The organism is Marinobacterium nitratireducens, assembly GCF_014645375.1.
Taxonomy (GTDB): domain Bacteria; phylum Pseudomonadota; class Gammaproteobacteria; order Pseudomonadales; family Balneatricaceae; genus Marinobacterium_A; species Marinobacterium_A nitratireducens.
Map to the genome: position 1 here is coordinate 1 of NZ_BMLT01000003.1, position 57,671 is coordinate 57,671.

The 57,671-nt window shown below is 62.4% G+C and carries 40 protein-coding genes (1 of these 40 running past the window's edge); 33 read left to right on the plus strand and 7 right to left on the minus strand.

Annotated elements, in window-relative coordinates; translation table 11 throughout:
* The 5 genes from IEX85_RS05920 to IEX85_RS05940 all read left to right on the plus strand — a co-directional run.
* Window positions 1-601: TIM barrel protein (locus tag IEX85_RS05920; RefSeq protein WP_188859441.1), on the plus strand; the 601-nt coding region annotated here is incomplete at its 5' end.
* 94 nt (window positions 602-695) lie between these two features.
* Window positions 696-1,580 carry a 2-hydroxy-3-oxopropionate reductase gene (glxR, locus tag IEX85_RS05925; RefSeq protein ID WP_188859443.1) on the plus strand — a complete coding sequence of 295 codons (885 nt, stop codon included), beginning with the start codon at window positions 696-698 and terminating at the stop codon, window positions 1,578-1,580.
* Window positions 1,581-2,021: 441 nt separating this feature from the next.
* Window positions 2,022-3,248 (plus strand): malic enzyme-like NAD(P)-binding protein, encoded by a 1,227-nt coding sequence (locus IEX85_RS05930; RefSeq protein ID WP_188859445.1) that lies wholly within the window; start codon window positions 2,022-2,024, stop codon window positions 3,246-3,248.
* A 298-nt stretch (window positions 3,249-3,546) separates the two neighbouring features.
* A complete protein-coding gene (locus IEX85_RS05935; RefSeq protein ID WP_188859447.1) occupies window positions 3,547-5,154 on the plus strand; it encodes an alkaline phosphatase family protein in 1,608 nt (535 codons plus the stop codon).
* 78 nt (window positions 5,155-5,232) lie between these two features.
* The gene (locus tag IEX85_RS05940; RefSeq protein ID WP_188859449.1) at window positions 5,233-5,952 is read left to right on the plus strand and encodes a hypothetical protein; all 720 of its coding nucleotides are present in this window, start codon (window positions 5,233-5,235) and stop codon (window positions 5,950-5,952) included.
* Window positions 5,953-6,012: 60 nt separating this feature from the next.
* Here IEX85_RS05940 and IEX85_RS05945 read toward each other — a convergent pair whose 3' ends face one another.
* Window positions 6,013-6,633 carry a TetR/AcrR family transcriptional regulator gene (locus IEX85_RS05945; protein WP_188859451.1) on the minus strand — a complete coding sequence of 207 codons (621 nt, stop codon included), beginning with the start codon at window positions 6,631-6,633 and terminating at the stop codon, window positions 6,013-6,015.
* A 120-nt stretch (window positions 6,634-6,753) separates the two neighbouring features.
* Here IEX85_RS05945 and IEX85_RS05950 point away from each other — a divergent pair, with 120 nt between their 5' ends.
* From IEX85_RS05950 to IEX85_RS06060, 23 genes are all read left to right on the plus strand, one after another.
* Window positions 6,754-8,769: an NADPH-dependent 2,4-dienoyl-CoA reductase gene (locus tag IEX85_RS05950; protein ID WP_188859453.1), complete on the plus strand. Its 2,016-nt coding sequence runs from the start codon at window positions 6,754-6,756 to the stop codon at window positions 8,767-8,769.
* A gap of 638 nt (window positions 8,770-9,407) precedes the next feature.
* Window positions 9,408-11,036 carry a DUF1302 domain-containing protein gene (locus IEX85_RS05955; protein WP_188859455.1) on the plus strand — a complete coding sequence of 543 codons (1,629 nt, stop codon included), beginning with the start codon at window positions 9,408-9,410 and terminating at the stop codon, window positions 11,034-11,036.
* Window positions 11,037-11,085: 49 nt separating this feature from the next.
* Window positions 11,086-12,447, plus strand: coding sequence for a DUF1329 domain-containing protein (locus tag IEX85_RS05960; protein ID WP_188859457.1), 1,362 nt, complete (start codon window positions 11,086-11,088; stop codon window positions 12,445-12,447).
* Between the two features lie 251 nt (window positions 12,448-12,698).
* Window positions 12,699-13,784: a WD40/YVTN/BNR-like repeat-containing protein gene (locus IEX85_RS05965; RefSeq protein WP_229721807.1), complete on the plus strand. Its 1,086-nt coding sequence runs from the start codon at window positions 12,699-12,701 to the stop codon at window positions 13,782-13,784.
* Window positions 13,784-16,207, plus strand: coding sequence for an efflux RND transporter permease subunit (locus IEX85_RS05970; protein ID WP_188859461.1), 2,424 nt, complete (start codon window positions 13,784-13,786; stop codon window positions 16,205-16,207). The genes IEX85_RS05965 and IEX85_RS05970 overlap by 1 nt, the downstream gene beginning before the upstream one ends.
* Window positions 16,200-17,033, plus strand: coding sequence for a universal stress protein (locus tag IEX85_RS05975; protein ID WP_188859463.1), 834 nt, complete (start codon window positions 16,200-16,202; stop codon window positions 17,031-17,033). Before IEX85_RS05970 ends, IEX85_RS05975 begins: the two co-directional genes overlap by 8 nt.
* Before the next feature lie 367 nt (window positions 17,034-17,400).
* Window positions 17,401-20,910, plus strand: coding sequence for an indolepyruvate ferredoxin oxidoreductase family protein (locus tag IEX85_RS05980; RefSeq protein WP_188859465.1), 3,510 nt, complete (start codon window positions 17,401-17,403; stop codon window positions 20,908-20,910).
* A 232-nt stretch (window positions 20,911-21,142) separates the two neighbouring features.
* Window positions 21,143-22,681, plus strand: a complete 1,539-nt coding sequence (locus tag IEX85_RS05985; RefSeq protein WP_229721808.1) for an arylsulfatase — start codon at window positions 21,143-21,145, stop codon at window positions 22,679-22,681.
* Window positions 22,682-23,193: 512 nt separating this feature from the next.
* Window positions 23,194-24,186: an AAA family ATPase gene (locus tag IEX85_RS05990; protein ID WP_188859468.1), complete on the plus strand. Its 993-nt coding sequence runs from the start codon at window positions 23,194-23,196 to the stop codon at window positions 24,184-24,186.
* Window positions 24,187-24,194: 8 nt separating this feature from the next.
* The gene (locus tag IEX85_RS05995) at window positions 24,195-25,118 is read left to right on the plus strand and encodes a DUF58 domain-containing protein (protein ID WP_188859470.1); all 924 of its coding nucleotides are present in this window, start codon (window positions 24,195-24,197) and stop codon (window positions 25,116-25,118) included.
* A gap of 2 nt (window positions 25,119-25,120) precedes the next feature.
* On the plus strand, window positions 25,121-25,636 hold the full coding sequence (locus IEX85_RS06000) for a DUF4381 domain-containing protein (protein ID WP_188859473.1): 516 nt from the start codon (window positions 25,121-25,123) through the stop codon (window positions 25,634-25,636).
* Window positions 25,633-26,646 carry a vWA domain-containing protein gene (locus tag IEX85_RS06005; RefSeq protein WP_188859474.1) on the plus strand — a complete coding sequence of 338 codons (1,014 nt, stop codon included), beginning with the start codon at window positions 25,633-25,635 and terminating at the stop codon, window positions 26,644-26,646. Before IEX85_RS06000 ends, IEX85_RS06005 begins: the two co-directional genes overlap by 4 nt.
* Window positions 26,639-28,303 carry a vWA domain-containing protein gene (locus IEX85_RS06010; protein WP_188859476.1) on the plus strand — a complete coding sequence of 555 codons (1,665 nt, stop codon included), beginning with the start codon at window positions 26,639-26,641 and terminating at the stop codon, window positions 28,301-28,303. Before IEX85_RS06005 ends, IEX85_RS06010 begins: the two co-directional genes overlap by 8 nt.
* Window positions 28,304-28,307: 4 nt before the next feature.
* Entirely contained in the window at window positions 28,308-29,564 is a 1,257-nt protein-coding gene (locus tag IEX85_RS06015) for a BatD family protein (RefSeq protein ID WP_188859478.1), read from the plus strand.
* Between the two features lie 1,044 nt (window positions 29,565-30,608).
* Window positions 30,609-32,411: a DUF3604 domain-containing protein gene (locus IEX85_RS06020; protein ID WP_188859480.1), complete on the plus strand. Its 1,803-nt coding sequence runs from the start codon at window positions 30,609-30,611 to the stop codon at window positions 32,409-32,411.
* Window positions 32,412-32,497: 86 nt separating this feature from the next.
* Complete coding sequence (locus IEX85_RS06025) at window positions 32,498-34,384, plus strand: DUF3604 domain-containing protein (RefSeq protein ID WP_188859482.1); 1,887 nt, start codon at window positions 32,498-32,500, stop codon at window positions 34,382-34,384.
* Entirely contained in the window at window positions 34,381-35,241 is an 861-nt protein-coding gene (locus tag IEX85_RS06030; RefSeq protein ID WP_188859484.1) for a peptidylprolyl isomerase, read from the plus strand. The genes IEX85_RS06025 and IEX85_RS06030 overlap by 4 nt, the downstream gene beginning before the upstream one ends.
* Window positions 35,222-36,226 (plus strand): HupE/UreJ family protein, encoded by a 1,005-nt coding sequence (locus tag IEX85_RS06035; protein WP_188859486.1) that lies wholly within the window; start codon window positions 35,222-35,224, stop codon window positions 36,224-36,226. The genes IEX85_RS06030 and IEX85_RS06035 overlap by 20 nt, the downstream gene beginning before the upstream one ends.
* 122 nt (window positions 36,227-36,348) lie before the next feature.
* Window positions 36,349-37,356 carry an AraC family transcriptional regulator gene (locus tag IEX85_RS06040; protein WP_188859489.1) on the plus strand — a complete coding sequence of 336 codons (1,008 nt, stop codon included), beginning with the start codon at window positions 36,349-36,351 and terminating at the stop codon, window positions 37,354-37,356.
* Between the two features lie 188 nt (window positions 37,357-37,544).
* Window positions 37,545-38,918: an FAD-binding oxidoreductase gene (locus tag IEX85_RS06045; RefSeq protein ID WP_188859491.1), complete on the plus strand. Its 1,374-nt coding sequence runs from the start codon at window positions 37,545-37,547 to the stop codon at window positions 38,916-38,918.
* A 576-nt stretch (window positions 38,919-39,494) separates the two neighbouring features.
* Window positions 39,495-40,064, plus strand: coding sequence for a gluconate 2-dehydrogenase subunit 3 family protein (locus IEX85_RS06050; protein WP_188859493.1), 570 nt, complete (start codon window positions 39,495-39,497; stop codon window positions 40,062-40,064).
* Between the two features lies 1 nt (window position 40,065).
* Window positions 40,066-41,601: an FAD-dependent oxidoreductase gene (locus IEX85_RS06055; protein WP_188859494.1), complete on the plus strand. Its 1,536-nt coding sequence runs from the start codon at window positions 40,066-40,068 to the stop codon at window positions 41,599-41,601.
* Between the two features lie 64 nt (window positions 41,602-41,665).
* Window positions 41,666-42,457: a 2-keto-4-pentenoate hydratase gene (locus IEX85_RS06060; protein WP_188859496.1), complete on the plus strand. Its 792-nt coding sequence runs from the start codon at window positions 41,666-41,668 to the stop codon at window positions 42,455-42,457.
* A gap of 884 nt (window positions 42,458-43,341) precedes the next feature.
* Here the strand turns inward: IEX85_RS06060 and IEX85_RS06065 are convergent.
* Window positions 43,342-44,517: a glycerol dehydrogenase gene (locus IEX85_RS06065; RefSeq protein WP_188859498.1), complete on the minus strand. Its 1,176-nt coding sequence runs from the start codon at window positions 44,515-44,517 to the stop codon at window positions 43,342-43,344.
* A gap of 173 nt (window positions 44,518-44,690) precedes the next feature.
* The gene (locus IEX85_RS06070; protein ID WP_188859500.1) at window positions 44,691-46,121 is read right to left on the minus strand and encodes a coniferyl aldehyde dehydrogenase; all 1,431 of its coding nucleotides are present in this window, start codon (window positions 46,119-46,121) and stop codon (window positions 44,691-44,693) included.
* A gap of 709 nt (window positions 46,122-46,830) precedes the next feature.
* On the opposite strand from IEX85_RS06070, the gene IEX85_RS06075 reads away from it, so the two are divergent.
* From IEX85_RS06075 to IEX85_RS06090, 4 genes are all read left to right on the plus strand, one after another.
* Window positions 46,831-48,483: a fatty acid--CoA ligase gene (locus IEX85_RS06075; RefSeq protein ID WP_188859502.1), complete on the plus strand. Its 1,653-nt coding sequence runs from the start codon at window positions 46,831-46,833 to the stop codon at window positions 48,481-48,483.
* Window positions 48,484-48,601: 118 nt separating this feature from the next.
* A complete protein-coding gene (locus IEX85_RS06080; protein ID WP_188859504.1) occupies window positions 48,602-49,975 on the plus strand; it encodes a GntP family permease in 1,374 nt (457 codons plus the stop codon).
* Between the two features lie 54 nt (window positions 49,976-50,029).
* Window positions 50,030-50,959 (plus strand): 2-hydroxyacid dehydrogenase, encoded by a 930-nt coding sequence (locus IEX85_RS06085; protein ID WP_188859506.1) that lies wholly within the window; start codon window positions 50,030-50,032, stop codon window positions 50,957-50,959.
* 17 nt (window positions 50,960-50,976) lie between these two features.
* Window positions 50,977-52,131, plus strand: coding sequence for an L-lactate dehydrogenase (locus tag IEX85_RS06090; protein ID WP_188859508.1), 1,155 nt, complete (start codon window positions 50,977-50,979; stop codon window positions 52,129-52,131).
* A gap of 242 nt (window positions 52,132-52,373) precedes the next feature.
* Here IEX85_RS06090 and IEX85_RS06095 read toward each other — a convergent pair whose 3' ends face one another.
* Together IEX85_RS06095 and cls are read right to left on the minus strand one after the other, a co-directional pair.
* On the minus strand, window positions 52,374-53,078 hold the full coding sequence (locus IEX85_RS06095) for a transglutaminase-like cysteine peptidase (RefSeq protein WP_188859510.1): 705 nt from the start codon (window positions 53,076-53,078) through the stop codon (window positions 52,374-52,376).
* Window positions 53,079-53,168: 90 nt separating this feature from the next.
* Window positions 53,169-54,626, minus strand: coding sequence for a cardiolipin synthase (gene cls, locus IEX85_RS06100; protein WP_229721809.1), 1,458 nt, complete (start codon window positions 54,624-54,626; stop codon window positions 53,169-53,171).
* A 172-nt stretch (window positions 54,627-54,798) separates the two neighbouring features.
* On the opposite strand from cls, the gene IEX85_RS06105 reads away from it, so the two are divergent.
* Window positions 54,799-54,942, plus strand: coding sequence for a hypothetical protein (locus tag IEX85_RS06105; RefSeq protein WP_188859512.1), 144 nt, complete (start codon window positions 54,799-54,801; stop codon window positions 54,940-54,942).
* 19 nt (window positions 54,943-54,961) lie between these two features.
* Here IEX85_RS06105 and IEX85_RS06110 read toward each other — a convergent pair whose 3' ends face one another.
* Together IEX85_RS06110 and betC are read right to left on the minus strand one after the other, a co-directional pair.
* The gene (locus IEX85_RS06110) at window positions 54,962-56,779 is read right to left on the minus strand and encodes a SulP family inorganic anion transporter (protein WP_188859514.1); all 1,818 of its coding nucleotides are present in this window, start codon (window positions 56,777-56,779) and stop codon (window positions 54,962-54,964) included.
* Window positions 56,780-56,968: 189 nt separating this feature from the next.
* Window positions 56,969-57,671, minus strand: the 3' end of a protein-coding gene (gene betC, locus IEX85_RS06115; RefSeq protein WP_188859516.1) for a choline-sulfatase. It continues 833 nt past the right edge of the window; 703 of the gene's 1,536 nt are visible here — the last part of the coding sequence; the start codon falls outside the window, past its right edge; its stop codon occupies window positions 56,969-56,971.

Below are 57,671 nucleotides of genomic sequence, written 5' to 3' on the forward strand. Positions count from 1 at the left end.
GCCGGCCGGCGACTGGGCCGCGGGCGAGCGCGGTATCGCCTGCCACCCGGACCGTATCGAGGAGTTCCGCGCCGGCGTCGACCGCGCGATCCGCTACGCCCGCGCCCTCGGCAACGAACAGGTCAACTGCCTGGCCGGCATACAGCCTGAAGGCGTGTCCGACGAGGTGGCCGAAGACACTCTCGTCGAAAACCTCAAGTACGCGGCGAAGAAGCTCGAGCAGGCCGGTATCCGGCTGGTGATGGAAGCCATCAACACCCGCGATATCCCGGGCTTCTTCCTCAACAACACCCAGCAGGCACTGCGCATTCGCGACCGGGTCTGCAGCGACAACCTGACGCTGCAGTACGACATCTATCACATGCAGATCATGGAAGGCGATATCTGCCCGACGCTGGAAGCCAATATCGGCGCCATCCGCCACATCCAGCTGGCGGACAACCCGGGCCGGCACGAACCGGGGACCGGCGAGCTCAACTACCGCTTCATCTTCGGTTTCATCGACCGACTCGGCTACGACGGCTGGATCGGCTGCGAGTACAAGCCGGCCACGACCACCGAGGCAGGCCTTGGCTGGATGAAAGACCACAACGTTATCTAACCCAAAATCGTGGGAGCGGCGCCCCGCCGCGAATGGCATCCGACACCTCATTAATTCGCGGCGAGGGCGCCGCTCCTACAAACGGAGGCAAACAATGGCCAACATCGGATTTATCGGCACCGGCATCATGGGTCTGCCCATGGCGCAGAATCTCGCGAACGCCGGCCACCAGCTGTTCGTTTCAACCCAGCGTAGCCCGGTTCCGGCGGAGCTGGCCGACGCCGAGGGCTGCGCCACCCCAAAGGCCGTCGCAGAAGCGGCCGAATTCATCATCCTGATGGTGCCGGATACCCCCCAGGTCGAAGCGGTGCTGTTCGGTGAGAACGGCGTCGCTTCAGGCCTCTCGGAAGGCAAGGTCGTGATCGACATGAGCTCGATCTCGCCGCTGGCCACCAAGGATTTCGCCCGGCGTGTCAACGAACTGGGCGCCGAGTACCTGGACGCGCCGGTCTCCGGCGGCGAGGTCGGCGCCAAGGCCGGCACCCTGTCGATCATGGTCGGCGGCAGCGAGGAGACCTTCGCCCGCGCCAAACCGCTGTTCGACATCATGGGCCAGAACATCACCCTGGTCGGCGGCAACGGCGACGGTCAGACCGCCAAGGTGGCCAACCAGATCATCGTGGCGCTGAACATCGAGGCGGTCTCCGAGGCGCTGCTGTTCGCCTCGAAAGCCGGCGCGGATCCTGCCCGCGTACGCGAGGCGCTGATGGGCGGCTTTGCTTCGTCGAAAATCCTCGAAGTGCACGGCGAGCGCATGGTCAAGGGCACCTTCAACCCGGGCTTTCGCATCGAGCTGCACCAGAAGGACCTCAACCTGGCGCTGACCGGCGCGAAGGAGCTGGCGCTTAACCTGCCCAACACCGCTACCGCTCAGCAGATCTTCAGCACCTGCGTGGCCATCGGCGGCGCCGGCTGGGATCACTCGGGCATGATCAAGGGCCTGGAGCATATGTCCAACCACTCGATTCGCGACGAGTAAGGCGGCCGGTTGGGCAGGCAGAAAGCGGTCCCCGTTCAACATGTTCGAGGGCCTCAGGCACCTGCCCAGCCATCCGATCCGCGACAGCGAACCGCGATTTTCAAGTTTGGGCGCGTCCAGGTAGCTGATGCTCCGGCCATGCCGGGTGTCTTTTGTGCGACTGACGAGGGGCGAAGCGTCGGGGCATTCCGCACCCCGCGCCCAATTATACTGCCGGCAGGCAATCAGGCCCCGTCCTGCTCGCCTGCTTCCCCGCGAAAGCAGGCTCGGGCACCCAAGCCCCGCCGCCGTTAACGGGGTTTCACCGGTGATTCGAAGGTCGGCACCGCCACGACGGTGCCGCCGTTGCGGACCCAAAACCGCAACACAACCGCTCTATCATCGAGACTTCATCAACATTTTGGCCGCCCTTCGGGGCGGTTCTTTACTCAGGATCCGCTGATGAACGACGCCTTCAAGCAACAGGCTCTGGATTACCACGAATTCCCGCAACCCGGAAAGATCGGTGTCTGTCTGACCAAACCCGCCGAGTCCGCCCGTGACCTGGCGCTGGCCTACAGCCCCGGCGTCGCTGAACCGGTGCGCGAGATAGCCCGCGACCCGGCCAATGCCTACCGCTACACCGCCAAGGGCAACCTGGTCGCGGTCATCTCCAACGGCACCGCCATCCTTGGTCTCGGTGACCTCGGCGCGCTGGCCAGCAAGCCGGTCATGGAAGGCAAATCCCTGCTGTTCAAGCGATTTGCCAATATCGACTCCATCGACCTGGAAGTCGATCTGACCGACCCCAAGGCCTTCGTCGACAGCTTCGGCGGCATCAACCTCGAGGACATCAAGGCGCCGGAGTGCTTCGAGATCGAGCGCGCACTGATCGAGCGATGCAGGATTCCGGTGTTCCATGACGATCAGCACGGCACCGCCATCGTCACCGCCGCGGGCCTCCTCAATGCCCTCGAGATCGCCGGCAAGTCGCTGGCACAGGCACGTATCGTCTGTCTGGGCGCCGGCGCCGCCGCCACCGCCTGCATGAACCTGCTGAAGAGCTTCGGCGCCGATGCCGCGAATATCTTCGTGCTCGACCGCAAGGGCGTGATCCACAGCGGCCGTGACGACCTGACGCCCGAGAAAGCCGGCTTCGCCATCGACACCGACGCCCGCACCCTGGACGACGCCATCGACGGCGCGGACGTCTTCGTCGGCCTTTCCGGCGCCAACATGCTGTCGCCGTTGCAGCTGGAAAAAATGGCCGCCAACCCGGTGGTCTTCGCCTGCGCCAACCCGGATCCTGAGATCCGCCCGGAAATCGCGCAGGAAACCCGCCCGGACGTCATCGTCGCCACCGGCCGTTCCGACTATCCGAACCAGGTCAACAACGTGCTGGGCTTCCCCTACATCTTCCGTGGCGCCCTGGATGTCCGCGCCCGCGAGATCAACGAGGAAATGAAGATGGCCGCCGCCCGCGCGATCGCGGATCTGGCGAAAGAGCCGGTCACCGCCGAGGTACTCGGTGCCTATGAACTCGAAAGCCTCGAATTCGGTCGCGACTACATCCTGCCGAAGGCCACCGACGCTCGCCTGCTGACCGTGGTCGCCGAGGCCGTTGCCCGCGCCGCCATCGACTCGGGCGCTGCCAGCCTGCCCTACCCCGAGCATTACCCGCTTAGCTGATCCCGGCGCCGGGCTACCCGACCCAGGGCAGCCCGGCAACCGCCTTTCTGGCCAGCCGGGGCATCGTTTTTCAATGCCACGTCAAAGCCGCTTCGCAGTCCGCCACCGTTGCCAAAACCGGCGGAGCAGCGAACGGACGCCAAATCTCGCCCCCCCTCACCAGCGGTACTGTCAGAGCAGTTAACCACCGCGACAAAAAACCGTAACAGCACCGTAATGGATCCAATTCACAATTAGCGCTCTTAGGGGCGAGCCAGGCTCGCTACCGGATAAACACCTTCGCTTTAGGATTCGCGCAATGAACATCAAGAAGCTCAGCCTTGCAGCTGCAATTTCACTGGCCTGCGCCGCAACCGCCAACGCCGGTCAGAACAATGCTTCCGTTCCCGATTACCAGGCTCAGAACCAGTGGTACCAGGACGCCGTGCAAACGCTGAAACTGAAGCAGGCCAGCGGCTCTCTCGGCGCCAAGAACGTCATTCTGTTCGTGGGTGACGGCATGGGCATTTCCACCGTGACGGCCGCGCGTATCCTCGAAGGTCAGCTTAACGAACTCGATGGCGAGGAAAACAACCTCAGCTTCGACCTCTTCCCCTATACCGGCCTTGCGAAGACCTACAATGTCGACGCCCAGACCCCGGACTCGGCCGGCACCGCGACCGCCATGATGACCGGCGTCAAGACCGATATGGGCGTCCTCGGCGTCGACGAGGACATTGAACGTGGCAACTGCTCCACCGTCGCCGGCAACGAACTGACCACAGCGCTGGAGCTTGCGGAACTTGCCGGCAAGTCGACCGGTCTCGTTTCCACCGCCCGCATCACCCACGCCACCCCGGCGGCGGCCTACGCCAAGTCCGCCGACCGCAACTGGGAAGATATCTCCGATATGCCGGCCGACGCGGTCGCGGAAGGCTGCACCGATATCGCCCTTCAGCTGGTGGAGTTCGAAGATAATCTGGAACAGCGCTACCCGGGCGCCGATGTCGACGGCATCGAAGTCGTGATGGGCGGCGGGCGTCGCCACTTCCTGCCCAAGGACGCAGCCTACAACAGCAGTGATGCCGTCAGCCCCGTCGAGGGCGATCGTACCGACGAGCGCGACCTCACCGCTGAGTGGCAGGCGAACTACCCGAACGGTCAGTACGTTGTCGACCAGGACGGTTTCAACGCCATCGATGCCAACGGCACAGAGCGTGTCTTCGGCCTGTTCAACGAGTCCCACATGCAGTACGAAGCCGACCGTGCCAACGACATTGCCGGCGAGCCCTCGCTGAGCGAGATGACCGAGAAAGCCATCGACGTGCTCGACAACAACGACAAGGGCTTTTTCCTGATGGTGGAATCGGGCCGCATCGACCACGCGCATCACGCCGGCAATGCCTATGGCGCCCTGACCGAAGCGATCGAGCTGTCCAACGCCGTCGAGGCGGCGATGGAAGCCACCGATCCGAAGGACACCCTGATCCTCGTGACCGCCGACCACAGCCACGTCTTCACCATCGCAGGCTACCCCAAGCGCGGCAACCCGATTCTGGGCAAGGTGGTCACTGTTGGTTCCGACGAGCCCTCACTGGCCAGCGACGGTCTGCCCTACACCACCCTGGGCTACACCAATGGTATGGGCTTCCATGACCTGGGCGACGAAACCGACTCCGACGCGGTTTACAGCGAGAGCATCAATGCCGGTCGCCAGGACCTGACCGAAGTCGATACCACCGCTCCGGGCTTCCACCAGGAAGCACTGGTTCCGCTGGGCTCGGAAACCCACGCCGGTGAAGATGTGGCCATCTATGGCTACGGCCCGGGCGCGCAGCTGATCAGCGGCGTCAACGAGCAGAACATTATCTTCCACGCCATGGACGCCACCGCCAAACTGAACGAAAAAGCCAGGTCCGGTCACTGATCCCGACCAACACCCCAGTATCCACCTGCACCGACGGGGAGCCCTGCTCCCCGTCGTCTTGTCAAGAAAGGACAGACTATGAAGTATCTGGCCCCGGCGGTATTGCTAAGCTGCTGCTGCACGCTGGCAACAGCCGCCGACTGCACCGAACAGGCCGACAACCTGACCGCAAACTACCAGGTGACCCGTCAGAGCGCCGATGGCAGCCAGCAGAGTTACAGCATGACGCTCTGGCGCCAGGGCGAACAGGTGGCGCACCAGTACCCGGAGCGGGGTATCACCCAGGTATGGGGCCAGGCCGCCAATGGCAGCCTGCACCTTGGACAGCACTTCGACGAATACCAGAAGGGAATCGAATACCAGCCGCTGGATATCAACCGCGGTCGTGGTGAGAAGGACTGGTCGCTCAGATACCAGCTGGTGTCGGATCAGCTCAAAGCCCGCATGGAACGGGTGGACGAAAAAGGCAACGGCTGCGAAGCAACCCGGCAGTACCGGCTCGACGACGAACGACAGCTGACGCTGAGCTGGCGCGAAGGCCCGCGACTGCTCGAGTCGTTCGAGATCCGCTCGCAGGCCGGCACCACCACCTGGACCCTCACCTCCGTCGACACCGACCAAACCAGGGTGGCACAGTTCTTCGATCGGCATGCGAACTACCAGCTGACCGACTACGCGGATATCGGCGACAACGAATCCGATCCTTTCATTCGCCAGATGATCCATCTCGGATTCATCGACCATGGCGCATCGGGATTCTACGACGCTCAGGGCAACGCCGCGGAACACCATCACTGAAAACCGCTGAATCAGGGATGTTTCGTCACTGCCCCGCCGGGATGCCGCCAGCGGCAGCACTCAGTCCGGCTCGCCGGCGGCCTCGATCGACTGGCGGAACATGGACTCGGCCAGACGCAGCAAGGGGCCCAAGTTGCGCCGGTCGACATAGATACCATCGAGAATCAGACGCGACAGGCCGTGCAGCGTGGCCCAGCTAATCTGCGCCAGCCGCAGGGTATCGACGTTGCTCGGCATCACATCCGCCGCCTGCCAGGACTCGACCGTCCGTACATGCTGCCGGAAGACCCGGTACGCCTCCGTCTTCAGGCTTTCGCTCGGCTCCCCCGACTTCCAGACGCTCTGACCGAACATCAGGTTGTAGGCCTGTGGCTGTTCCAGGGCGAAGTTGACGTAATGCTCGATAAAACCGCTCACCTGGCGCCCGGGGTCACTCTGCTCCGCCAGCAGCCGGTTCACGCCCGCTTCGTAGTGATGAAAGCCGGTTTCGGCGATTGCCGAGAGCAGTTCCTGTTTGTCGGCGAAATGATGGTAGGGCGCGGTACGTGAAACACCGACCCGGTCGGCCAGCTTGCGCATACTCAGCGCCTCGATGCCGCCTTCGGTGATCATGGCGGTGGCCGCCGCAAGCAGCGAGCTGCGCAGATCGCCATGATGATATGAGGATTTCGACTGATTCATTGCTCTATTCTATATGCTGTGGCGCCCGGCTCCAATCTTGACGACGTCAAAATAAATCGCTAACTTGACGCTGTCCAGATAGCAATATCGATTCCGAACCGTGCCTGACGAGGAGACCCCATGTCGACGACTCGCTACCCCAACCTGCTTGCTCCGCTTGATCTTGGCTTCACCACCCTGAAGAACCGCGTGCTGATGGGATCCATGCACACCGGCCTGGAGGAGATGCCCAACGGTTACGAGCGCATGGCCGCTTTCTACGCCGAACGCGCCCGCGGCGGCGTCGGGCTCATCGTGACCGGCGGCATCTCGCCCAACGAGGAAGGCGTCACCATGAAAGGCGCCTCGGTGATGGCATCGGCGGAGGATGCACAGCACCACAGGATCGTCACCGATGCGGTCCACGCTGAAGGCGGCAAGATCTGCATGCAGATCCTGCATACCGGCCGCTACTCGTACAACAAGAAGCTGATCGCGCCCTCCGCCATCCAGGCACCGATCAATGCATTTGTGCCCCACGAGGTGACGGAAGCGGAAATCGAACAGCAGATCGGGGACTTCGTCCGCTGCGCCGCGCTGGCCCGGGAAGCCGGCTACGATGGCGTCGAGATCATGGGCTCCGAAGGGTACTTCATCAACCAGTTCATCGTGACCCGCACCAACAAGCGTGAAGACAGCTGGGGCGGCGATTACGAGAACCGCATCCGCTTCGCCATCGAGGTGGTCAGGCGCGTGCGCGAGGAAGTCGGCGAGAATTTCATTATCATCTATCGTCTGTCGATGCTCGACCTGGTCGAGGAAGGCAGCAGCCTTGAAGAAATCGTCACCCTGGGCCGCGAGATCGAAAAGGCCGGCGCGACCCTGATCAATACCGGCATCGGCTGGCACGAGGCCCGGGTTCCGACCATCGTGACCAAGGTACCGCGCGCCGCCTTCACCTGGGTGACTGCCCGCATCCGCAAGGAGCTGAGCGTACCGGTTATCACCTCGAACCGCATCAACAGCCCCGAGGTGGCGGAAGAAGTGCTTAGCCGCGGCGACGCCGACATGGTCTCCATGGCCCGCCCCTTCCTCGCTGATCCGGAATTCGTGCGCAAGGCCGCCGAGGGCCGCGCCGACGAGATCAACACCTGCATCGGCTGCAACCAGGCCTGTCTCGACCACATCTTTGTCGGCAAGCTCACCAGTTGCCTGGTGAACCCGCGCGCCTGCCACGAAACCGAACTGCTGATCGAACCCGCTGCCGAGCCGAAAAAACTCGCCGTCGTCGGCGCCGGCCCCGCAGGGCTTGCCTTCGCCACCACCGCGGCGCAGCGCGGCCACCAGGTCACGCTGTTCGACAGCCGCGACGAAATCGGCGGCCAGTTCAACATCGCCAAACGCATTCCCGGCAAGGGCGAGTTCTACGAAACGCTGCGCTACTTCAACCGCCAGATCGAACTGACCGGCGTCAAACTGGAGCTTGGCAAACGCGTTACCGCCGAGCAACTCAATGCCGGCGACTTCGACGAGGTGATCATCGCCACCGGCATCGCGCCGCGCACGCCCGGGATCGAGGGCATCGACCACCCCAGCGTACTCAGCTACCTGGATGTAATGCAGGGTGCCGAAGTCGGCTCCAGGGTCGCCGTGATCGGAGCCGGCGGCATTGGCTTCGATATCAGCGAGAAACTGACCCACGGCGACAGCGACCCCAGTGTCGACATCGCCGCTTTCATGGCCTCCTGGGGCGTCGATATGACGCTGCAGCATCGGGGCGGCCTGACCCGGCCGCAGCCGGAACCCTCCCCGCGCGAGGTCTGGCTGCTGCAGCGCAAGACCAGCAAGGTCGGTGCAGGCCTTGGCAAGACATCGGGCTGGGTGCACCGCGCCGGCCTTCTGGCCAAGGGCGTACATATGGTCGCCGGTTGCGAATACGTGCGAATCGACGACCAGGGACTGCACCTGAAAGTCAACGGCGAGTCGCAGGTCCTACCCGTCGACAATGTCATTATCTGTGCCGGCCAGGATCCGCTGCGTGAGCTTCAGACGGGCCTTGAAAAGCCCAGCCGTCTGATCGGCGGCGCCGACGTCGCCGCCGAGCTCGACGCCAAACGCGCCATCGATCAGGGTACGCGACTGGCCGCTGCCATCTAGAACCGCACGCACGTCGGCAGGTACGCCCTCCCCGGGCCGGCCTGCCGGCAATTAAAAAGAGCCGCTTAGCCACAACGTTCTAACGCGCTCGCCGCCCTTCTTTCTCTCCGGACAGCAGAATAAATCGAAAAACCCTTTAACCGTTGGGCACGCGGATGATGCCGCGTCTAGACTTTGCAGAATCCGCAAGATTACGGAAGGAGGTCAAATCCGCGGCGCAATATGTCAATCAAAAGGCGCGTTATGTCAATTGATTTGCGTCTTGTGTCAAGCCGGACGAATACGGAAAAAGTTAAAGTTTCACTCAACGTGACGGAAGCGAATTCGCGGTTAATCAAATAGGCCCGAAAACGCGAATACCGGATAGACGAAGAACGCAAGCCGCCATGGCACTTTGTTTATCGGCGTCCGTTTGCAACGAGAGCACATAAAATAATAAATCGAGTGGCAATACGATGAATAACCGTTTTAACCACAACTCTGACGCAACCTTCACTCAGATCCGTTTCCGCGCAGGAAAGGTTCCCCCTTCACAGTTGTCTGGCCGATCTGGCCCAGAGAGCCGTTGGTGCTCGTCCCGACCTCTCGGAAACTGATTCTAAGCAGTGATAAAAAAAACAAACGAGGATATCAAGGCAATGAACCAAGCCCTCGCAAAACCAGGAAAACTCTGCTCCAAGCGCAAGCCGCTCAGCCTCGGCATTCGCCAGGCCACCATGGCTGCCGTCATGGTTGCAGCCGCCGCGCCCCAGGCCTACGCGCTGAACTTCCAGCTCGACAACGGCATGACCATCGACCTGGACACCACCCTGACCTACGACGCCCAGTGGCGTATGCAGGACCAGTCCAAGGAGATTCTCGAATTCGGCGGCCTCGGCGAACTGACCGATGATGGCAACCGCAACTTCGATGAAGGCGACATGACGCAGAACCGCGTCAGCTTCGGTACCGACTTCGACGCCAACTACGGCGACGGCGGTGTCTTCGTCCGTGCCCGCGGCTGGTACGACGAAATCTACGACGACGGTGACCTGGCCCGCGAATCCTTCCAGCAGGATGGTATCGACGAGCACAAATCCAAGATCGAGTTCCTGGATGCCTTCTGGTACCACAACTTTGCGCTGGGCGACCGCAACCTGAGCCTGCGCGTCGGCGAGCAGGTGGTCAACTGGGGCGAGAGCCTGTTCCTGCAGGGCGGCATCTCCACCGCCATGGGCCCGCTGGACGCCACCAAGGCCAACGCACCGGGCACCGAGCTGAAGGATATCTTCATGCCGATCGGCCAGGTCTATGCTGAAATGACCCTGACCGACAACCTGTCGCTGGGCGCCTACTACCAGTACGACTGGGAAGCCACCCGTATCGACGCCCCGGGCACCTACTTCAACATCCTCGACGGTTTCGGCCAGAAGTCCGTTGGTGACCAGTTCGGCGGGCCCGTTCTTGGCGTAGATCTGCCGGTCACCGAAGACGAGCCGGATGAAGGCCAGTACGGTATCGCGCTGCGCTACCTGGCGGAAAACCTCAACAGCACCGAGTTCGGCTTCTACTACCTGAACTACAACGACTTTACCCCGTCGCTGCAGGTCTTCAGCAACCCGGCGCTGGGCGGCTCCATCGGCATGAACCACGAGTACTTCGAAGATATCGACCTGTATGGTCTGAGCTTCGGCACCGTATTCGGCGACGTCAACGTCAGCGGCGAAATTTCCTACCGCGACGGTTCACCGGTCCAGATTGTCGACACCTTTGGAGGCTTCTTGTTCGCACCGGCCGAAACCGTGCAAACCCAGGTCTCTGCTATTTATATCCTGCCGCAGAACCCGCTGGCCGATAACATGAGCTTCACCGGCGAAATCGGCTACAACCGCGTACTGGATATCGATATGCCGAACGGCCATCCGCGCAATAGCTCGAAGCTCAAAGACCAGATCGCCCGCAAGAACGATATCGGCGCGGCATCTGCCGTGGTCAGCCTGAAAGCCGACTACTTCAACATCATCGGCGGCCTGGACATGTCCGTAACCGGCACCTACCGCAACGACTTCAGCGGCCGTTCGTCGACGTCCTACACCTTCACCGAGGACAACGAACAGTTCGCGCTGAAGACCGACTTCACCTACCTGGGCAAGCACAAGTTCGGCGCCAGCTACGTCTGGTTCCTGGCTAACCCGAAAGACATCATCAAGGACGACGACACACTTGCGTTCGGTAACCTCAACGCCGACCGCGACTACCTGGCCGCGTACTACAAGTACAGCTTCTAACTTCGAGTTTCATAACAACAATCAGGTCAATACCTGAGGAGTCAACAAGATGAGCTTCAAGAGATCGATTCTCGCAGCTACCGTTACCGCGCTGGCGCTGAACGCCGGCATGGCCATTGCCAAGGTTTCCCCGGAAGAAGCCGCCAAGCTGGGTAACGAATTGACCCCGTTCGGCGCCGAGCGCGCAGGCAACGCCGACGGCTCCATCCCCGAGTGGACCGGTGGCCTGACCACCGCCCCGGCCGGCTACACCAAGGGCGGCCAGCTGGTCGACCCGTTCGCCGACGAAAAGCCGCTGTACACCGTGACCTCGCAGAACCTCGCCGAGTACGGTGATATGCTGTCCGACGGTCAGAAGGCGCTGTTCGCCAAGTACCCGGACTTCAAAATGAACGTCTACCCGACCCACCGTACCGCTCCGATTCCGGACTGGGTCGCCGAGAACACCAAAACCAACGCGCTCAACGCCGAGCTGACCCCGAACGGCAACGGTGTGACCAACGCCTACGGTGGTATCCCGTTCCCGATTCCGCAGAACGGTAACGAAGCGATCTGGAACCACACCCTGCGCTGGTACGGCGAAGGCAAGGACGCGACCTACGAGAGCGCCACGATCTACGCCAACGGCTCCCGCGCCGTGACCGCAGGCCACCTGATCGAGACCTACCCGTACTACTACAAGGACGGTGACATCACCAGTTTCAACGGCAACATCATTCAGCTGCTGCTGGAATACTCGCTGCCGACCCGCCGCAAGGGTGAAGTGACTCTGGTCCGTGACCCGGTCAACGCCGCCAAGGAACCGCGTCAGGCATGGCAGTACATCCCGGGCCAGCGTCGCGTGCGTCGCGCGCCGACCATCGCCTTCGATACGCCGGATCCCGGTTCCAACGGTCTGACCACCTATGACCAGGCGTTCATGTTCAACGGCTCGCCGGAACGCTACAACTGGGAACTGATCGGCAAGAAGGAAATGCTGGTGCCGTACAACTCGTACAAGTTCCTGACCGCCCACGACAAGGGCACCTCCTTCGAGGAACTCTGGCCGACCAACTTCACCAACCCGGATTTCGAGCGCTGGGAGAAGCACCGCGTATGGGTCGTCGAGGCCACCCTGCGTGAAGACAGCCGCCACATCTACGGCAAGCGTCGCTTCTACCTGGACGAGGACTCCTGGTTCGTGCTGATGACCGACATGTACGACGGTCGTGGCGAACTGTGGCGCTACGGTCACTCCCATCCGGTGGTGATGTACGGCAACTCCGTAATCGCACGTGCCGTCACCAACTACGACCTGCAGTCCGGTGACTACGCGGTCCAGGAGTACGACACCATTCCGTACACCCAGGAAGCGACCAAAGACGACAACTTCTACACTCCGCAGAACGTTCGTCAGATGGCCCGCCGCTAATCGCGGAAATAAGGAGACCGGCGCGCAAGCGCCGGTCTTTCCTTCCACTATTCCGCCAGTGCGTTTTATCCAAGCGTATTGCCGGAATAGCGCCAAAACTCTGTTGCCAGTATTCCCAAGTGTGAAGTGCCGGGAAGGTTCCGTCCCACGTTAATTTCAAAAAGAAAAATCCTATGAAAATGCGAAATATAGTCCAGTCCGTTATACAACCTCCGCGCCCACCGCGCGCACGCACCAGTCTCAGCATTCTCATGGGACTGGCGCTTTCCGGAAGCGCCCTGGCCGGCGATGCCCTGGAAGAGCCGGCCCTGATGTCGCCGCTGGCCGCTCACAGCCTGCTGCTGGATATCGAGCGGGTCGACGGCAAACTCATTGCCGTCGGCGAGCGCGGCCATATCGTTACCTCCACTGACGAGGGCGGCTCCTGGCAGCAGGCCCCCGTGCCGGTACGCGTGACGCTGACCAACACCTTCTTCGTCGACGACAGCTACGGCTGGACCGTCGGCCACGACGGTGTGGTACTCAAGACCGAGGACGGCGGCAAAAGCTGGCGCAAGCTGCTCGACGGCAACGTCGCCAACCAGATCATGCTGGAACACGCCCAGGCGCGCCTGGCCGACTTCGAAGAAACCTACGATGCGGCACCTGAGGAACAGCGCGAAGAGATGGAAGGCGAGCTGGAAAGCCGCACCTACATGGCTGACGACGCCCAGGCCTTCACCAACGAGGGCCCCAGCCGTCCGTTCCTGGACCTGTGGTTCAAGGACCGCAACGAGGGCATCGTAGTCGGCGCCTTCGGCCTGATACTGCACACCACCGACGGCGGTGAAACCTGGCAGGCCTGGTTCGACCGCATGGAGAACCCCACGCTGTTCCACCTCAACGCCATCAAGCAGATCGGCGATGAACTCTATATCACGGCCGAGGCCGGCACCCTGTTTCGCTCCAGCGACTGGGGCCAGAGCTGGGAAATACTGGACAGCCCCTACGACGGCTCGTTTTTCGGCATCACCGGCAACGACCAGGGCCGGATAATCGCCTATGGTCTGCGTGGCCATGCCTTCCAGTCCGAAGACTGGGGTGACACCTGGGACACCATCGACACCGGCGTGGACGCGAGCTTCTTCAGCGGCACCATGCTTGATGACGGCTCGGTAGTGCTGGTCGGGGCCGGCGGCATCTCCCTGCACCTGGACGCCGACGGAAATGTCATCGGTACCAGCCGGGATTCGTCCCGCCTGCCGTTGAGCAAGGTACTCGAGAGCGAAGACAAGGGTTTGCTGATCGCCGGACCACATGGCGTTCATGCCGTTGCTGTTAGTGAAGGTAAAAAATAATGAAAAAGACGAACAAACCGATGGAAACCGGCCTCTCGGGCGCCGAATCCGTCATCGAACGCATATTCTTCAACCACCGACCGCTGCTGATCGTACTGATGGCGGCACTGACGCTGTTCTTCGGCTATCAGGCCAGCACCATCAAGCCGGAAGCCAGCTTCGAGAAGATGATCCCGGCGTCACACCCCTATATCGCCAACTACATCCAGCACAAGGATGACCTGGCGGGCCTGGGCAACGCCATCCGTATCTCGGTCGAGCACACCGAGGGCGACATCTTCGACAAGGATTTCCAGCAGACGCTGCAGCAGATCCACGACGAAGTGTTCTACATCCCCGGCGTCGACCGTGCCAACCTGATCTCGATCTGGGCATCGGGCGTGCGCTGGAACGAAGTCACCGAGGAAGGTCTGACCGGCGGTCCTGTCATTGCCGATACCTATGACGGCTCCCCGGAAGAGCTTGAAAAGCTCAAGACCAATATCCTGAAGTCGGGTCGTATCGGCTCGCTGGTCGCCAACGACTTCAAGTCCGCCGTTGTCTACGCGCCGCTGCTGGACAAGAACCCGGAAACCGGTCTGCCGATCGACTACCAGGAGTTCTCCAGCCAGCTCGAAGAACTGATCCGCGACAAGTACGAAAGCGACAGCGTCAAGGTCCATATCACCGGCTTCGCCAAGGTCGTCGGCGACCTCATCGACGGCGCCAGCCAGGTGGCGGTGTTCTTCGCCATGGCTCTGGTCATCACTCTGGTGCTGCTGTACGCCTACTCGCGCTGCATGCGCAGCTCGGTGGTACCGCTGCTGTGTTCCGTGATCGCAGTGATCTGGCAGCTGGGCCTGCTGAAAACCCTGGGCTACGGTCTTGACCCCTACTCCATGCTGGTCCCGTTCCTGGTGTTCGCCATCGGCGTCAGCCACGGTGTGCAGATCATCAACGCCATCGGCCACGAAAGCGCCAAGGGCGCGGGCAAGGAACTGGCCGCACGGCTGGCATTCCGCGCGCTGTACGTCCCGGGCATCATCGCCCTGATCAGCGACGGCGTCGGCTTCGCCACCCTGATGGTCATCAACATCGAAGTCATCCAGGACCTGGCCGTTGCCGCCAGCATGGGTGTTGCCGTTATCATCCTCACCAACCTGGTACTGCTGCCGGTTCTGATGTCCTACACCGGCGTCAGCCAGAAGTCGGTCAAGAAGCAGCAGCATATCGAAGAGCACGGCAAGCACCCGATTTGGAACCTGCTGTCGGGCTTCACCCAGCGTCCGCAGGCCGCGCTGCTGATTCTGGTCGCCCTGGGTCTGACCGCCATGGGTCTTTACCAGAGCCAGGACCTGAAGGTCGGCGACCTGGATGCCGGCGCCCCGGAACTGCGTCCGGATTCGCGCTACAACCTGGATAACGCCTTCATCAACGAAAACTACTCCACCAGCACCGACATCTTCGTGGTGATGGTGCAGACCGCCAAGGACAAGTGCTCCAACTACCAGACCCTGGATACCGTCGATCAGCTGCAGTGGCGCCTCAAGCAGCTGCCGGGTGTGCAGTCCGCCAACTCGCTGGTCAACGTGACCAAGCAGACCATGAGCGGCTACAACGAAGGCAACATCAAGTGGCTGGGCCTGAACCGCAACCAGAACCTGCTGAACCAGGCCTCCATCGGCGCGCCGCGCGGCAGCTTCAACGCCGACTGCAGCCTGATGCCGGTGTTCGTGTACCTGAACGACCACAAGGCCGAAACGCTCGACAGCGTGGTTAACGAAGTCGAAGCCTTTGCCGCCCAGTACAACAGCGACGACATCACCATCAAGTTGGCGGCCGGTAACGCCGGTATCGAAGCGGCGACCAACATCGTCATCTCGAAAGCGCAGTACGAAATGCTGATCTGGGTCTACTCGGTAGTCGGTATTCTCTGTCTGATTACCTTCCGCTCGGTACGGACCGTGCTCTGCATCCTGCTGCCGCTGGCACTGACCTCGCTGCTCTGCCAGGCCCTGATGGCGCGCCTCGGCATCGGCGTCAAGGTCGCGACCCTGCCGGTCATCGCGCTGGGTGTCGGTATCGGTGTCGACTACGGTATCTATATCTACAGCAAGCTGGAAACCTACCTGAAGTCCGGCTATAGCTTGAGGGACGCCTATTTCAACACCCTGAAGACCACCGGCAAGGCCGTTGCCTTCACCGGCCTTACCCTGGGCATCGGTGTCGGCACCTGGTACTGGTCGCCGATCAAGTTCCAGGCCGATATGGGCATCCTGCTGACCTTCATGTTCGTATGGAACATGGTCGGCGCACTGGTCTTCCTGCCGGCGCTGGCGAGCTTCCTGATCAAGCGCAAGCCGGTCGCGTCCGAGAAATCCGACGCAGGCTCCGAAGGTTCCAAGCACAACGACAAAGCAGAAGCGAAGGTATCCCATGCATGAGTTCAGGCATCTGCTGGCGGTACTGAATACCGCCAGCACCCATCAGGTGGCGCTGCAGCGTGCAGCGCGCCTGGCGCGCAAGAATAATGGCAAGGTCACTGCATTGCTCCCGGCCGGCGATACCGCCGCCGGGGTACGCGAAGCCATCGAGGCGCAACTCGAACAGCTGAAATCCGACGGGCTCGAGGCCACACTGGAGGTCAGCAGCGAGAAAGACGTACTGCGCGCGGTACTGCTGACCCAGCACCAGCACGCCTTCGATCTTGCCGTGAAGGAGCCGCAGCCGCACACCCTGGCCGACGAAGTCTTCACCTCGCTCGACTGGAAGCTGCTGCGCAGCACCCGCAGCCCGGTGCTGCTGGTTCGCTCGGACGCCCATGGCGCCAATGCGCCGGTGCTGGCCGCAGTGGAGGCTCACCCCTCCGACGAGGAGCACCGGGAACTGAACCAGGACATTCTCGACGATGCGCAGTGGCTGGCCGCTCGCCTGGAAGCACCGCTGCACCTGTTCAGCGCCCATCCGGCGCCGATGCAGGATCCCATGCATCCGGACCAGGACCTGAACGCGCTGGCCCGTGAATTTCGCGCTGCCTGCCTGGAGCTCGGAGCGGGCCACGGGATCCCCGAATCACAGGTGCACGTCGCCAGCGGCCCTGCCGAACTGCTGATCCCGCAGAGCGCCGACAGCCTCGACGCTCAGCTGGTGGTACTCGGCACCGTGGCACGCACCGGCCTGCGCGGCGTGCTGCTGGGCAACACCGCCGAGCAGGTCCTGGAAAAGGTCCATACCGACGTTCTGGTGATTCCGCCGCGGCGCAGCGCGTAACACGTTTCGCGCAGCGAACAGCGGCCCCGGCTTGAACGGTCCGCTGTTGCTTCTCTGGATTGCCAACGATTCCGGCGCCCGGGTCCCCGACCCTGGCGCCGGAGTCATTTCAGGGCCGAGGATTCATTCCGGGCCACCGCCTTTCGAGCCCGTCGCTCAAAACTTCCGCTGCCTCCCGGGCCGTCCCGCCCCTACTGCTACGCGACATTCCGGCGCCCCGCATCATTCGCAAAATGTCAATTGCCGTTGCATTACTGTCAAGCCGGCGGCCGCTGTAAACGGGATAGTAGCACTATACTCAGTAACAACCTTGGCCACAGTCCGGCAGGCCCGCTGCCCCGGTTCCAACGATAAGAAAAGGTTCGCAATGAAATTAAAAGACGTTTCACTGAACGACAAGTACACCAAGGAGTCAGGTACCGTCTACATGACCGGTAACCAGGCACTGGTGCGCCTGCCGCTGCTGCAGAAGCAGCGCGATGTCGCTGCCGGTATCAATACCGCCGGCTATATCACCGGTTACCGCGGCTCGCCGATCGGCACCTACGATATGGAACTCTCGCGCGCCAAAAAACTGCTCGAGGAACATGACGTCGTATTCCAGCCGGGTGTCAACGAGGAACTCGCGATGACATCCGTCTGGGGCACCCAGCAGATCGAATCCGAGGAGACCAAGAAGTTCGACGGCGTCTTCTCCATCTGGTACGGCAAGGGCCCGGGCGTTTTCCGTGCCGGTGACGCCATCAAGCACGGCAGCTTCTTCGGCGCCTCCCGCCAGGGCGGCGTGCTGATGCTCGCCGGTGACGACCACGTCGCCAAGTCGTCCACCATTGCACACTTCTCCGACCCGGAGATGATGGCCCACGGCTCCCCGATTCTGTATCCGTCGAACATCCAGGAAGTGATCGACTACGGTCTGATCGGCTTCGCGCTGTCGCGTTATTCCGGTGCCTGGGTCACCCTCAAGGTGGTCAACGAAACCGTTGAAGGCACCGCCACCGTCGATCTGGACCCGGCGCTGTCCGTGACCCGCGAGCCCGAAGGGCTGGAAATCCCGCCCGAAGCACACTTCGTGCCGCCGACCGGCGGTCTCGGCCCGGCCGCCACCGCCGAGCGCATGGCTTACAGCGGCCGTATCCCGCTGATCAAGGCCTTCGCTCGCCTGAACAAACTCGACCGCATCACCCTGGAAGCGCCGCAGCGCAAACTCGGCATCGTCACCAGCGGCAAGGTCTACCAGGACCTGCTGCGCGCCATGCAGCTGATGGGCATCGACGAAGACAAGGCCCGTTCCATGGGCATCAGCATCTACAAGGTCGCCATGACCTGGCCGCTCGAAGATCAGGGCATGGCCGAGTTCGCCGAAGGTCAGGACGAGCTGCTGGTACTGGAAGAAAAGCTGCCGCTGCTGGAAAACCAGATCGCCGATCAGCTTTTCAACTGGCCGGCCGAAAAGCGCCCGCGCCTCATCGGCAAGCGCGATGAGCACGGTCTGCAGATCCAGAAGACCTACGGCGCCATCTACCCGGACGAAGTCGTTGTATTGCTGCGCGACCGCCTGGCGGCCCTGGGCATGCTCGACGACGCCACCCGCGACAACGCCGACAAGTATCTCGCCACCATCACCGGCGGCTGCGGCGCCATCATCCCGAGCCTGGTGCGCATTCCGTACTTCTGCTCCGGCTGCCCGCACAACACCTCCACCAAGGTGCCGGAAGGCTCCAAGGCGATGGCCGGTATCGGCTGTCACGCCATGGCGGGATTCATGAACCGCAACACCACCTTCCCCACCCAGATGGGCGGTGAAGGCCACAACTGGGTAGGCCTGTCGCACTTCGTCGGCGACAAGCACCGCTTCCAGAACCTCGGTGACGGTACCTACCACCACTCCGGTCTGCTGGCGATTCATGCGGCGGTTTCGCAAAAAGCCAACATCACCTACAAGATCCTGTACAACGACGCCGTCGCCATGACCGGCGGTCAGGAAGCCGAAGGCCACCTAACGCCGCAGCAGATCAGCGAGCAGGTCACGGCGCTGGGCGCCAAGCGCGTGGTGGTCACCACCGACGATCCGGAACGCTACGAGGATCTGCCGGCGTTTGCCCGCGGTGTCGAGATTTTCCACCGCCGCGAACTCGAGCGCCTGCAGCTCGAACTGCGCGAGACCAAGGGCGTCACCGTCCTGATTCACGATCAGACCTGCGCCGCCGAGAAGCGTCGCCGTCGCAAGCGCGGCAAGTTCCCGGATCCGGACAAGCGCCTGTTCATCAACGACCAGGTCTGCGAAGCCTGCGGCGACTGCTCGGTACAGGCCAACTGCGTGAGCCTGCAGACCCGCAAGACCGAGTTCGGCAACAAGCGCAAGATCGACCAGTCGACCTGTAACAAGGACTACCGCTGCGTCGACGGCTTCTGCCCGTCCTTCGTCACCGTGCTCGGCGGCAAGCTGCGTAAGGCCGAAACCGCAAACCTCGGCAACAGCCTGTTCGAGGGTCTGCCGACGCCTGCACGCGCCGAGTTCGACGACGTCTTCGCCATCATGATCAACGGTATCGGCGGTACCGGCGTCGTCACCATCGGTGCGGTACTGGGTATGGCCGCGCACCTGGAAGACAAGTCGATCTCCATCTACGACCAGACCGGCTTCGCCCAGAAAGGCGGCGCGGTACAGAGCCACCTGCGCATCGGTCACCGTCAGAAGGACATCACCAGCCTGCCGATCGGCCCGGCCGACGCCGACCTGATCATTGGCTGCGACCTGGTGGTCACCGCCAGCGAGAGCTCGATGCGTTCCATCCGCCGCGGCGAAACCAAGGCGGTGGTCAACACCGACCCGGTCGCCACGGCGGCGCTGCAGCTGGTACGCGATTTCGAACTGCCGTCATCGGCGCTGGTCAAGGGTCTTGCCGACGTGCTTGGCGACGACCTGGCTACCATCGATGCGACCAAGATCGCCAACGCCCTCACCGGCAACAGCATTGCCTCCAACATGTTCCTGGTCGGTTTCGCCTTCCAGAAAGGCTGGCTGCCGCTGAGCGAGGAGGCCATCCTCAAGGCGATCGAGATCAACGGCGTGTCGATCCCGTTCAACCAGGGCGCCTTCCAGCTGGGCCGTGTTGCGGCGCATGACATCAACCGCATCACCAAACTGATCGAAGACCAGCTCAACGCCGGCAAGCCGGACGTCGCCGAAACGCCGGCAGCCGCTCTTGCCCGTCGCGTCGAGCACCTGACCGCCTACCAGAACAAGGCCTATGCCGATCGTTACCTGGACCTGGTCAACCGTGTACGCCAGATCGAAGAGCAGAAAATGCCCGGCCAGAGCGCGCTGACCGACGCGGTGACGCGCAACTACTTCAAGCTCATGGCCTACAAGGACGAGTACGAAGTCGCGCGCCTGTACACCGACGGCAAGTTCGTCGAAAGCCTGAAGCAGCAGTTCGATGGCGACTTCAAGCTGAAGTTCAACCTGGCGCCGCCGCTGCTGAGCAAGCGTGACCCCGTCACCGGTCACCTGCGCAAGAAGGAATTCGGCCCCTGGGTCTTCAAGGCCTTCGGCGTCCTGGCCAAGCTCAAGGGCCTGCGCGGCACCGCCTTCGACATCTTCGGCTACACCGATGAGCGCAAGATGGAGCGCCAGCTGATCGTCGACTACCGCGAGACTGTCGAATCGCTGCTGTCGCAGCTGACCGCCGGCAACTACGACCTTGCGGTCAAGATCGCTGAACTGCCGATGGATATCCGCGGCTACGGTCACGTCAAGGAAGCGGCGGTGGAGAAAGCGGCAGCGCAGAAGCAGCAGCTGCTCGATGCCTTCACCAACTCCCGGAACAAGATCGCCTCCGACAAGGGCGAACTGTTCTACGAGGCCAGCTAAGCCGACCGCGCCCGGTGCCATCCTAGATGGCCACCGGGCGTCTGTCCGTTTGTGAAGCACTAAAACCGGAATCGACAACGACCACCTGATCCCGTTGCTACACTTTTTGCCAGGCTCGACAGGCCCTGACTAACCGCAGGGATCTCGATAGCGACGGGCGCCTGCGCTGCAGCCGAGCATGCCTCAGCCAGACAACAGGTGGTCACCCATACCAAGAAGAAAGGAGACTATCGTGGGTATCACTCTTCCCAAAAAGCCGTTCAGGACGCTGGTCCGCGCCGCTTGTGCGGCCGCCCTCGCCTCGGCATCGCTGGCGACCTTCGCCGCCGACAAGCCCAACATCGTCGTGATCTTCGGCGACGATATCGGTTACTGGAACCTCAGCACCTACAGTCAGGGCATGATGGGCTACCAGACGCCGAATATCGACAGCATCGCCAACGATGGCGCCAAGTTCACCGACTACTACGCCCAGCAGAGCTGCACCGCGGGTCGTTCGGCGTTCATCACCGGCCAGATGCCGGTGCGCACAGGCCTGACCAAGGTCGGCCTGCCGGGCTCCAACATCGGTATCAGCGAGAAAGATCCGACCATGGCCACCATGCTCAAGGAGCTTGGCTATGCGACGGCGCAGTTCGGCAAGAACCACCTCGGCGATCGCGACGAATTCCTGCCGACCAACCACGGCTTCGATGAGTTCTTTGGCAACCTCTACCACCTGAACGCCGAAGAAGAGCCGGAAAACGAGGATTACCCGACCGATCCGGAATTCCGCAAGAAGTTCGGCCCCCGCGGCGTGCTGAAATCCTACGCCGACGGTCGTGTCGAAAACACAGGTCCCCTGACCCGCAAGCGCATGGAAACCGTCGACGAAGAGTTTCTTGCTGCGGCCAAGGACTTCATGACCCGCCAGGCCAAGGAAGACGTTCCCTTCTTTACCTGGATCAATACCACCCGCATGCACAACCATACTCACGTGCGTGACGAGAACCGTGGCAAGACCGGGCTTGGCGAATACGCCGACGGCGTGATCGAGCACGACTACCAGATCGGCGAAGTACTGAAAACCATCGACGACCTCGGTATCGAAGACAACACCATCGTTATCTACACCACCGACAACGGCCCGATGATCAACCTGTGGCCGGACGCCGCCATGGCGCCGTTCCGCAGCGAGAAGAACACCGGCTGGGAAGGCGGCTTCCGCGCGCCGGCTATGGTGAAGTGGCCGGGTCATATCGAACCGGGCACCATTATCAACGATATCTTCGCCAGCGAAGACTGGTTCCCGACCCTGCTGGCCGCCGCGGGCAACCCCGACGTCAAGCAGCAACTGCTCGAGGGCACCAGCGCCCAGGGCAAGGACTACAAGGTTCACCTGGACGGCTACGACCAGACCGAGCTGCTGACCGGCAAGGGGCCGAGCAAGCGTGAGAGCTTCTTCTACTGGAGCGACGACGGCGACCTCTTCGCGCTGCGCCACAACCGCTGGAAGTTCCATTTCAACATCCAGACCAACGAGACCGGCCTTGCCATCTGGATGAAGCCGCTGACCAAGATGCGCGTTCCGATGATTTACGATCTGAAGAACGACCCGTTCGAGCGCGGCGACACCGGCATCGGTTACGACCGTTGGTTGTATGACCGTAGCTACCTGCTGATGGGCGTGGCGATTCCGGAAACCGCGAAGATGCTGCAGACCTTCAAGGAATTCCCGCCGCGCTTCAAACCGGCCAGCTTCACCGTCGACGTCAGCCAGTTCATCGAGTAACAGGCTGATAATGCCAGGGGCCGGACAACCGGCCCCTGCTTTCGGCTTTTTCGCAAACCGGCGGGACCGCGCCCGTTTGCAAAAAAGCCGGTAACTCCACTGTAGGATGGGTGGAGCGCCGACAGGCACTGGATTGCGGGATAGCGACCTATTTTCTCGGCGCGTAACCCATCAAGTGCCGTAGGATGGGTGCAGCCCCGCACGGCATTCCGTGTCAGTCGTAGGATGGGTGGAGCGCCGACAGGCACGGAATGTGCCGGATGGGACTTTTTGGCGCGGCGCGCAACCCATCAGGCGCCTGTCGCCTGCTCCGGACATGGAACGGCCGCCGATGGGTTACGCCGCGAAAGCCCTCGGCGTTTCGCGGCTCGCGCAGAGTGCGGCTCCACCCATTCTACGCAGTCAGAAGCTTTAGCCAGACTGCGCTTGATGGGTGGCGGGACCGGTATACTGCACGACGTCGTGACACAGACCCGACACTTTCTAACAATAACCGATTCAGGGCCAGAGCCGTGAACGAATGCCAAAAGGCCATGAACTGGCTGCTCGATAAAATGGACGAATCCGTGGTGGGGCAGCGTCATGTCGCGCGCGCCATCGTGGTTGGCTTTATTACCAACGGTCATGTGCTGCTCGAAGGCCTGCCCGGCACCGCCAAGACACGCTCGATCAAGGCGTTGGCCAACCTGATGAACGCCAGCTTCGGCCGCATCCAGTTCACCCCCGACCTGCTGCCGTCCGATGTCACGGGCTCCGAGACCTACCAGGAAGACGCGGCGGGTAAACCGCACCTGCTGTTCAAGCAGGGACCGGTGTTCAACCATATCCTGCTCGCCGACGAGATCAACCGCGCCCCGGCCAAGGTACAGGCCGCGCTGCTCGAGGGCATGGCCGAGGGTACTGTGACCGTCGCCGGCGTCAGCCACCGTTTGCCGGAACCCTTTATCGTACTGGCCACGCAAAACCCGATCGAGCAGGAAGGCACCTACCCGCTGCCGGAGGCCCAGGTCGACCGTTTCATGCTCAAGGTGTCGGTGGACTACCCCGAGGACGCGGCGGAGATGGACATCATCCGCCTGGTGCGCAGTGAAGAGAAACTGCAGCCGGGCAGTACCGGAGGGCCCGGTGATGCCTGCGAACGTCTGGATCCACAGCTGATACTGGATGCCCGCGCCCAGATCGCCGATGTCGCGGTTTCAGAGCTGGTCGAACGCTACATCGTCAACCTGGTGATGGCGACGCGCCACCCCCAGCGCTACCCCGACACCCGGCTCGGTGACTGGATCGAGGTCGGTTCCAGCCCGCGCGCGTCCATCGCGCTCGACAAGTGCGCGCGTGCCTGCGCCTGGCTCGACGGCCGCGATCACGTGCTTCCCGACGACGTCCGCCTGATGGCCGGCCCCGTGCTCGGGCATCGCCTGAACACCGGCTACAGCGCGGTCGCCGACGGCGTCGGCAAACTCGACGTCATCCAGGTACTGCTCGATAACGTTCCGGTAGGCTGAGGCAGCCAATGGCCAGCCCGACCGATCCCCGCGTCCACTGCAACCAGAGCACGCTGGTCGGCCTGCAGAGTCAGGCCGCGGCGCTCAACGCCCCGTCACTGCTGCGGCTGCACGGCGTGATGGCCGGACAGCGCCTGTCCAGGCTGCGCGGTCGTGGCCTCAACTTCGAGGAGCTGCGCCACTACCGCCAGGGCGACGACGTTCGTCATATCGACTGGCCGGTCACGATGCGCACCCGCAAGCCGCATATCCGGGTCTACAACGAAGAGAAGGATCATCACGTCGTTCTGTGCGTCGATCAGCGCAGCAACATGTTCTTCGCCTCGGTCGACACCATGAAGTCGGTGGTGGCGGCCGAGATTGCCGCCCTCGTAGGCTGGGCGATCCTGCAGAAAAGCGACCGTGTCGGGCTGTCGGTGTTCGGCGACGACCAGATCGTTCACAACCGGCCGACGCGAACCCAGTCCAACTACCTGCATCAGCTGCGCCAACTGGTCGGGATCAACCGGTCCCTGAGCGTCGAGAGCGCCCCCGGGAGCGGTAACCGGCTGGCCGTGATGCTTGACCGCCTGCTCCAGGACCGCGACAAGAACGGGCTGATCCTGATACTCAGCGACTTCTACCAGTGCGATCCGGACTGCATCCGCAAGCTGCAGTATCTGCAACGGCACAACCATCTGCTCTGCGTCGCCATTACCGACCCGCTGGAGGCGAGTTTCGACGCCGACGACTGGACCCTGACCGACGGCGAGCTGCAGATCAGTATCGACAGCAGCGCCAGCCGCGAGGCGATACAGCGCCACCTGCTGGACGCCTACCAACAGCGACAGAACGACCTGACCCGACTGATGGCGGCCTCCGGACTGCCACTGATCGAGCTCGATACCTCGGGACAGCACCTGTCGCAGTTCCAGCGCGCGATCGGGAGGTAGCCATGGCCGAACCGACCCCGCCGCAGTGGTACCTGCTCGACCGAATGGTCGATGTCGCCCCTCCCGCGCAGGTTTCCTGGTGGCCCCAGACCGCAGGCTGGAAGGCGCTCGGACTGGCGCTTATGGTTGTGCTGGCATTATGGCTGTACCACCGTATACGCCTGTTTCGATTCAACCGTTACCGCCGCGAGGCACTGCATGCACTGCTGCAGCTGGAGCAGAACGGCGGCCTCGGCACCGACAGCCTGTTTCGCGTGCTCAAGGCGGTTGCCGTGCACGTCGAACCGGCCCTGGCACCCCGGCTGGATGCGACCCTGCTCGCCTATCTCGACCACAGTGCGCGACTGGACGCGGCCTTCGACTCGGCCCAGGGGCAGCGCTGGCTGGATGCGCTGCTCAACCCGGCGGCACCGCTCTCCCACACGGAGTTACAGCACCTCTGCCATCTCACCCGGCACTGGATCAGGCGCCATCGCAACCCCCGTCAGCCCGCCTTTTCCCTGCGACGTACGCCATGAACATCGAACTTGCACATCCGCTTTTACTGTTGCTCGCACCGCTGCCATTGCTCGTCTACTGGCTGTCGCCCGGATACAAGACCCGCCGCTCCGCCATCAAGGTGCCCTTTTTCACCCTGCTGCTGGAGGTCATGGCGGAGAAAGCTGAAAAAGGCGCCAGTATCCTGCCTGCGGCGATCTGGCAACGAGCCGCACTGATCCTGGCCTGGCTGCTGATGGTGCTGGCTGCGGCCAAGCCGATGTGGCTCGGCGCGCCGCAGCAACTGGAACAGTACGGCCGCGATGTCATGGTGGTCGTAGACCTGTCGGGGTCGATGGAAACCCGCGACTTCACCTCCGAATCCGGCGACCGGATCTCCCGCCTGGAAGCGGTCAAGCAGGTGCTGCACGACTTTTCAGCAAGCCGGGAGAACGACCGGCTCGGGCTGATACTGTTCGCCGATGCGGCCTTCGTCCAGGCCCCCTTCACCGCCGATCACCGAGCCTGGCTGTCGCTGCTCGACGAAGCCCAGGTGCCGATGGCGGGAAAGAGCACCCACCTCGGCGACGCTTTGGGACTGGCGATCAAGGTGCTGCTCGAAAACGATGCCAATCGCGCCGGCGAGGCGCCGGAAAAGCTGGCGATCGTGCTCACCGACGGCAACGACACCGACAGCTATATTCCGCCCGGGGACGCCGCCCAGCTTGCCAGGGCGCGGGGCGTCAAAATGCATATCGTTGCCATGGGCGACCCGGAAACCGTCGGCGAAAACGCCATCGACATGGAAAGCATCAACGAAGTGGCCCGCGCCACCGGCGGCCAGGCCTTCCAGGCGCTGGACAGCGAACAGCTTGGCCAGGCCTACGATGTGATCAACGAACTCGAGCCGACACTTTACAAAAGCATCAGTTACCAGCCGAAAACCTCGTTGCACCCCTACCTGGTGATGGTGGTGGTGCTGCTCTACCTCAGCGCCTTCTCCCTTGCGTTGCTGAGACGGCGCTTTCACGGGGAGCCGCGGCATGATTGATCTGACCGGCCTGCAAAGCTTCGCCCATCAGTTCCATTTTCTGCGACCCTGGTGGCTGCTGGCCCTGCTGCCTTTTGTCTGGCTCTACTATCTGCAGTATCGCAGCAGCGCCCGCGAGTCCGGTTGGCAGGCGAAGCTGCCGGCGCATCTGCGCCGCGCGCTGACCGTGGATGGCAGCGGCTGGAAACGCCGGTTGCCGCTTCACCTGCTGAGTCTCAATACCCTGCTGGTCTGCATCGTCTGCGCGGGCCCGACCTGGAAGCAGGAGCCCTCGCCGTTCAACGAGGACAGGACGCCCCTGATCATTCTGCTCGACAGCAGCGAAGCCATGCTGCAGACCGACGTAGCCCCCGACCGGCTGACCCGCGCCAAGCAAAAGATACTGGACCTGCTGCAACTGCGCACAGGTGGCCAGACCGCGCTGATCGCCTATGCCGGCAGCGCCCACCTGGCGATGCCGCTGACAACCGATACCGCGGTATTCGAACCGATGCTGGAGGCGCTGTCGCCGCAACTGATGCCCAGGGCCGGCAAGAACAGCGCCGATGCCCTGCCCCTGCTAGAGGGCCTGCTCGGTCAGAGCGATGTGCCGGGCACGGTGCTGCTGATCAGCAACGACATCACCAGCGCAAGCCTCGCTCGCTTAGGCGGCTTCTTTGCCGACACACCGCACCAGCTTTTGATTCTGGCGATGGGTGACCGCAACGGTTCCAGCGTGCTGCCGCTGCGCCTTGACCGCCTTGGCGAACTGGCCGATCTCGCCAGCGGACAGCTGCGCCAGGTCAGCATCGACGATGCGGATATCCGCTGGATCAAGCGTCGGGTCGAGTATCACCGTGCGCTGAACCTGGAAAGCGATGTGCCCTGGCAGGACATGGGATACTACCTGCTGTTCCCGATCCTGCTGCTGATGCTGCTCTGGTTCCGTCGCGGCTGGGTGGTGCAGTGGGTACTGTTCGGCCTGACGATTCAGGGCCTCATGCTGCACCCGGTGCCGGCGCTGGCGCAGGACGCCGCGCCGACATCCAGCGCTGCGACGGCTCAGGCGTCGCTGACCGACAGGGCCCGACAGCTCTGGATGGACCTCTGGCTGACACCGGATCAGCAGGGTCAGTGGTACTTCAACCGCGGCGATTACCTGGACGCCGCACGGCACTTCGAAGATCCGCTGCACAAGGGCGTCGCCTTCTACTATGCGGCGCACTACGCCGAGGCACATGCGATCTTCATGCAAAGCGGCGACAGGATCATGGCGTTCAACGCCGCCAACGCGCTTGCTCGTCAGCGCGAGTATCTGGCCGCGCGAACACTGCTGCGGGAACTGGTCGAGCGCTACCCGGATTACGGTGACGCCCGTCATAATCTGGCGCTGATAGAAGCGCTGATCGCGGAAATCAACCGCCTTTCCGAAAGCCAGTCCAAAGGCCCCGACGCCACGATGGAGGGCTCCTTCGAGCTCGGCGACCAGCCGCAGACCGCGGAAGGCGCCGAGGAGCAGGTGGCGGAGGAAAAGATGATCGCCGAGCGCCCCTCGGTCGAGCAGCTGCTCGCCGACCAGGCCCTTGCCGATAAGTGGCTCGAGCGCGTCGAAGTGGATCCCGGCGCCTTCCTCAAATCCAAGTTCGGCATCCAGTATCGCCAGCGGATGGAGCAGTAATGCCGTGAAACCGATCCGTTCTGTACTCTGCGCCCTCGCCCTGCTTCCGGTCATCGCTTTCGGCGCTTCTGCCGCGGAGGACAGTGCCCTGCCATCGATGCGCCTCGAAAGCTGGATCAGCACCGCCAGCGGCAGGAGTCCCGACCGGGTTGCGGTCAACGAGCTGATCACGCTGCATATCGACGTCGCCACCACCAGCTGGTTCTCGGCCGGCGCCCGTATCGGCAAAATCGACAATCCCCAGCTGGTCGCGGTGCAGAACAGCCCCAACGTCTACAACTACAGCGACCGGACCGACGGTCAGTCCTGGTCCCATCAGCGGGTGGAGATTCCGCTGTTCGCGCCGGGCAGCGGGCAGTACTCGATCGCTCCGCTGCCGGTCACCGTGCAGGTCACCGTGGCCCCGGGCGACAACCGGACAATCACCCTGGCAACGCCCGGCATCGATTTCAGCGCGGTTCTGCCCTCGCCGCGTATCAGCACGCAAAGCCTCTGGGTGGCGGCGCCGGAGCTCGAGTTCTCGCAGGACTGGGAACAGAGCCGCGAAACCCTCGAAGCCGGCGACAGCATCAGCCGTACGCTCAGGCTCGAGGCCGAGGGTACCCTCGCCATGCTGCTGCCGAATGCAGCCTCGCCGGTATTGAACGACGCCTACCGGCTCTACGTCGCGCCGAGCCGGTTCGAGGATCGCAACACCCGCGGCACCCGCGAGGCGACGCGCACCGAACGGGAAACCTACATCCTGCAGCAGGGCGGCGACATCGTTTTTCCGGACATCGAATTGCTGTGGTGGGATACCGACGACAATCGTCTGAAGGTGCTCAGCCTTGAAGGCAAGTCACTGTCCGTGCGGCACACCCTCGACTCCTGGCTGCGTCAGCACTGGACCGCCCTGGTGGCCCTGGGTGCCGCCGGGCTGGCGCTTGTCCTGCTCGGTGTCAGGGCCAGAACCTGCCTGCAAAGCCGGCGGCGCTCCGACAGCCTGAGCCTGCTGCTGGCCCGGTGGCGCAGGGACTGGCCCCGTTGCCGCGCCCTGCTCTACCGCCGCCTGCACCGCAACAGTGGCCTGAACAGTTTTCAGCAGCACCCAGAGGCCGAGCATCTGCGCCCCGATGTTATCGGATTGATGTCCGGGCAGCCGCAAAAGGCCGGAGTACTGCGCCTGTGGCGCAGACTGAAACCCGGCAATCGCCGGCAGACCTATCGCTACCGGGCGCTGCCCGAGCTTGCTGCACTCGAGCAGCGTGACGGAATCTCCTAGACGCCGCATCCCGGCATGCATAGGAGACGCGCCCCCGCGGCGAAGCTTTTAGCCCCGGCAGGCTATTCGCGGCGAGGCGCCGCTCCTACGGGTCTCGAACGCCCGGCGCTTTTCGTAGCCGCGCCCCGCGGCGAAGCCTTTGGCCCCGGCAGGCTATTCGCGGCGAGGCGCCGCTCCTACGGGCGAACCAGGCCGGCATTGTGCCATTCCATTCGCGGCGAGGGGGTGCCCGTACTTTGGGTACGCCGCTCCCGCGGCGGGCGATGCGCACCCGGCTCTGCGTAGGAGACGCGCCCCCGCGGCGAAGCTTTTAGCCCCGGCAGGCTATTCGCGGCGAGGCGCCGCTCCTACGGGCGAACCAGGCCGGCATTGTGCCATTCCATTCGCGGCGAGGAGGTGCTCGTACTTTGGGTACGCCGCTCCCGCGGCGGGCGATGCGCACCCGGCTCTGCGTAGGAGCCGCGCCCCGCGGCGAAGCCTTTGGCCCCGGCAGGCTATTCGCGGCGGGGCGCCGCTCCTACGGGTCTCGAGCGCCCGGCGCTTTTCGTAGCCGCGCCCCGCGGCGAGGCTTTTGGCCCCGACAAGCTATTCGCGGCGGGGCGCCGCTCCTACGGGCGAACCAGGCCGGCATTGTGCCATTCCATTCGCGGCGAGGAGGTGCTCGTACTTTGGGTACGCCGCTCCCGCAGCGGGCGATGCGCACCCGGCTCTGCGTAGGAGACGCGCCCCCGCGGCGAAGCTTTTGGCCCCGGCAGGCTATTCGCGGCGGGGCGCCGCTCCTACGGGTGACATTCGCAGGGGCCGCGTACCCAAACTTACGGGCACTTCCCCGCGGCGGACAGACCACCTAGTCCGTGCCGATGAAAAAACCGGTCACCGCCGCTATCAGCGCACAGCCTGAAGGTCCCTGAGCCGGCGGAAACATCCGTTAAGACACTCGATATTGTCATTTTATGTCAAACATGTTGCGCAAAAAATCAAATAGCCGAATGCACTTTTCCCTAACATTGAGGATCGCATAAAAATACAAAACGGATTTTCAGAATGATCAAGCGATCCCTGATCGGCTTTGCCGTGCCCTTCTTTGCCGCGACCCAGGCCGGTGCTGCGCCGACCCAGTTGTACTGGGGAGACACCCACCTGCACAGTTCCTACTCTGCAGATGCCTTCGCCATGGGCAACGAATCGGCCGATCCCGATACCGCCTACCGGTTCGCCAAGGGCCAGCCGGTCATTCACCCTTTCAACCGCGTCCGTGTCCAGCTCGAGCGCCCGCTCGACTTCCTCGTCGTGGCCGATCACGCCGAGTACATGGGTCTTATCCATCAGGTACGTGACAAGAGCCCGCTGCTGCAGGCGTCCGAGAACGGTCGAAAGCTGATGGAACTGTGGGACGGCACCGGGTCGAAAGCGGTCTATCACGACATCGCCGGCAGCGTGGTCCGGGGGCAGCCCTACGCGGACCTCGTCACCGATGCGATCCGCACGCCGATCTGGAACCGCATCATAGACGCGGCCGAAAGCCACAACGAGCCGGGCAAGTTTACCGCCTTTATTGGCTGGGAATGGTCGTCTATCCCCAATGGCGCCAACCTGCACCGGGTCGTCTTTACCGACAAGGGCGGTGAAGAAGCGAAGCGCTATCTGCCCTACTCGTCTATCACCAGCAACCGCCCGGAAGACCTCTGGACCTGGCTCGACGAAACCTCGGAACAAACCGGAGCGGATTTCGTCGCCATTCCGCACAATTCCAACATCAGCTCCGGGCTGATGTTCAACAAGGTCGACAGCGACGGTCTCCCGATCACCGCGGACTATGCGCGCACCCGGATGCGCTGGGAACCGGTTGCCGAAATCACCCAGATCAAGGGCGACTCCGAAACCCACCCGTCGCTCTCGCCGGATGACGAATTTGCCGATTTCGAGACCTTCGAGCACGTTATGACCTTTGGCGCCGAGGCCGCCACCGATGTCGACCAGAACAGCGACTACATCCGCAGCGGCCTCAAACGCGGCCTGGAAATCGAAGCCGAAACCGGCGCCAACCCCTACAAATTCGGCGTCATCGGCTCCACCGATTCCCATACCGGACTGTCCACGGCCAGCGAGCCCAACTTCTGGGGCAAGTTCGGTATCGATTCGATCCCGGAGAACAAGGATCGGGAAACCTCCCCGCACGCCGATGGCTGGAGCATGTCCGCCGCCGGTATGGTGGCCGCCTGGGCCGAGGAAAACACCCGCGAGTCCCTGTTCGCCGCCTTCAAGCGCAAGGAAGTTTATGCCACCACCGGCCCGCGGATGAGCCTGCGGGTATTTGGCGGCTTCGACTTCAACGCCGCAGATGCCAGCAGCACAGAACTGGCTGAAACCGGCTACGGCAAGGGCGTGCCGATGGGCGGCGACCTGAGCCAGGCCCCCGAAGGCAAGGCACCGTCATTCCTGATTCACGCAGTCAAGGACCCTGAAGGCGCCAATCTCGACCGGGTTCAGGTGGTCAAGGGCTGGCTGGACGCCGAGGGCAACAGCCACGAAAAGGTATTCAACGTGGCGCTGTCCGATGGCCGCGAAGACCTGGGCGCCGAGACGCGCCCGGTTGGCAATACCGTCGACCTCGAGACCGGCCATTACAGCAACAGCATCGGCGACGAGGAGTTTGCGACAGCCTGGCAGGACCCGGAGTTCGACGCCGCACAGCGGGCTTTCTACTACGTGCGCGTGCTGCAGATTCCGACACCGCGTCACACCATGCTGGACGCTGTCGCCCTGGGCAAATCACACAGCGAGGTCGACTTCCCTGCCGTGATTCAGGAACGGGCCTACTCCTCGCCTATCTGGTATACGCCCTGAACCCGGCCGCTTAACGCCCCGCAGTGCTTTATAACCGCGACCGGGGGCTCCCGGTTGCGGGCTCAACCCCGGACTCCGAGCAAAAAATGAAAAAAACAACGCTTTCGATTGCCGTTCTTGCCAGCCTTTGCAGCAGTGCGTTTGCCGCCAGCGGCAGTCAGTCATACTCCCCCAAGGCCGGGCAGGACTATCCGCAGCAGGTCTACTGGGGCGATACCCATCTGCACACCTCGTACTCGTTCGACGCCTCGATGATGGGCAACAAACAGCTGGGACCTGCAGACGCCTACCGCTTCGCCCGCGGCGAGGAAGTCGAGGCGCACAACGGCATGGTGGCCAGACTGGACCGGCCGCTGGATTTCCTGATGGTGTCCGATCACTCGGAATATCTGGGCCTGATCCCGATGCTGGGCACCGGCGACCCGGAATTGCTCAACGACCCCGTCGGCAAACGCTGGGCGGTCCTGCTCGGGGGCGACACTGACCAGTCGCTCAAGGCGATGTTCGAGATACACCACGACATCAACACCAACCACAAGAGCCTTGCCAACGCCAAGGTCGAGCGTAGCGCCTGGGACGACATCATCGCCGCCGCGGATCGTTACAACGACCCCGGCAAGTTCACTACCTTTATCGGCTACGAATGGACCACCATGCCCGGCGGCGACAACCTGCACAGGGTCGTGCTGTTCGCCGACGACGCCAGCAAGGCGGGCCAGGTACTGCCATTCTCCTCCTTCGACAGTGAGAACCCTGAAGACCTCTGGCGCTACCTGCAGTCCTACGAGGACAAGACCGGCGGCCGTGTGCTGGCCATCCCGCACAACGGCAATGTCAGCAACGGCCTGATGTTCGCCCTGACCGACCGCGACGGCAACCCGCTCAGCCGTCAGTACGCCGAAACCCGCAGCCGCTGGGAGCCGGTCGCCGAGGTGACCCAGATCAAGGGCGACGGCGAGACCCACCCCAAACTGTCGCCGGAGGATGAGTTTGCCGACTTCGAGACCTGGGACAAGGGCAATCTCACCGCCGATGCGCTCAAGGACGACAGCATGCTGCCTTACGAGTACGCCCGTTCGGCGCTGAGGCTCGGTCTGCAGCAGGAGGCCAAGCTCGGCGTCAACCCGTTCAAGTTCGGCATGATCGGCAGCACCGATGCGCACACCAGCCTCTCCAGCGGCGAGGAAAACAACTTCTGGGGCAAGTTCTCCGTGTACGAACCGAACCCGAGCCGCGCCGGCGAGTACGCCTATACCGAGGGCAGGCAGGGCAAGGTCTTTTCCCTGCGCGGCGAAGAGACGGCCGCCGCCGGCTACGCCGCGGTCTGGGCAACCGAAAACACCCGCGATGCGCTGTTCGATGCCATGAAGCGCCGCGAGACCTATGCCACCACAGGTCCGCGCATGACCGTGCGCTTTTTCGGCGGCTGGGACTTCGACGAGCATGAAGTCGAGCGTCCCGACTATGTGCTTCAGGGCTATCGCAAGGGCGTGCCGATGGGAGGCGACCTGACCGCGGCACCCGCGGACCGTTCGCCGCGCTTCATGGTGTCGGCCACACGCGACCCCGAGGGCGCCAACCTGGATCGGGTACAGATCGTCAAGGGCTGGCTCGAGGCCGACGGCACTACCGAGGAAAAAGTCTACGACGTGGCCTGGAGCGGCGAGCGCACGCCGGACGCCAACGGCAAGTTGGCGCCGGTCGGCGACACCGCCGACAGCCGCAACGCGACCTGGCGCAACAGCATAGGCGCGGCCGAACTGACGTCCGTCTGGACCGATCCGGACTTCGATCGGGCACAGCGCGCCTTCTATTACGTCCGGGTGTTGCAGATTCCGACACCGCGCTGGCCCACCTACGACGAAAAGCATTTCCACTATCAGCTGGAGGACCGTTCCACACCGGAACACATCCAGGAGCGGGCCTACACCTCGCCGATCTGGTACACCCCGGCGCAAGGCACAGAATCATGATCGGCAAACTGATACGGGACCCCCTGCTGCACTTCGTATTCGTGGGCGCGGCGCTGTTCGGCGCCTATGAACGGGTGGGCAGTCCAGAAGATATCGCCAGCGAAAATGTCATCGTCGTCGACCGTGATGCCCTGCTGACCTTTATCCAGTATCGCTCCAAGGCGTTTCAGCCGGAAGCGGCGGCACAGCGCCTGGACGGCATGACCGATGCCGACCGGGAGGCGCTGATTCGCGACTTCGTGCGCGAAGAAGCGCTGTATCGCGAGGCCGAGGCCCTCGGCATGAGCGACAACGACTACATCATCCGTCGCCGCTCGGTACAGAAGCTCGAGTTCATCGCCCAGAGCATGGCCGAGCAGGTGGTGGCGGCGGATGCCGACAAGGTCAGGGATTATTTCGGGTCACACCGTCAGGATTACTACGAGGAGCCGTCCTACACCTTCACCCACGTGTTCCTCAAGGGCGCCGAGGCCGCAGAACGGGCTTCGCAGCTGCGGGAAGAGCTCAACGAGCGCCAGGTCGCGTTCTCCGACGCCGCCCGCTACGGCGAACGCTTTCTGTACCACCGCAACTACGTCGAGCGCACACCGGACTTCATCGCCAGTCATTTTGGCGAAGCCTTCCGCGACCGGCTGTCCCGTCTGGCGCCGGACGCCGGCCTATGGCAGGGACCGCTCGAGTCGGAATACGGCGCCCATCTGATACTCCTCAGCGAGTACCGCCCGGGGCGCGTACCGGAACTGGTCGAGATCGAGACGCGCGTCGAGCAGGATTACCTGCGCTTCGAACAGCAGCAGAGACAAGAGCTGGCCATTCAGCAGATCGTGGAGCAGTACCATGTCGAAAATCGTCTCTAGGGCTTCATTGGGACTTATTCGCCGGCTCCCTGGACTGCTGCTGGCGCTCTTGCTGCTGGCGCCTACCACCCTGCTCGCCCACGAAGCCCGCCCGCTGTATTTGCAGATCGACGAGCTCGACAGCGCGCAGGCGGGTGGCTACAGCTACAGGCTCAAATTCAATCTGCCACCCAGTATTACCGCCGACAACCGGCCCTTCCTGACCCTGCCCGACAGCTGCAAGAGCCAGAGCCTGGGGCTGCTGGTGCAGCTGGACTGCACCGGGTCACTGGACGGTAAGACCATCGGGATTGACTATCCGAAGTACAACCCCTCGGTCTCAGCCCTGGCCAGGATCCGCTACAGCTCCGGCGAAAGTCATCAGGCGCTGCTGTCACCGCAGGACACCCAGTGGCAGCTGCCGCCGCGGGAAAGCGCCTCGGCCATTGTCGGGGAATACACCGCTCTGGGTATCGAGCACATCCTTATTGGCTGGGACCATCTGTTGTTCCTGCTGTGCCTGGTGATGATTTCCGGCTCTTTCAAACGCACCCTGATTACGGTATCCGGCTTTACCCTGTCGCATTCACTGACGCTGGTGCTGACCACCCTGGGGCTGGTGCGCCTCCCCATTGCGCCGGTGGAAGCGGTGATCGCCCTGAGCATTCTGTTCCTCGCCGCCGAGATCGCCCGCGGACAGCGCACCAGCCTGGCCTGGCGCTATCCGGTGGCGGTTTCGACCCTGTTCGGCCTGGTGCACGGTTTCGGTTTCGCATCCGTGTTGCAGGAGATCGGACTGCCCCAGACCGAACTGGCCACCGCCCTGCTGTTCTTCAATCTGGGCGTGGAGATCGGCCAGGTGATCTTCGTGCTGGCCGTGACGACGGTATTTTACCTGCTTGGCAACTGGGCCGCGCCTTCACTTGCGCGACTGCAGCAGGCTCTGCTGTATGGCGCCGGGTCGCTGGCCGCTTTCTGGACACTGCAGCGTATCGCCGGTTTCTGACGGAGCAGCCCCCTGATCCGGATCCCGGCGATGCAGGCTGCTGACTAACATGGCGGATTCATTTGACATTTAACGCCACTAGAACAAATATGAGTGCAAAAATGTATAAGAAAGGTTCGGCTATGTCGCAGCCCAAGAACGTCCCTCAGGTCAAAAGCAGCGCGCTGATGGGGCTATACCCTCTGTGTCGGAAACTCCATGTCAACCCGATCAAGCTACTGACCTCGGAAGGGCTCTCCGGCACCATCCTGCGTTCCGGCGACATCATGATCCCCTATGAAAGCTTTTGCCATGTCCTCAACCGGGGCGCCGATACCGCCGACTTTCCCCTGTTCGGAATAGCCATGTCCTCTTACCAGGGGCTGAAGACCTTCGGCCCGCTCGGTCTGCTTGCAGCCGAAAGCCCCACCGTGGGGGACGCTCTCAACGTGATCGAAAAATATTTCCACTTCCATGCCAGGGGCGCGGCGATCGACCTTCAGGCAAGGGAGAAAGAAACCGATCTGATCCTGACCCTTAATCTCGACCCTTCGGTCAGCATGGAGCAGACCTTCGAACTCAGCCTATGTCTTGGCTACAACGTACTCAAGGAACTGGCGCCGGACTGGATGCCCAGAGTCAAGCTTCTTTTCGCCCACAGCCCGCTGGCCTCGATGGACGAGTATCGGAAATTTACCGATGCAAGGCTGTGTTTCGATCAGGACAAGAACGCCATCGTTTTCCCCACTCAGCTGCTGATGCAAAAGCCCACCCCGGCGTCGGACGAAATACGCAGCTACCTGGAATCCTTTCTGGAAAAGGAGTCCCAGGGGCACGACCAGCCGCTGCAGTACAAGGTATCGAAGCTGATTCTGGAGCTGATACCGACAGGAGAAGCGACGCTTCCGACCATAGCCCCCATGCTCGGAATGAACGTGCGAACACTGCAGCGGGAGCTGCAGCTGGCAGGCACCGAGTTCCGAACCCTTCTCGATGAGGTACGCTACCAGGTCGCCCGCGAAGCGCTGGAACGCAACTACACGCTTACCGAGATCGCGCTCAATCTGGGCTATTCTGAGCTGAGCGCTTTTTCCCGTGCGTTCAAGCGCTGGTCGGGCGTATCGCCCCAGCAGTGGCGACAGTCGTTCTGACCGCTTGTCATCACCCGGTCAGATTCGCTCATTCAGCCCGCCCTGTCGCCTAGTGTCAAATTCAAGGGCAATTTGAGTCAAGTCCGGCAGCCCGTCTGAAGCGACAATAGACCTTTATCCAACTCAACCAGCATCCGTGCACCGGCGCTCCTGCGGTGCGGATATCAACGATAAGAAAAGGTTATAAAATGAGCATGAATCTGATTGCTGAACTCACCGCTATCGTGGGTGACAAGGGCATTCTCACCGGCGAAGACGTCAGCCAGCGACAGGATGGTTGGATCGGCGCACCGGCCTGCTCGGCGCAGGCGATCGTTCGTCCAGCCGATACCGCCGAACTGTCCGCCGTTATGAAACTCTGCTACGAGCAGGATCAGACGATCGTCGTGCACGGCGGCCTTACCGGCCTCGTCAACGGCGCCCGGACGACCAGCAATGATATCGTGATCTCGCTCGAGCGCATGCGCAACATCGTCGAGATCGACGCCCAGAACCGCACCATGACCGTCCAGTCCGGTGTCAACCTTCAGACGGTGCAGGAGAAGGCCGAAGACGAAGGGCTCTACTACCCCGTCGACCTCGGCGCCCGCGGCACCGCCACCATCGGCGGCACCATCGCCACCAACGCCGGCGGCAACCGCGTGCTGCGCTACGGCATGACCCGCGACTCCATCCTCGGCCTGGAAGCCGTTCTTGCCGACGGTACCATCATCTCGTCGATGTCCAAGGTGCTGAAGAACAACACCGGCTACAACCTGCCCCACCTCTTTATCGGCGCCGAGGGCACCCTGGGTATCGTGACCCAGGCCGTACTGCGCCTGCGCGCCAAGCCGCTGGGCGGCGCGACCGCACTGGTCGCCGTCGAGGATTTCGAGAGCCTGAGCAAACTGCTCAACCTGGCCGAATCGGGCCTGGGCGGCGGACTTAGCTCGTTCGAAGTCATGTGGCACAGCTTCTACGACCTGGTCACCGGCACCGAGCGCCACCGCGCGCCCATCCCCGCGCAGTCGGCCTACTACGTTATCATCGAAACCCAGGGCAACAGCAACGAACAGGAACAGGAGCGCCTCGAGATGCTCCTCGGCGACGCCCTGGAGCAGGAGCTGATCAGCGATGCCGTTCTGACCCAGTCGGACAGCGAACGCGAGAAGATCTGGGCCATCCGCGACGATGTCGAGGCCCTGTTCGAACTGGCCCCGATTCACGGCTTCGATGTCAGCCTGCCGATCTCGGCCATGGAATCCTACGTCGAAAAACTGCAGGCGGGTCTCGACGCGCGCTGGCCCGACAACCGCCTGATCGTTTTCGGCCACCTCGGCGACGGCAACCTTCACGTCATCGTCACCCAGGTTCCGGCCAGCGACAAGAAGGGCGTCGAGGAGCTGGTGTACGGCGGCCTCAACGGTCTGGGGGGCTCGATCTCGGCGGAGCACGGCATTGGCCTTGATAAGAAGCCGTATCTGCAGAACAGCCGCTCACCGGCAGAAATCGCACTGATGAAGCAGATCAAGCAGACGATGGACCCGAAAGGCCTGCTCAACCCGGGTAAGGTACTGAGCTAAGTCCCGGGACCGGCCCCGCAAGGAGCCGGTCGTTACCCGAAATAAAAGGTACTTCGCGGCTTAGCGGGAACCCATCAATGAGTCGGCTGGAGGCATAGTGCCGAACCGACGCCCTAGATGGGTTGCACGACGCCCTGGCCGCATCGGTGACGGAGTCGCCGTGCCGAGGCGTCGCTCCACCCATCCTACGATTTACGTTTTCCCGCCAAAGCGCGATGCGCCAATAAAAAGGCGCTCTCCCCGACCCGGGGCGAGCGCCTTTTTAATGATTCTTCACCGAGGCGCCGCTCCACCCATCCTAAGGTTTACGTTTTCCCGCAAACTCGCGATGTCGCCGCTCAAGGCCCTGCGGGTAGTCAGCTGACGCCTAATGTCAACACCAAGACATCTATTGTCAAGATGATCCCTGCCAGCATACCTAAGATGTTGACCATGCAACTTGCTTGAAGAAAGTCGCCAGCGCGTCGCTGCGAAATTGCCAATATTGCCGCGACAGGCACGGGGTCGGTCAGAGCAACCGGCGTCTACGACAGGCGAACTCACCATTAGGCTATAACTAGAACAAGGCTTAGCAATATGGATAACAACGAACGACTTCCGTCCGCCACGCGCAGACTCTTTCTGCAGCGCTCTCTGATTGCCATGGCTGCGGTAGCAGCGGCCCCCGTTATAGGCGCCACGGAGCTAAAAGCCACCGCCTCTGCCGGTGCCACATCCGATCTGAAACTTCTGAGCGCCGCTGAATACCGCGTTCTGTCCGCGGTGACCGACGCCATCATCCCGCAGGGTGGCGCCTTCCCGGTCGGCGCTCTGGATATCGATCTGGCCAAGCGCATCGATCACCATCTGCGCGAAGAAGAGACGGCCCTTATCGAAGGTGTTCGCGGTGCGCTGATGTTCCTTGAGCACAAGGCACCTGCGGCTTTCGCCGGCAAAGAGGTTCGCTTTTCCGAACTGGACGGCCAGGACCGTGAAGCCATCCTGATCGCAATGCGCGAAGCGGGTGGCGTTCCGACCATCATCTTCTCGGCCATGCGCGGACTGAGTATTTTCTACTTCTACACCCACGAGGACACCTGGCCGCACATCGGTTACGACGGTCCCCTGGTAAAGCGTCCGAATCCAGTTCAGCAGATGGGTGTTTGATATGATTATTCAAGGTCAGGAAATTTTCTCTCCGGTCAACCTCAAGACCCACACCGTGGTCGTCGGCTCCGGTTCCGGCGGCGGCGTGGCGGCTTACCACATGGCCTCCGCGGGTCTCGACACCATCGTGCTCGAAGAAGGCGGCTACTTTCAGGCCAAGGACTTCAACCAGCGCGAAGAGGACATGATGTCGGTCCTCTACCGCGCCGGCGGCAACCAGACCACCAGCGATGGCATGATCGGCGTATTCCAGGGTTCCGCTTTCGGCGGTTCGACCCTCGTCAACACCGCCGATGCCACCCCGATCGAACACGAGGTGCTGCTCCACTGGCAGCAGCATTTCGGCCTCGACCAGCTCACCGAGGAAGCACTCGCTGCGTCTTACGAGCGCGTCTATGCGATGACCAACGTACATCGCCTCGAGGACAGGATTCTCAATCGCAACAACCTGCTGCTGGTCGAAACCGCCAAGCGCCTGGGTTACAAGGCCGGCGTCTTCGACTCCAACCGCAAGAACTGCATCGGCAGCGGCTACTGCTTCAGCGCCTGTGCCTATGACGCCAAACAGGGCACCAACCTCACTTACCTGCCGAAAGCCTCGGCACTCGGCGCCCGTATCTACACCGACGTACGCGTCGATCGCATCGAGCCGCTGAGCAAAGGCCGCTATCGCGTTCACGCCAGCGTCGTCGAGCGTCGTAACCGCTCCGTGCGACTGCCGATGACCATCGAAGCCGAACGGGTCATTCTGGCCGCCGGGTCCGTGCATACGCCGGCTATCATCAAGCGTTCCGGTCTCGACAAAGGCCTGCCGCAGCTGGGTCAGAACATCTCGCTGCAGCCGCAGATGCTCATGTCCTCCAGCTTCGACGACAAGGTCACCTCCTGGCGCGGCGCACCGCAGTCGACCTACGTCAGCGAGTGGGACGACAACCGTCCTGAATGGGGCCTCGGTGGCTTCCGCCTGGAGGGCGTCGGCGGTCTGGTTGGCCTGCTCGGCCAGTCGACCAAGGCCATCGGCCAGGAACACAAGCGCGTCATGCAGGAGTACGCGAACACTGCCTACACCGCGATTCTGGTCCCGGATCAGCCGTCCGGCACCATGACCTGGTCGTGGAACGAAAACGGCAAGGTCATACCGAAGATCGACTACACCCCGACCGAGGAGTGGAAGCAGCGCCTGCGCACCGGTATGAAGAAAGGCGCCGAGTTCATGTTCGAGGCCGGCGCCAAGCGCGTCGACTTCAACACCCTGGTGCTGCCGTCCTTCACCAGCCCTGACCAGCTGTCCCAGATCGACAACTTCCCGATCGAGCCGGGCCTGCTGAACCTGGTCTCGGCGCACGTTCAGGGTAGCTGCCGTATGGGTCTGAACGCAGACGTCGGTGTGGTCGACCAGAATCACAAGATGCACAACCTGGAAAACATCTACATCGTCGACGGTTCGGTGATGCCGACCACCGCCTCGACGCACACCAACATCCCGATCATGACCCTGTCTGACCGGGCCATGCATAAACTGGCCAACGGCATCTAAGTCTTTATCCCGGGCAGCGGCAACGCCGCTGCCGTCCCAACATCAAATAAGTCAGGATATCGAAATGCTCAACAACGAAACCCGCCAGGCTATCGCCCAGGAAATCTACGACTGCTACAGGAACGGCAAGCAGATTTCCCTGCTGACCAAAACCTACCCCGAAATCGAGCAGGAAGATTCGTACCGCATCCAGGAACAGGTCATCGCCCGCTTCATCGAAGACGGTCGCAAGGTCAAGGGTTACAAAATCGGTCTGACCTCCAAGGCGATGCAGGAAATGGCCGGCACCACCGAGCCCGATTACTCCGTGCTGACCGACGATATGTTCGTCGATGAAGAGGCTCACCTGAACCGCAGCGAAATGGCCGATCCGTTGGTCGAAATCGAAATCGCCTTCGTGATGAAGGAGCGCCTGCAGGGCCCCGGCATCAACGCGGCCGACGTTATCCGCGCCACCGACTTCGTACTGCCGTCCATCGAGGTCGTCGACTTCCGCGTCGCCCGCGCCCCGGGTATGGACGTGCGTGACACCATCGCCGATATGGCAGCGGTGGGCAAGGTCGTGCTGGGCGGCAACCCGGTCAGCCTGAACGACATCGACGTTCGCAAAGTCAAGGGCGAACTGCTGATCAATGACGAAGTCATCGAAACCGGCATGTCCTCCGCGGTACTGGGCAACCCGGTTACCGCCGTCGCCTGGCTGGCGAACAAGCTCGCCGACTTCGGCGTGGCGTTCGAGCCGGGTGACGTCATCTTCTCCGGTTCCTGCGTGCGCGCTCTGCCGGTGCAGGCAGGCGATGTCGTCACCGCCCGTTTCGACAACGGCCTGGGTGACGTCGTCCTCAACTTCGACTGATAAGCCTCAGAAACGCCCCGTCGTTCGAAGCGGGTCGGGACCGGCGCGACAACCGCCGGTCAACGCCCCTTCCTGCGGGAAACGAAGCCGGCATGCCCATGGCATGCCGGCTTCGCTGTTTCTGGCCCCGACCGGCATTCCTCTTCCCGAACGCCAATAAAACCGATGGCGTGCCGGACCCATTCGCGCCGGGGCGGTGCTCCTACGGGTGGAAGCCGCGCCGTGGGCGAACCGACCTGGCACCGCTGGTGATCGTTCCCCCTGTAGCCCACTCCATGGGCGAACCGGACTGGCACGGCGGGTGATCGCTCGCGGAGCGAGCGCCGACAAAAGCATGGCGAAACCCCGGATGGGTTAAACCGCCACCGGCACCCACTTCAAGGTCTGCACATAGCGCGCGGCGGTGAAACCATCATATCGATCGCATTACAGATCGATTGGCGGCAGCGTACGCAATTTGCGGGTTCGCGGCGAGGCGCCGCTCCTACGCGCGCGCCCAGCACGCAGGAGCCACGCCTCACTCTGCACGAACGGTAGGAGCCCACTCCGTGAGCGAACCGACCTGGCACCAGGGTTTATCGCTCGCGGAGCGAACGCCTACAAAAAGCAGCCTGCTTTCTCCAGGTAACCAACAGGCTCCCGGCCAGCCGAAGGCAATCGATCTGCACTACGATCGATATTGCGGGTTAGGCGGCGCCCAAAGCACCGGGGCAGCTGTTAGCCCGTCCCGTTGCACCGCTAGACCCACCCTCCGGTCCGTGCTTTCGATATGCGATATGCCAATTGCCGCTTAATCACACACAAAAAAAAGCCCCGACCAGGGCGGTCGGGGCACGGAAAGTGGAAGTGCAAAGCTGCACGACCAGGGATGACTAAAAGCAGACTCAGCCGTGCAGCTTGCTGTAAGCCGCGCTGCCCTCTTCCTCGCTGATGCGACGGCCGAGGCTGTCGGCTTCGAGGAACGCCTGCTGGATGGACTCGACGCTAAGTGGCTCGATCATGTTGCCGATCAGCGGGAACGCCAGCGTCGCTTCGGCGACGGCCGCAATGTCCTTCTCATCGTCGCGGGACATGCCGATCTGTTCCAGGGTAATCGGCAGACCAATCTGCGCGAACAGGCGCGCGACGCGCTCCAGCTCCGCGGTATCGGCCTCCAGCGCCAGCTGGACGAGAATACCGATGGCGACCATTTCGCCATGGAGGTAGTTCTTGTCGACGTGCTCCAGCACGGTCAGCGCCTGGGCGACACCGTGGGCCGCAGCAAGGCCTGTACACTCGAAACCGAGCCCGCTGAGCAGCGTGTTGGCCTCGACGACGTTTTCCAGCTCCGGCGTCACCTGCTTCGCTTCCACGGCATCGATGGCCGCCAGCGCATCCTTGTAGAGGATATCGGCGCAGGTCTGCGAAATGGCGACACCGGCCAGCGTCGGACGTGCGCCGTAGGCGCTCAAACCGTTCGGGTTGCGATGACAGATACGCGCCTCGTACCAGGTCGCCATTGCATCGCCCATGCCAGCAACCAGGAAGCGGGCCGGAGCTTCGGCGATAATCGCAGTGTCGACCATTACCAGCGCCGGGTTCTGCGGAAACACCTCGAAGGTCTCGGTGACGCCTTCCGGCGTGTAGAGCACGGAAATGGCGGAACAGGGCGCATCGTTGGAGGCCAGCGTCGGGAAAATCACGACCGGCACGTCCAGACGATGGGCGATGCACTTGCCGGCATCCAGCGGCTTGCCGCCACCCAGCGCGATAAGCGCGTCAATCTGACCCTGCTCACGCAGCGCCGCGGTCTGCTTTTCCACTTCCTGCAGCGAGCATTCGCCGCCGAAAGTCGCGATGACCGGCTCGATTCCGGCCTGCTCGAGGCTCGCCAGCAGGCGCTTGCCTTCGTTGCGCTGGCTGCGCGCCGAGCACAGAACCGCACAGCGCTTGACCTGCATCGCCGCGATATGCTCGCCGGCATTATCGATCAGGCCGGCCGCCTGAAGGTAGCGCGGCGTGGAGCGATAAAGACGAAGTGCAGTGGCCGCAGGTGCAACAGTTGCTTGATTATCAGACATGAATATTCTCCCGTGTATCCGGTAAGGTCGGACCTCGCTGCGTCGTGAAACGCCGATAAGGGCCTGTGAATGACTCGCGCTGATGGCGAGCGGGCATTCGCCTGTCCGCCGCCCTCAGCCGGCTACAGGCCCGATACCGTATCCGGGCCTGCAGGACGATCAATGCAACCGGATCAGAGGCGGAACTTGATCATCAGGTTCATCAGCTTTTCGAAACGCGGGCCGTACGGCGGCGCCAGCATCAGGATGCCGGACTGCTTGGCCTGCTTGAAGACCGGACGGATCTTGGAGAATTCAATGAAGCCTTCCTTGCCGTGGTAGTGACCCATGCCGCTGTTGCCGACACCGCCGAACGGCATGTCATGCTGCGCCACGTGCAGCAGGGTGTCGTTGATCGAAACACCACCGGACAGAGTGTTGTAAACCACTTTGTCCTGGAGCTTCTTGTCGTTGGTAAAGAGGTAAAGCGCCAGCGGGCGCTCGCCTGCATTGATGTACTCGATGACATCATCGATGCTGTCGTAGACCTTGATCGGCAGCAGCGGACCAAAGATCTCGTCCTGCATGATCACCATGTCTTCCTTCACGTTCAGCACGACCGACGGCGGGAACTTGCGGGTTTCCGGGTTCGGCGCGCCGTCCTTGACCAGCTGGATCACCTCGGCGCCCTTCTCGGTCGCGTCCTTGACGGTGTAGGAGATGCGCTCGAAGGCCTTGTTATCGATCAGCGAGGTGAGGTCGCCGGAGTCGGAGCTGCCGTAACGCTCGTTGAGAACGTCCTTGGCGTGCTTGACGAACTCGTCGACGGACTCGCGCGGCAGGAACAGGTAGTCCGGCGCGGTGCAGGTCTGGCCGCAGTTGATGAACTTGCCGAACAGCAGACGCTCCGCGGCGGTACGCAGGTTGAAGTCCTTGGCGACGATGGTCGGCGACTTGCCGCCCAGTTCCAGCGTCACCGGAGTCAGGTACTTAGAGGCGGTTTCCATGACCACCTTGCCGGTTGCCGGGGAACCGGTGAAAACGAAGTGGTCCCAGGGACGGTCGGTGAATTCGCCGGCCGAAACGCCCGGAATCACGGCGAACTGGTCTTCGCTGAACTCGGCCGAAACCAGCTTGTCCAGCAGGCGGCACAGATTCTGAGAGTTGGCAGCCATCTTGACGATAACGCGGTTACCGGCAGCCAGCGCCGCGATAGCCGGGCCAATCGCCAGGCCCAGCGGGTAGTTCCACGGGCTGACGACACCTACAACGCCCTTGGGCTGCGGAATAACCTTGTTCTTCGCACCGAGAAACGAAATGCCGACGTGACGCTTTTCCGGGGCCATCCACTTTTTCAGATGCTTTTTGTTGTAAGCAACGGAGCTGAGCATCTGGGAAACTTCCAGCAGGCGGGTTTCCTGGGACGAACGATTGCCGTAGTCAGCATTGACAGCCTCACAGATCGCGTCCTGGTTGTTGATCAGCAGACGGTCGATCTTGTCGAGCGCTTCCAGACGCTCACGCAAAGTCGGATAAGGAGACTTGCGCGAAGCGATGCGCTGCGCGTTGAATACTCTGTCGATTCGGCTGGTTTCGTTCTGAATGTTAACTGCTGCGTTAGTCATTTCGGCCTCGGTTTTATTTTCTCGGTAATCGAATGTTATTGGGGCAATGGCATGAGCCGTAACCTGAATATCGGCGTTATAGCCAGACATTCATACCTTAATGGCCGGTATGAACTGGCGGCCATTTTCATTGGTTCACAGCCTATAAGAGCTCCGAACTGGCGGCTTGACAAAAAACGATCCATATTTGACATAAAGTGCAACCAATCCTGAAACCCCGGACGAACCCACCGTAAAGTGGCCACATTCGGGGTTTAAGGAGAGCTACGAGTTTCAGGCGAAAAAGACCGGGAGGCCGGAAGTCAGCCCATATTCGCATAATGTCAAACCCGGTACGTATAAGGTCAAGCGGCGTGCTGACCATACAAGCAGTATTGGCCCATCACGAATACGAACAATAATAGTCGGGAGCCACACACATCATGAAAGGCCTTAATCTGCCTTTTTGTCCCGGGATGATCCCCTCGGCACGGTCACTGTGCAGTCGCGGTTGCGGCGACAGACCGCTCTCTGGCGGCGCCAGTATCGGCAGGGGAGGATTCTGCAGCGCCGGCACCCTCGTTGCCAACGCCATACCCAATCCGACTCGTCGTTTCGACTGAAACAGTGAGACTGCAGCCGTTGCCATACCAGGCCACAGCGGCTGCAGTTAGCAGCAGTTCACGCTGCACACTACAAAAAGAATCATCAACCACTTGAGGCCCGAAAAATGGCTACCAAAATTCTGAAGTCCGCCGACTCCGCCTACCAGTATCCGCTGCTGATCAAGCAGCTGCTGACCTCCGCCCAGCGTTTCGAAACCGAGAATGCCATAGTTTCCGGCGAGTACCGTTTCAGCTATGCACAGTTCAACGAGCGTGTGCACCGGCTGGCGAACACGCTGAAGGCCGCAGGCATCGGCGAAGGCGACACCGTTGCGGTAATGGACTGGGACAGCCATCGCTACCTCGAGTGCTTTTTCGCCGTGCCGATGATCGGTGCCATTTTGCACACGGTGAACATCCGTCTGTCGCCGAGCCAGATCGAATACACCATGAATCACGCCCAGGACGACCTGGTACTGGTTCACGACGACTTCCTGCCGATCATCGACGATATCCGCGGTGAGCTGAAAACGGTCAAGAACTATATCCGCCTGACCGACGTCGCCGGATCGACCGATGATGCGTTCGAATGCATGGGTGAATACGAAGCCCTGCTTGCCGAAGCCGAAAGCCACTACGACTTCCCGGACTTCGACGAGAACTCGGTTGCGACCGCCTTCTACACCACCGGTACCACTGGCAATCCCAAGGGTGTCTACTTCTCGCACCGTCAGCTGGTGCTGCACACCCTGAATATGGTCAACACCCTCAATACCCGCAGCAACGAGGGCGCGCTGCTCAAGCACGACGGCGCCTACATGCCGATCACCCCGATGTTCCACGTTCACGCCTGGGGCATTCCCTATGCGGCGACCATGATGGGCGTGAAGCAGGTTTACCCGCTGCGTTACGAACCCAACACCCTGGCGCGGCTGATTCGCGAAGAAGGCGTGACCTTCTCGCACTGTGTACCGACCGTTCTGCAAATGGTCATTCAGTCCTCCGAAGCCGCCAACACCAACTTCGACGGCTGGAAGGTCATTATCGGCGGCAGCGCCCTGACGCCGGGTCTCGCAGCCCAGGCCCTCGAGCTGGGTATCGAGCCGTTCAGCGCCTACGGCATGTCCGAGACCTGCCCGCTGATGGCGATGACCCGCTTCACCGCCGCAGATCGCGAGCTGCCCACCGAAGAGCAGCTGAGCCACCGCACCCGCGCCGGCCTTCCGAGCGATCTGGTCGATATTGCGATCTGGGACCCGGCCGGCAACCCCCTGCCCCACGACGGCAAGAGCAGCGGCGAAGTCGTCGTGCGCGCGCCCTGGCTGACCCAGAGCTACCTCCACGAGCCGGAAAAGGGTGACGAACTCTGGCAGGGCGGCTGGCTGCATACCGGCGATGTCGCGGCCATCCTCCCCAACGGCACCGTCGAAATCCGTGACCGCATCAAGGATGTCATCAAGACCGGCGGCGAGTGGATCTCCTCGCTCGACCTCGAGCGTCTGATCAGCCAGCACCCCGGCGTCGATACCGTTGCCGTGATCGGCGTCCCCGACGAGCGCTGGGGCGAGCGCCCCTTCGCGATGATCGTGCCCAAGTCCCAGGACTTCGATGTCGCGTCGGTCGCCACCCACCTGCAGCAGTACGTGGATTCCGGCGCCATCAACAAGTGGGCGATTCCGCGCGAAATCGAACTGGTGAACGACATTCCCAAGACCAGCGTCGGCAAGATCGACAAAAAACTGATTCGCGCCCAGGTAGCCGAGCAGGCCGCCAACTAAGGTCAAAGCGACCTGGCTAAACCTCTGGTGCCCCACCGGCAGGCTGAAAAGCGTCGCTGCTCAGCTTGCCGGAGTTCGGGGCACCGTCCCTTAGCCCCTTTCTGGAGAACAATAAGAGATGGCTTACGCAGGATTAATCGGCAGCGTCGTGCTGCTTATCTGGTTGGCACTTCGCGGGGTGAACATCATCCTGGCGTCGCTCATTAGCGCACTTGTCGTTGTCGTGACCAATGGCTTGCCTCTGGCCGACAGCTTTTCCGAGTACTACGCCTTCGGTCCGCTCGGGGCTTTCACCTTTGCCGGAAAGTTTTTCCTGCTGTTCGCCGCCGGGGCCATTTTCGGCCGCGTCATGGGCGACAGCCATGCGGCATCGAGCATTGCCATGGCACTGGTCCGCAAGCTGGGAGCCCAACGCGCGCTCTGGATCACCACCCTGGCATGCGCCCTGCTGACCTACGGCGGCGTCGTGGCCTTCGTGGTGATTTTCGCCATGTACCCGCTCGGTCTCAAGCTGCTGCAGGAAGCCGACATTCCCAAGCGCCTGTTCTGTGCGGCACTGGCGCTGGGCGCCGGTACCTTTACCCTCACCACGCTGCCCGGCACGCCTTCGATCCATAACGTGATCTCGGCGGTATCCCTCGGTACCGACCTCTTCGCCGGCTTCTGGCTCGCCATGCTCGGGGGCGCACTGATGTTCGCACTCGGCATGTGGTACCTCGAACGGCAGCGGGTTCTTGCGGTCGCCAACGGTGAAGGCTTCAAGCCGGCACCCCACGACCGTATTTCAGCCGTTGACGAAAGTGACTATCCGCACTGGCTGCTGGCCAGCCTGCCGCTGGCGCTGGTACTGGCGTTCATCATTATGCCGCGTGTGATTACCCTTGCCTTCGGCATCGATTCACTGGCCGAAGGCTCTTTGCCGCGCACGGTCCTGGAATTCGCCAATAGCCAGCCGATCATCTGGCCCAGCATCTCGCTGCTCGCAGGTTCGGTCCTGGCAGGCGTCATCTTCCCGGCGATCCGACGCGACTCGATTCATGTCATGGGTCACGGTGCTCAGGACTCGATCATGCCGCTTATCAATACCGCTGCCGTTATCGGGTTCGGCGGCGTCGTGACCCATACCGCGGGCTTCGGCGACTTCACCTCCTTTATGCTGAACTCGGCCTTGCCGCCGCTGCTGTCGATGTTCGCCTCGATCAGCCTGGTCTCCGCCATCACAGGCTCCGCTACCGGCGGCCTGCAGATATTCATGCAGACCCTGGCGCCGTCCTATCTGGAGATGGGTATCGAGCCACAGACGCTGCACCGAATCGCGACCATGGCCAGCGGCGGTTTCGACTCCCTGCCGCATTGCGGCACCATCATCGCCATGCTCACCATCACCGGTCTGACCCACAAGGAAGCCTACCGTGACGTTGGCATCATCACGGTGGTGATCCCGGTCGGCGTAACCCTGGCACTGATCGGACTCGTCGCGCTGATGGGCTGAAGTCCCGAGCCCCTTACTCCGTACGATCAACGATTACTATAAGGAACGAAAAACATGAGCAACGCCATCATCCTCCTGACCCGTCCGCTACCCCAGCCCATGATCGACGCGCTTGGCCAGTTCGGCGAGGTCCGTGTCATGGACGCGAGCGAGAACATCGGCGAAGGCAACATTCTGGTTTCGACACCGCTGGACCCGATCGACGCCGACCTGATCGCGCGCCTGCCCGAGAGCCTTGGCCTGATCGCCAATATCGGTGTCGGCATCGATCATATCGATCTGGCGGCCGCGCGCGCCCGCGGCATCGCCGTGAGCAATACCCCGGTCGTGACCGAAGACACCGCGGATCTGGCCTTTACGCTGATCCTGGCGACCTGCCGCCGGCTCGGCATCGCCGAACGCCACCTGCGCAACGACGACTGGGCCGCCGGCGTCAGCCAGATGGGCCAGCGCGTGCACGGCAAGACCCTGGGTATCGTCGGCTTCGGCGCCATCGGCCAGGCGGTCGCCCGCCGCGCCCGAGGCTTCAACATGAATATTATCTACCACGGTCGCAGCGCCAAGCCGGAAGCGGAAGCCGAAATCGGCGCGCGCTACTGCGAAACGCTGGAAGAACTGCTGGCCGAAGCGGACATCGTCTCGCTCAACTGCGACCTCAATGACAGCACCCGTCATCTGATCAACGCCGACACCCTGGCCAAAATGAAGCCGAATGCGACCCTGATCAACACCGGTCGCGGGCCGCTGATCGACGAAGCGGCACTGGTTGATGCGCTGAAGAACGGCCAGCTCGGCGGCGTCGGCCTCGACGTCTACGAATTCGAGCCCAAGGTCACGCCTGAGCTCAAGGAGTTCGACCGTGTCACCCTGTCCCCGCACATCGGTAGCGCCACCCAGGAGTGCCGTGGTGACATGGCGCGCCGTGTCTGCATGAATATCGCACAGTTCGTTCAGCAGGGCGCCCCGGGCGACTGCTGCAACTGAGTCAGGAAAACGACACCATGAGCATTTTCAACGTAAACCCCGTTACCGTCGACGACTATCGTCGCCTTGCCGAGCGCCGTCTGCCGCGCTTCCTGTTCGACTACCTCGACGGCGGCGCCAACGCCGAGGCAAGCCTCGCCGCCAACGTCAACGATTTCGACAACTACCGCCTGGTGCAGCGCGTGCTGCGCAACGTCGATGGTATCGATACCTCGACCACCATCGCCGGTTTCGACGCCGCGATGCCGGTTACACTGGCTCCGGTCGGCATGGCCGGCATGTACCGTCGCCGTGGCGAAACCCAGGGCGCCCGCGCAGCCGACGCCGTTGGCGTGCCCTACACCGTCTCGACACTGGGCATTTGCCCGGTAGAGGAAATTATCGCCGCCACCGGCAAGCCGATCTGGTTCCAGCTCTACATGCTGCGCGACCGCGATGTGGTACAGTCCCTGCTCGCCCGTGCCCAGGCCGCCGGCTGCACCACCCTGGTGTTCACCGTGGACCTGCCGGTCGCCGGCATGCGCCTGCGCGACTACCGCAACGGCATGATCGGCACCAACCTCGCCAGCAAGCTCTCGAAAGCGGCGCAGCTGGCAACCAGCCCCTGCTGGGCCTACGACGTCGGCATCAAGGGCAAGCCGCACACCATTGGCAACCTGGACAAGGTCGTACCCGACCCCGATGACCTCAACGCCGTCAAGGCCTTCATCGACAGCCAGTTCGATCCCCGCTGCACCTGGGAAGACATCGCCTGGCTGCGTTCGATCTGGTCCGGCAAGATCATTATCAAGGGCCTGATGGAAGTCGACGATGCCAAGGCCGCCGTCGATGTCGGCGCCGATGGCATCGTGGTGTCGAACCACGGCGCCCGTCAGCTCGACTCTGTCGCATCCAGCATCAGCAAGCTGCCGGCAATCGCCAAGGCGGTGGGCAAGCAGACGGAAATTCTGGTCGATGGCGGTATCCGCAGCGGTATCGACGTGGTCAAGGCCGTTGCGCTGGGTGCCAACGGTGTGATGATCGGCCGTCCCTGGGTCTACGCCAATGCCGCGCGTGGTGAGCAGGGCGTCACCGACCTGCTGACCACCTTCCAGAAAGAGATCGCCACCGCGATGGCGCTGATGGGCGTCACCAGCATCGATCAGATCACGTCGGACCTGATCGAGGCATAGTTCTCCCTGGGGTGGGTCAGGTGCGCAAACCGCCTTTTGTGCCGGTCCACAGCGGCTGGCGCGCACCGAACCCCCTCTAGGGACCGCTACCGCATTCGGCAGATGGCGGGTTAGGACTCGCCCGGAACTTGTAAAAACCTGACAGTTCTCCCCCGCGCGTCTAACCCAGCCTGCTCGCTAGCGGGCGCGGTCCGGTCGCGCCCGGCACTCCGGGGGCCGCCAGAGCCCCCGGAAGCGCCGCTTCAGAAGGTCGGTCGACCGCCGTTGTACTGGCGGTACTTCTCCCGGTTTTCCCGGATCCGGGCCTTGATGGTCTCGAGCTTTTCCAACCGACGCTGGCCGATTTCCGCCTTGATGGTGCGCTGCTGCCCGTCGTCATCGAGCAGAATCAGATCACCGGCGGCATCGAACAGATAGACCCCCACCAGATCATCACGCTCGTTGCCGGTCTTGATCTCCGGGATCATGTTGTCGAGCACCAGAGCATGCTGGTGATCGTCGCTGAGCCAGACCAGCACCATGTGGGGTTCACCGGTCGCCCTCACGCGGACATACCCCAGATAAAGATTTTTCTCCGGCACTCCCAGCAACCGCAAACCCACGTACTTGCCGATCGCCATGTCCTCGCAGTCACCGCCGTAGAGCGCGATGGTCTCGATTGGCGTCGCCCAGTAGTCTTCGGCGTGCCACTTGTCACGGTCCGTCACCCATGGAAGCTTGTTGAGGGTGTCGTTGACCACCCTGAGCTTGGTCTCGAGCGGGGCATCGGCCTCGGCGATCAGGGTTTCGTACACCCTGCGCAGGCGGCTGGCGCCGGCAACCCCGTATTCCTTCTGAAACTGCGCGAACAGCTCTTCCGACCAGCGTGCCGGCTCAGCCTGCACCGCCGTAACCGTATAGCCCAGCATCCCCGTGATCATGGCCAGTATCAGCAGCACTCTTTTCATATCCACTCCGCCTGCCCGAATGTGTATTGAAAGGTACGCGTACTTTCTATTTATAGACCAGGGTCAGACAGTCGCCGGCCGCAACAGGCCTTACTGAATCGGCGCCAGCAGATAGGCGCAGCGGCTGACAAGCCGCAGCGGCAATGACCAGTTTTTCACCTCGGCGGTACTGAGCTGCCGGCTCTGAAGAAAATCTTCGCGCAGCATGGCGGCCACCTCGCCGGCAAACTGCCGGTTGCGGTTGAGTATCGAGATCTCGAAGTTGAGCCGGAATGAACGGTTGTCGAGATTGGCGGTTCCGATCGAGGCCAGTTCATCGTCGACCAGCAGAACCTTCTGGTGCAAGAAGCCGTTCTGGTAGCGGTAGAACTTCACCCCGCAGAAGATCGTTTCGCCGATATAGGTGTAGGACGAGAGTTTCATCAGCCGCTTGTCGGCAAGCTCCGGCAGCAGAATACGCACGTCCACGCCGCGCAGCGCCGCCAGCTGAAGCGCCGCCACCACCGCCGCGTCCGGCACGAAATAGGGGCTGACGATCCACAGACGCTGTCGTGCGGTCTGTATCAGGTGCAGGAAATACAGCGCACAGCTTTCCAGCGTATCGGCCGGCCCGCTCGACAGCACGAAGGTTTCGACGCCGCCGGTCGGGACGACCGACGGCACCCAGTTCAGCGATGCCGGTACCCGGTCCGTGGCCCAGTACCAGTCCTCGACGAAGGCAAGCTGCACCGCCTGAACCGCGGGGCCCCGCAGCGCCACGCTGGTATCGCGCCACGGGCTGAGCACCGGATGCTTGTGAACGTATTCGCGCCCGACGTTGACGCCGCCGACGCAGGCGTAGTCGCCGTCGACGACGACGATCTTGCGATGGTTGCGAAAGTTGAGCTGAAACCGGTTGCGCAGCCCCTTGGTGGAATGAAAGGGGCGGATATCCACCCCGGCGTCTGCCAGCGAGCGGAAGAAGCGCCGCGGCGTCTGGAAGGAACCGATCTCGTCGTAGAGGAAGCGAACTCTGACTCCGTCGCGAACCCGGCTGATCAGGAGGTCGCCGAGCGCGCGCCCGAATTCGTCGTCACGCACGATGTAGAACTCCAGCAGCACATAGTGCGTTGCCGTGCGTATCGCCGCGAACATGTCCTCGAAGGCACGGTCGCCATTGATCAGCAGACGCGCCTCGTTGCCACGGGTGAAGGGCATCTTCGCCAGCCGCTCCAGCGCGGTGAACGTCTGGTCCGCCGCCGAGGTACGGGGAATATGGGGCTGGAAGCGCAGATTGAGACTGCGGGCCAGGTTCTGCACTTCCAGTCGCCCACGCCCCCTGCCCTGGGCGTAACCCCGAAAGCGACGCCGGCCGAACACCCAGTACAGCGGTACCATCAGCGGCGGAAAGACCACCAGCAGGATGACCCAGGCGACTGCGCCCTGGGCCGTGCGCGTTGTCATGATCGCGTTGAGGCCGGACACTATGCCCAGCACCAGCATGACGAAGGCCGCAAGCGCCAGTACCACGGGTTCGTGTTCCGGCGGCAGCCCCGTTAAAGTTTCCAAATCGAATCCCTGATATTGAAAAATTTTACTGCAGTATAGGGAAACTCCCAATAAGTCCCAAAGCGCAGGGCACCGCGTCCAGCGACTCCCGGCGGCGGGCAAACTCTATTACCCGCCGCAACAGGCGAGTGCTAGAATAGGGTCCGCAATTCGTTGACATGGAAGCTGTCAGATGCTCGACGTGCTGGAAGCATTGCGTGCCTGGTTCGGGGAAAATCCCTGGCGTTTGCTCTACCTGCTGCCCTACCTGCTGGTGCCCTTTCTGGTGGTGCCGGTCTATGAACTGCTCGACCACATTGTCGCCATGCTGATGTGACACTCAGGACGTCGCAGCCTCAGCGTGGCGCCGCGTCAGACGCGTTCTCCTCGTCGCCTGCGTTGGTATCGGCGTCAGTGGCAATCAGCTCCGCCCCCGGCAGGCGGCTGCACTCCTGCCAGATGCGTTTGGTGCAACCGGCGCAGATCTCGAAATCGAGCTCGGCGATGGCGTCTTCCAGCGCTTCGGCCTTGGAGATATAAACGTTGCCCTCGCCCAGCTCCTCCACCACATGGTAGCGCCGCAGCTGATCCAGCAGCGGCATTGCCAGCGCGATGCGAAAGGAACCGCCACGGGCCCTGGCCGCACGGATTTCGTGGCGCAGAAAGTCGGCGCCGGATAGATCCAGCCGGCCGATGCCCTTGAGGTAGAACAGTATGTGTTTCTGCCCGGGACGCTCCCGTTCCAGCAACCGGAACTGGTGCTCGATATACTCCACCGAACCGAAGAACAGCGGCCCATCGAGACGTATGACCAGAATCTGCGGGCACTCGACCAGGTTGTGCAGCTCGGCGTTGCGAAAGCGCCGCCGCTCACCGCGGCCGGTGGTCGGCGCCGTGACCCGCAAAAGCGGCCGTGAGCTCTTGTAGATAAACACCGCGAAAGAGGCGATCACACCGACATAGATCGAGAAGTCCAGCTTGACCAGCAGCCCGGCGGCCAGCGTCAGCATCAGTATCAGCGTTTCCGGCGGGCTGGTGCGGAAGACGCGGCGGAATTCGGCGATATCGATCAGGCGCCAGGCGACGTAGAGGATCAGACCGGCAATCGCCGGGGTCGGAATCCAGGCCACCAGCGGCGCGACTAGCAGCAGGATCAGCGCCAGTATGACGCAGGAGAACATCGTCGCCAGCGGCGTCCGTGCCCCCGCCTCGGCATTGACGCCGGACTTGGTGAAGGAGCCGGACCCGGCGTAGCACTGGAAGAAACCGCCCACCAGGTTCGACAGCCCCTGACCCAGAATCTCCTGGTTGGCGTCGAAGCGTTCCCCCCGGCGCAGCGCGAAGGAGCGGCCGATCGAAATCGCCTCGAGCAGCCCCACCAGCGCAATGGCCGCGGCACCCGGCGCCAGCAGCCGAATATCCCCCGCCGTCACCTCCGGCAGATGGAATTGCGGAAACACCGCCGGCAGCGTGCCGATCAGTTCGATGCCTCGCCCCCCGGCATCCAGTGCATAGCCCAGCAGGCTGCCCGCCACCAGCGCGATAAGAAAGCCCGGCAGCTTGCGAAAACGCGTTTGCAGCACCGCCACCAGCAGCAGGGTGGTGCCGGAGATCAGCGCCGCCACCGGCTCGATACCGTCAAGGGCGCCGAACACGCGCCAGAGCCGCTCGAAAACGGTGCCGCCCCCCTCCAGCTGCAGCCCCAGCGCCACGCCGATCTGGCTCACCGCGATCAGCAGCGCCGCCGCGGCAGTAAAACCGGTGATGACAGAATGCGAAACGAAAGCCACCAGGCTGCCGAGTCGGGCAAAGCCCGCCGCCAGCTGAAACACGCCGACCAGCAGCGTGACCAGCAGCGCGAACTCGACGTAAACGGCCGTGCCCGGTGGCGCCATATCGTGCAACAGCGCGAAAAGAATCGCCGAGAGCGCGGTGGTCGGCCCCGAAATCATCACCATCGATGAGCCGAAGAAGGCCGCGACGAACGCCGTCACCATGCTCGCGTAGAGCCCGAACTCCGGCGGCAGACCGGCAATGATCGCGAACGCCACCCCCTGGGGCAGCGCCACCGCGGCATTGGTGACGCTCGCCATCAGGTCGGCGCGCAGATTGTCCGGCGTAATGCGCTGACGCCAGTCGAGAATGGGCAGCAGACGGTCGAGCTTCACGGCCATGGCGGGGACGGTCCTGGTCTGATTTCCCTACAGCATAGAGGATCAGTCCAAGGACCGGGCTCTCCCGTCGCCACGCGGGAGCCGAACCGGCGCGCTGGTGCAGGCGGTGCAGGCGGTGAAGGTGTCTGCTGGCGCGGCGCAATGGCCGGAGAACAGGCGGGCAAGCAGGAGTCTTGCCTGCCACAGGGGTCAGGACGCCTTGTCAGCGACGCGCGGGAAGCGCGAGCGGGCCTCGAGATCATCCAGATCGATGGTGTTGCGCATGTACTGCTGGCTGGCATCGACCATCGGCTGGAAGTCCCAGGGCGTGACCTTGCCTTTCATCAGCGAACGGGCCACGAGGCGACGGCGACGCTGACTCCAGAGCACGTCTTGGTGCACCTGGTCGAGGTCCCAGTTCTCGGCGATTTCCCGGCGCAGCGACTCCACCAGCTGCGCATGCTCGGGGCTGCCTGCCAGGTTGGTGAGTTCCTGCGGGTCGCGGTCGAGATCGAACAGCTGGTCCGGATCGCCCGGCGCGTGGGTGAACTTGAAGTTGCCGCGGCGGATCATCAGCATCGGCGCGACCGCGCCCTCGCCCATGTACTCGCCGATCACCTCGTCATGCCCCTGGCCGCCATCGAGGTGCGGCAGCAGGCTGCGCCCTTCGATCGGCGTGACGGTGCCGCCGTGTTCGCCCCCCGTGGCCAGATCGAGGAAAGTCGGCAGCAGATCCATGGTCGAGACACTGGCACTGACACGACGCGGTGCGAAGCGCTCCGGCGCATGCACGATCATCGGCACGCGGACGGACGATTCGAACCAGCTCATCTTGTACCAGAGTCCGCGCTCGCCGAGCATGTCGCCGTGGTCGCCGGAGAATACGATGATGGTATTTTTGTCCAGACCGGTC

Excerpts from the sequence above, each read along its gene's own strand:
- glxR (WP_188859443.1), top strand. The coding sequence starts at position 696 with ATGGCCAACATCGGATTTATCGGCACCGGCATCATGGGTCTGCCCATG.
- IEX85_RS05930 (WP_188859445.1), top strand. The coding sequence starts at position 2,022 with ATGAACGACGCCTTCAAGCAACAGGCTCTGGATTACCACGAATTCCCG.
- IEX85_RS05935 (WP_188859447.1), top strand. The coding sequence starts at position 3,547 with ATGAACATCAAGAAGCTCAGCCTTGCAGCTGCAATTTCACTGGCCTGC.
- IEX85_RS05940 (WP_188859449.1), top strand. The coding sequence starts at position 5,233 with ATGAAGTATCTGGCCCCGGCGGTATTGCTAAGCTGCTGCTGCACGCTG.
- IEX85_RS05945 (WP_188859451.1), bottom strand. The coding sequence starts at position 6,633 with ATGAATCAGTCGAAATCCTCATATCATCATGGCGATCTGCGCAGCTCG.
- IEX85_RS05950 (WP_188859453.1), top strand. The coding sequence starts at position 6,754 with ATGTCGACGACTCGCTACCCCAACCTGCTTGCTCCGCTTGATCTTGGC.
- IEX85_RS05955 (WP_188859455.1), top strand. The coding sequence starts at position 9,408 with ATGAACCAAGCCCTCGCAAAACCAGGAAAACTCTGCTCCAAGCGCAAG.
- IEX85_RS05960 (WP_188859457.1), top strand. The coding sequence starts at position 11,086 with ATGAGCTTCAAGAGATCGATTCTCGCAGCTACCGTTACCGCGCTGGCG.
- IEX85_RS05965 (WP_229721807.1), top strand. The coding sequence starts at position 12,699 with ATGGGACTGGCGCTTTCCGGAAGCGCCCTGGCCGGCGATGCCCTGGAA.
- IEX85_RS05970 (WP_188859461.1), top strand. The coding sequence starts at position 13,784 with ATGAAAAAGACGAACAAACCGATGGAAACCGGCCTCTCGGGCGCCGAA.
- IEX85_RS05975 (WP_188859463.1), top strand. The coding sequence starts at position 16,200 with ATGCATGAGTTCAGGCATCTGCTGGCGGTACTGAATACCGCCAGCACC.
- IEX85_RS05980 (WP_188859465.1), top strand. The coding sequence starts at position 17,401 with ATGAAATTAAAAGACGTTTCACTGAACGACAAGTACACCAAGGAGTCA.
- IEX85_RS05995 (WP_188859470.1), top strand. The coding sequence starts at position 24,195 with ATGGCCAGCCCGACCGATCCCCGCGTCCACTGCAACCAGAGCACGCTG.
- IEX85_RS06000 (WP_188859473.1), top strand. The coding sequence starts at position 25,121 with ATGGCCGAACCGACCCCGCCGCAGTGGTACCTGCTCGACCGAATGGTC.
- IEX85_RS06005 (WP_188859474.1), top strand. The coding sequence starts at position 25,633 with ATGAACATCGAACTTGCACATCCGCTTTTACTGTTGCTCGCACCGCTG.
- IEX85_RS06010 (WP_188859476.1), top strand. The coding sequence starts at position 26,639 with ATGATTGATCTGACCGGCCTGCAAAGCTTCGCCCATCAGTTCCATTTT.
- IEX85_RS06020 (WP_188859480.1), top strand. The coding sequence starts at position 30,609 with ATGATCAAGCGATCCCTGATCGGCTTTGCCGTGCCCTTCTTTGCCGCG.
- IEX85_RS06025 (WP_188859482.1), top strand. The coding sequence starts at position 32,498 with ATGAAAAAAACAACGCTTTCGATTGCCGTTCTTGCCAGCCTTTGCAGC.
- IEX85_RS06030 (WP_188859484.1), top strand. The coding sequence starts at position 34,381 with ATGATCGGCAAACTGATACGGGACCCCCTGCTGCACTTCGTATTCGTG.
- IEX85_RS06035 (WP_188859486.1), top strand. The coding sequence starts at position 35,222 with ATGTCGAAAATCGTCTCTAGGGCTTCATTGGGACTTATTCGCCGGCTC.
- IEX85_RS06040 (WP_188859489.1), top strand. The coding sequence starts at position 36,349 with ATGTCGCAGCCCAAGAACGTCCCTCAGGTCAAAAGCAGCGCGCTGATG.
- IEX85_RS06045 (WP_188859491.1), top strand. The coding sequence starts at position 37,545 with ATGAGCATGAATCTGATTGCTGAACTCACCGCTATCGTGGGTGACAAG.
- IEX85_RS06050 (WP_188859493.1), top strand. The coding sequence starts at position 39,495 with ATGGATAACAACGAACGACTTCCGTCCGCCACGCGCAGACTCTTTCTG.
- IEX85_RS06055 (WP_188859494.1), top strand. The coding sequence starts at position 40,066 with ATGATTATTCAAGGTCAGGAAATTTTCTCTCCGGTCAACCTCAAGACC.
- IEX85_RS06060 (WP_188859496.1), top strand. The coding sequence starts at position 41,666 with ATGCTCAACAACGAAACCCGCCAGGCTATCGCCCAGGAAATCTACGAC.
- IEX85_RS06065 (WP_188859498.1), bottom strand. The coding sequence starts at position 44,517 with ATGTCTGATAATCAAGCAACTGTTGCACCTGCGGCCACTGCACTTCGT.
- IEX85_RS06070 (WP_188859500.1), bottom strand. The coding sequence starts at position 46,121 with ATGACTAACGCAGCAGTTAACATTCAGAACGAAACCAGCCGAATCGAC.
- IEX85_RS06075 (WP_188859502.1), top strand. The coding sequence starts at position 46,831 with ATGGCTACCAAAATTCTGAAGTCCGCCGACTCCGCCTACCAGTATCCG.
- IEX85_RS06080 (WP_188859504.1), top strand. The coding sequence starts at position 48,602 with ATGGCTTACGCAGGATTAATCGGCAGCGTCGTGCTGCTTATCTGGTTG.
- IEX85_RS06085 (WP_188859506.1), top strand. The coding sequence starts at position 50,030 with ATGAGCAACGCCATCATCCTCCTGACCCGTCCGCTACCCCAGCCCATG.
- IEX85_RS06090 (WP_188859508.1), top strand. The coding sequence starts at position 50,977 with ATGAGCATTTTCAACGTAAACCCCGTTACCGTCGACGACTATCGTCGC.
- IEX85_RS06095 (WP_188859510.1), bottom strand. The coding sequence starts at position 53,078 with ATGAAAAGAGTGCTGCTGATACTGGCCATGATCACGGGGATGCTGGGC.
- IEX85_RS06105 (WP_188859512.1), top strand. The coding sequence starts at position 54,799 with ATGCTCGACGTGCTGGAAGCATTGCGTGCCTGGTTCGGGGAAAATCCC.
- IEX85_RS06110 (WP_188859514.1), bottom strand. The coding sequence starts at position 56,779 with ATGGCCGTGAAGCTCGACCGTCTGCTGCCCATTCTCGACTGGCGTCAG.